The 57,671-nt window shown below is 33.6% G+C and carries 51 protein-coding genes (1 of these 51 running past the window's edge); 31 read left to right on the top strand and 20 right to left on the bottom strand.

Annotation, left to right across the window (positions count from 1 at the left end; all coding sequences use genetic code 11):
• A protein-coding gene (locus tag AC1Q5Z_RS11055; RefSeq protein WP_111286077.1) for an HPF/RaiA family ribosome-associated protein crosses the window boundary here: on the top strand, positions 1 to 272 show its 3' portion. The gene continues 43 nt to the left of window position 1, outside the view; only the last 272 of its 315 coding nucleotides appear in the window; its start codon lies beyond the left edge, outside the window; its stop codon occupies positions 270 to 272.
• A gap of 76 nt (positions 273 to 348) precedes the next feature.
• On the opposite strand, the gene AC1Q5Z_RS11050 is transcribed toward AC1Q5Z_RS11055, so the two are convergent.
• Complete coding sequence (locus AC1Q5Z_RS11050) at positions 349 to 1,005, bottom strand: hypothetical protein (RefSeq protein WP_492444799.1); 657 nt, start codon at positions 1,003 to 1,005, stop codon at positions 349 to 351.
• Positions 1,006 to 1,247: 242 nt separating this feature from the next.
• Between AC1Q5Z_RS11050 and AC1Q5Z_RS11045 the strand changes: the two genes are divergently transcribed.
• From AC1Q5Z_RS11045 to AC1Q5Z_RS11025, 5 genes are all read left to right on the top strand, one after another.
• The gene (locus tag AC1Q5Z_RS11045) at positions 1,248 to 1,736 is read left to right on the top strand and encodes a nuclear transport factor 2 family protein (RefSeq protein ID WP_492444798.1); all 489 of its coding nucleotides are present in this window, start codon (positions 1,248 to 1,250) and stop codon (positions 1,734 to 1,736) included.
• A 263-nt stretch (positions 1,737 to 1,999) separates the two neighbouring features.
• Positions 2,000 to 3,382: an ammonium transporter gene (locus AC1Q5Z_RS11040; protein ID WP_492444796.1), complete on the top strand. Its 1,383-nt coding sequence runs from the start codon at positions 2,000 to 2,002 to the stop codon at positions 3,380 to 3,382.
• A gap of 202 nt (positions 3,383 to 3,584) precedes the next feature.
• Positions 3,585 to 4,262, top strand: coding sequence for a tRNA (guanosine(46)-N7)-methyltransferase TrmB (gene trmB, locus AC1Q5Z_RS11035; protein WP_095929742.1), 678 nt, complete (start codon positions 3,585 to 3,587; stop codon positions 4,260 to 4,262).
• 41 nt (positions 4,263 to 4,303) lie between these two features.
• On the top strand, positions 4,304 to 4,942 hold the full coding sequence (locus AC1Q5Z_RS11030) for a lysine transporter LysE (protein ID WP_492444794.1): 639 nt from the start codon (positions 4,304 to 4,306) through the stop codon (positions 4,940 to 4,942).
• 134 nt (positions 4,943 to 5,076) lie between these two features.
• Positions 5,077 to 5,403: an MGMT family protein gene (locus AC1Q5Z_RS11025; RefSeq protein ID WP_111286436.1), complete on the top strand. Its 327-nt coding sequence runs from the start codon at positions 5,077 to 5,079 to the stop codon at positions 5,401 to 5,403.
• 129 nt (positions 5,404 to 5,532) lie between these two features.
• On the opposite strand, the gene AC1Q5Z_RS11020 is transcribed toward AC1Q5Z_RS11025, so the two are convergent.
• Both AC1Q5Z_RS11020 and AC1Q5Z_RS11015 read right to left on the bottom strand, forming a co-directional pair.
• Positions 5,533 to 6,858, bottom strand: coding sequence for a sensor histidine kinase (locus AC1Q5Z_RS11020; RefSeq protein ID WP_492444792.1), 1,326 nt, complete (start codon positions 6,856 to 6,858; stop codon positions 5,533 to 5,535).
• 99 nt (positions 6,859 to 6,957) lie between these two features.
• Entirely contained in the window at positions 6,958 to 8,310 is a 1,353-nt protein-coding gene (locus tag AC1Q5Z_RS11015; protein WP_492444790.1) for a sigma-54-dependent transcriptional regulator, read from the bottom strand.
• A 160-nt stretch (positions 8,311 to 8,470) separates the two neighbouring features.
• On the opposite strand from AC1Q5Z_RS11015, the gene AC1Q5Z_RS11010 reads away from it, so the two are divergent.
• The 3 genes from AC1Q5Z_RS11010 (at position 8,471) to AC1Q5Z_RS11000 (ending at position 13,117) form a co-directional block, all read left to right on the top strand.
• Positions 8,471 to 9,721 carry an efflux RND transporter periplasmic adaptor subunit gene (locus tag AC1Q5Z_RS11010; RefSeq protein ID WP_343588927.1) on the top strand — a complete coding sequence of 417 codons (1,251 nt, stop codon included), beginning with the start codon at positions 8,471 to 8,473 and terminating at the stop codon, positions 9,719 to 9,721.
• A gap of 127 nt (positions 9,722 to 9,848) precedes the next feature.
• Positions 9,849 to 10,556, top strand: coding sequence for an ABC transporter ATP-binding protein (locus AC1Q5Z_RS11005; protein WP_111376033.1), 708 nt, complete (start codon positions 9,849 to 9,851; stop codon positions 10,554 to 10,556).
• 131 nt (positions 10,557 to 10,687) lie between these two features.
• Entirely contained in the window at positions 10,688 to 13,117 is a 2,430-nt protein-coding gene (locus AC1Q5Z_RS11000; protein WP_343588928.1) for an ABC transporter permease, read from the top strand.
• 66 nt (positions 13,118 to 13,183) lie between these two features.
• Here the strand turns inward: AC1Q5Z_RS11000 and AC1Q5Z_RS10995 are convergent, their stop codons facing one another.
• Positions 13,184 to 14,785 carry a L,D-transpeptidase family protein gene (locus tag AC1Q5Z_RS10995; RefSeq protein WP_492444787.1) on the bottom strand — a complete coding sequence of 534 codons (1,602 nt, stop codon included), beginning with the start codon at positions 14,783 to 14,785 and terminating at the stop codon, positions 13,184 to 13,186.
• Positions 14,786 to 15,203: 418 nt separating this feature from the next.
• On the opposite strand from AC1Q5Z_RS10995, the gene AC1Q5Z_RS10990 reads away from it, so the two are divergent.
• The 4 genes from AC1Q5Z_RS10990 (at position 15,204) to AC1Q5Z_RS10975 (ending at position 17,751) form a co-directional block, all read left to right on the top strand.
• Positions 15,204 to 16,331 (top strand): Mrp/NBP35 family ATP-binding protein, encoded by a 1,128-nt coding sequence (locus AC1Q5Z_RS10990; RefSeq protein WP_198854801.1) that lies wholly within the window; start codon positions 15,204 to 15,206, stop codon positions 16,329 to 16,331.
• 114 nt (positions 16,332 to 16,445) lie between these two features.
• On the top strand, positions 16,446 to 16,685 hold the full coding sequence (locus AC1Q5Z_RS10985; RefSeq protein WP_095929732.1) for a NifU family protein: 240 nt from the start codon (positions 16,446 to 16,448) through the stop codon (positions 16,683 to 16,685).
• A gap of 213 nt (positions 16,686 to 16,898) precedes the next feature.
• Positions 16,899 to 17,378, top strand: a complete 480-nt coding sequence (locus AC1Q5Z_RS10980) for a hypothetical protein (protein ID WP_198854802.1) — start codon at positions 16,899 to 16,901, stop codon at positions 17,376 to 17,378.
• A gap of 55 nt (positions 17,379 to 17,433) precedes the next feature.
• Positions 17,434 to 17,751 (top strand): 2Fe-2S iron-sulfur cluster-binding family protein, encoded by a 318-nt coding sequence (locus AC1Q5Z_RS10975; RefSeq protein ID WP_091490641.1) that lies wholly within the window; start codon positions 17,434 to 17,436, stop codon positions 17,749 to 17,751.
• A gap of 41 nt (positions 17,752 to 17,792) precedes the next feature.
• On the opposite strand, the gene AC1Q5Z_RS10970 is transcribed toward AC1Q5Z_RS10975, so the two are convergent.
• The 5 genes from AC1Q5Z_RS10970 to AC1Q5Z_RS10950 form a co-directional block, all read right to left on the bottom strand.
• Positions 17,793 to 18,476 carry a DUF6058 family natural product biosynthesis protein gene (locus AC1Q5Z_RS10970; RefSeq protein ID WP_492444784.1) on the bottom strand — a complete coding sequence of 228 codons (684 nt, stop codon included), beginning with the start codon at positions 18,474 to 18,476 and terminating at the stop codon, positions 17,793 to 17,795.
• Position 18,477: 1 nt separating this feature from the next.
• The gene (locus tag AC1Q5Z_RS10965; protein ID WP_492444783.1) at positions 18,478 to 18,987 is read right to left on the bottom strand and encodes an SMI1/KNR4 family protein; all 510 of its coding nucleotides are present in this window, start codon (positions 18,985 to 18,987) and stop codon (positions 18,478 to 18,480) included.
• 109 nt (positions 18,988 to 19,096) lie between these two features.
• On the bottom strand, positions 19,097 to 20,086 hold the full coding sequence (locus AC1Q5Z_RS10960; RefSeq protein ID WP_198854805.1) for an aspartate-semialdehyde dehydrogenase: 990 nt from the start codon (positions 20,084 to 20,086) through the stop codon (positions 19,097 to 19,099).
• A 175-nt stretch (positions 20,087 to 20,261) separates the two neighbouring features.
• Positions 20,262 to 20,642, bottom strand: a complete 381-nt coding sequence (mscL, locus tag AC1Q5Z_RS10955; RefSeq protein WP_198854807.1) for a large conductance mechanosensitive channel protein MscL — start codon at positions 20,640 to 20,642, stop codon at positions 20,262 to 20,264.
• A gap of 68 nt (positions 20,643 to 20,710) precedes the next feature.
• Positions 20,711 to 23,182 carry a bifunctional UDP-N-acetylmuramoyl-tripeptide:D-alanyl-D-alanine ligase/alanine racemase gene (locus tag AC1Q5Z_RS10950; protein WP_492444780.1) on the bottom strand — a complete coding sequence of 824 codons (2,472 nt, stop codon included), beginning with the start codon at positions 23,180 to 23,182 and terminating at the stop codon, positions 20,711 to 20,713.
• Positions 23,183 to 23,383: 201 nt separating this feature from the next.
• Here AC1Q5Z_RS10950 and AC1Q5Z_RS10945 point away from each other — a divergent pair, with 201 nt between their 5' ends.
• Positions 23,384 to 23,989: a hypothetical protein gene (locus AC1Q5Z_RS10945; protein ID WP_278019788.1), complete on the top strand. Its 606-nt coding sequence runs from the start codon at positions 23,384 to 23,386 to the stop codon at positions 23,987 to 23,989.
• On the opposite strand, the gene AC1Q5Z_RS10940 is transcribed toward AC1Q5Z_RS10945, so the two are convergent.
• A complete protein-coding gene (locus tag AC1Q5Z_RS10940; protein ID WP_198854809.1) occupies positions 23,984 to 24,688 on the bottom strand; it encodes a porin family protein in 705 nt (234 codons plus the stop codon). The two genes, AC1Q5Z_RS10945 and AC1Q5Z_RS10940, sit on opposite strands and share 6 nt — an antisense overlap.
• A gap of 225 nt (positions 24,689 to 24,913) precedes the next feature.
• Here AC1Q5Z_RS10940 and AC1Q5Z_RS10935 point away from each other — a divergent pair, with 225 nt between their 5' ends.
• From AC1Q5Z_RS10935 to AC1Q5Z_RS10920, 4 genes are all read left to right on the top strand, one after another.
• Positions 24,914 to 25,267 (top strand): hypothetical protein, encoded by a 354-nt coding sequence (locus AC1Q5Z_RS10935; RefSeq protein ID WP_198854810.1) that lies wholly within the window; start codon positions 24,914 to 24,916, stop codon positions 25,265 to 25,267.
• A 163-nt stretch (positions 25,268 to 25,430) separates the two neighbouring features.
• A complete protein-coding gene (locus tag AC1Q5Z_RS10930; protein ID WP_492444779.1) occupies positions 25,431 to 27,638 on the top strand; it encodes a TonB-dependent receptor in 2,208 nt (735 codons plus the stop codon).
• 139 nt (positions 27,639 to 27,777) lie between these two features.
• On the top strand, positions 27,778 to 29,886 hold the full coding sequence (locus tag AC1Q5Z_RS10925; RefSeq protein ID WP_492444777.1) for a prolyl oligopeptidase family serine peptidase: 2,109 nt from the start codon (positions 27,778 to 27,780) through the stop codon (positions 29,884 to 29,886).
• Positions 29,887 to 30,163: 277 nt separating this feature from the next.
• Positions 30,164 to 31,159 carry a Gfo/Idh/MocA family protein gene (locus tag AC1Q5Z_RS10920; protein WP_198854813.1) on the top strand — a complete coding sequence of 332 codons (996 nt, stop codon included), beginning with the start codon at positions 30,164 to 30,166 and terminating at the stop codon, positions 31,157 to 31,159.
• Positions 31,160 to 31,388: 229 nt separating this feature from the next.
• Here the strand turns inward: AC1Q5Z_RS10920 and AC1Q5Z_RS10915 are convergent, their stop codons facing one another.
• Together AC1Q5Z_RS10915 and dnaE are read right to left on the bottom strand one after the other, a co-directional pair.
• Positions 31,389 to 32,327, bottom strand: coding sequence for an outer membrane beta-barrel protein (locus tag AC1Q5Z_RS10915; protein WP_198854814.1), 939 nt, complete (start codon positions 32,325 to 32,327; stop codon positions 31,389 to 31,391).
• Positions 32,328 to 32,504: 177 nt separating this feature from the next.
• On the bottom strand, positions 32,505 to 37,043 hold the full coding sequence (gene dnaE / locus AC1Q5Z_RS10910) for a DNA polymerase III subunit alpha (RefSeq protein ID WP_492444774.1): 4,539 nt from the start codon (positions 37,041 to 37,043) through the stop codon (positions 32,505 to 32,507).
• 333 nt (positions 37,044 to 37,376) lie between these two features.
• On the opposite strand from dnaE, the gene AC1Q5Z_RS10905 reads away from it, so the two are divergent.
• From AC1Q5Z_RS10905 to leuB, 7 genes are all read left to right on the top strand, one after another.
• Positions 37,377 to 38,180 (top strand): SDR family oxidoreductase, encoded by an 804-nt coding sequence (locus tag AC1Q5Z_RS10905; protein ID WP_492444772.1) that lies wholly within the window; start codon positions 37,377 to 37,379, stop codon positions 38,178 to 38,180.
• A gap of 77 nt (positions 38,181 to 38,257) precedes the next feature.
• Positions 38,258 to 39,178, top strand: coding sequence for a helix-turn-helix domain-containing protein (locus AC1Q5Z_RS10900; RefSeq protein WP_492444770.1), 921 nt, complete (start codon positions 38,258 to 38,260; stop codon positions 39,176 to 39,178).
• A gap of 518 nt (positions 39,179 to 39,696) precedes the next feature.
• A complete protein-coding gene (gene leuC, locus AC1Q5Z_RS10895) occupies positions 39,697 to 41,091 on the top strand; it encodes a 3-isopropylmalate dehydratase large subunit (protein WP_179003913.1) in 1,395 nt (464 codons plus the stop codon).
• Between the two features lie 101 nt (positions 41,092 to 41,192).
• A complete protein-coding gene (leuD, locus tag AC1Q5Z_RS10890; protein ID WP_198854818.1) occupies positions 41,193 to 41,789 on the top strand; it encodes a 3-isopropylmalate dehydratase small subunit in 597 nt (198 codons plus the stop codon).
• An 85-nt stretch (positions 41,790 to 41,874) separates the two neighbouring features.
• Positions 41,875 to 42,447, top strand: coding sequence for an O-methyltransferase (locus tag AC1Q5Z_RS10885; protein WP_492444768.1), 573 nt, complete (start codon positions 41,875 to 41,877; stop codon positions 42,445 to 42,447).
• A gap of 43 nt (positions 42,448 to 42,490) precedes the next feature.
• Positions 42,491 to 44,011: a hydroxymethylglutaryl-CoA lyase-like TIM-barrel protein gene (locus AC1Q5Z_RS10880; RefSeq protein WP_492444766.1), complete on the top strand. Its 1,521-nt coding sequence runs from the start codon at positions 42,491 to 42,493 to the stop codon at positions 44,009 to 44,011.
• A 153-nt stretch (positions 44,012 to 44,164) separates the two neighbouring features.
• Entirely contained in the window at positions 44,165 to 45,220 is a 1,056-nt protein-coding gene (gene leuB / locus AC1Q5Z_RS10875; RefSeq protein WP_198854820.1) for a 3-isopropylmalate dehydrogenase, read from the top strand.
• An 88-nt stretch (positions 45,221 to 45,308) separates the two neighbouring features.
• Here leuB and AC1Q5Z_RS10870 read toward each other — a convergent pair whose 3' ends face one another.
• The gene (locus AC1Q5Z_RS10870) at positions 45,309 to 45,809 is read right to left on the bottom strand and encodes a DUF6252 domain-containing protein (protein WP_492444764.1); all 501 of its coding nucleotides are present in this window, start codon (positions 45,807 to 45,809) and stop codon (positions 45,309 to 45,311) included.
• Positions 45,810 to 46,000: 191 nt separating this feature from the next.
• Between AC1Q5Z_RS10870 and AC1Q5Z_RS10865 the strand changes: the two genes are divergently transcribed.
• The 4 genes from AC1Q5Z_RS10865 (at position 46,001) to AC1Q5Z_RS10850 (ending at position 48,441) form a co-directional block, all read left to right on the top strand.
• Positions 46,001 to 46,561: a 30S ribosomal protein S16 gene (locus AC1Q5Z_RS10865; protein ID WP_144215896.1), complete on the top strand. Its 561-nt coding sequence runs from the start codon at positions 46,001 to 46,003 to the stop codon at positions 46,559 to 46,561.
• 15 nt (positions 46,562 to 46,576) lie between these two features.
• Positions 46,577 to 47,101 (top strand): ribosome maturation factor RimM, encoded by a 525-nt coding sequence (gene rimM, locus AC1Q5Z_RS10860; RefSeq protein ID WP_492444761.1) that lies wholly within the window; start codon positions 46,577 to 46,579, stop codon positions 47,099 to 47,101.
• A gap of 152 nt (positions 47,102 to 47,253) precedes the next feature.
• Positions 47,254 to 47,601, top strand: a complete 348-nt coding sequence (locus tag AC1Q5Z_RS10855) for a four helix bundle protein (RefSeq protein ID WP_492444759.1) — start codon at positions 47,254 to 47,256, stop codon at positions 47,599 to 47,601.
• Between the two features lie 132 nt (positions 47,602 to 47,733).
• Positions 47,734 to 48,441, top strand: coding sequence for a tRNA1(Val) (adenine(37)-N6)-methyltransferase (locus tag AC1Q5Z_RS10850; protein WP_492444758.1), 708 nt, complete (start codon positions 47,734 to 47,736; stop codon positions 48,439 to 48,441).
• A gap of 17 nt (positions 48,442 to 48,458) precedes the next feature.
• Here the strand turns inward: AC1Q5Z_RS10850 and AC1Q5Z_RS10845 are convergent, their stop codons facing one another.
• The 7 genes from AC1Q5Z_RS10845 to AC1Q5Z_RS10815 form a co-directional block, all read right to left on the bottom strand.
• Positions 48,459 to 48,842, bottom strand: a complete 384-nt coding sequence (locus AC1Q5Z_RS10845) for a hypothetical protein (protein ID WP_492444756.1) — start codon at positions 48,840 to 48,842, stop codon at positions 48,459 to 48,461.
• A 24-nt stretch (positions 48,843 to 48,866) separates the two neighbouring features.
• Positions 48,867 to 50,504 carry a S41 family peptidase gene (locus tag AC1Q5Z_RS10840; RefSeq protein WP_492444754.1) on the bottom strand — a complete coding sequence of 546 codons (1,638 nt, stop codon included), beginning with the start codon at positions 50,502 to 50,504 and terminating at the stop codon, positions 48,867 to 48,869.
• A gap of 44 nt (positions 50,505 to 50,548) precedes the next feature.
• Complete coding sequence (locus AC1Q5Z_RS10835) at positions 50,549 to 51,838, bottom strand: HlyD family secretion protein (protein WP_198854827.1); 1,290 nt, start codon at positions 51,836 to 51,838, stop codon at positions 50,549 to 50,551.
• A gap of 2 nt (positions 51,839 to 51,840) precedes the next feature.
• On the bottom strand, positions 51,841 to 54,033 hold the full coding sequence (locus tag AC1Q5Z_RS10830) for a peptidase domain-containing ABC transporter (protein ID WP_492444751.1): 2,193 nt from the start codon (positions 54,031 to 54,033) through the stop codon (positions 51,841 to 51,843).
• 563 nt (positions 54,034 to 54,596) lie between these two features.
• A complete protein-coding gene (locus tag AC1Q5Z_RS10825) occupies positions 54,597 to 54,731 on the bottom strand; it encodes a hypothetical protein (RefSeq protein WP_255562384.1) in 135 nt (44 codons plus the stop codon).
• 68 nt (positions 54,732 to 54,799) lie between these two features.
• Positions 54,800 to 54,982 carry a hypothetical protein gene (locus tag AC1Q5Z_RS10820; protein WP_488754795.1) on the bottom strand — a complete coding sequence of 61 codons (183 nt, stop codon included), beginning with the start codon at positions 54,980 to 54,982 and terminating at the stop codon, positions 54,800 to 54,802.
• Positions 54,983 to 55,046: 64 nt separating this feature from the next.
• Entirely contained in the window at positions 55,047 to 56,603 is a 1,557-nt protein-coding gene (locus AC1Q5Z_RS10815) for a vitamin K epoxide reductase family protein (protein WP_198854830.1), read from the bottom strand.
• Positions 56,604 to 57,191: 588 nt separating this feature from the next.
• Between AC1Q5Z_RS10815 and AC1Q5Z_RS10810 the strand changes: the two genes are divergently transcribed.
• Positions 57,192 to 57,338 (top strand): rSAM-modified peptide, encoded by a 147-nt coding sequence (locus tag AC1Q5Z_RS10810; RefSeq protein ID WP_198854831.1) that lies wholly within the window; start codon positions 57,192 to 57,194, stop codon positions 57,336 to 57,338.
• Positions 57,339 to 57,385: 47 nt separating this feature from the next.
• The gene (locus tag AC1Q5Z_RS10805) at positions 57,386 to 57,532 is read left to right on the top strand and encodes an rSAM-modified peptide (RefSeq protein WP_278019809.1); all 147 of its coding nucleotides are present in this window, start codon (positions 57,386 to 57,388) and stop codon (positions 57,530 to 57,532) included.
• Positions 57,533 to 57,671 lie beyond the last annotated feature (139 nt).

Here is a 57,671-nt window from a genome sequence, read left to right as displayed (position 1 = left end):
CAAGATTAGAAAGTTATTTTTCTGGAGAAGTAGAAAAAAGCTTAGACCGTTTTCAAGATAAAATTACTCGCGTAGAAATTCATTTTGGAGATGAAAATGGAGAAAAATTCAGCTTGCATGACAAAAAGTGTGTGATTGAAGTTCGTCCTGTAAAACTACAGCCTATTACGGTTACAGAACACGCAGACACTCTAGAAAAAGCCTTTAGCGGTGCATTGGCCAAAGCTAAAAAAACATTGACTTCTACTTTCGAAAAAATAAAAGCACATTAATCTGTGTTCCTTTCTATAAAAAAAAGACGTTTCAGCTGAAACGTCTTTTTTGTTTTATATTATTCTGAGAATCTTATTATTCTTTCGGTAAAGGAGCTCCAACTGCAACATCGCAACGATGCCCCGGTTTTCCGTGCGGCGGATTCATTCCTTCTGCTACTGTAGCTTCTCCACCATCTGTACTCAACAATGCTGGAACTGCATTTGGCTGAGGGCTTACAGTAAAGTTTTGTGTAACTGTTCCTGTTTGTGCTGTAGTTGACGCTGCTGTATTTTTTGCAACAGGCGAATTTAATGGTGATCCTACCGGAATATCACATCTATGCCCTGGCTGTCCATGAGGCGGATTCATTCCTTTTGCTACTTTAACTGGTGTTGTCGTAGTGGTAGTTACAACTTGAGGCTGACTTACTTGTACAGTTTGTCCTGCTTGTGCTGTAACCTGACCTTGTTGTGGTGGTGCAGAATTTAAAGGTGCTCCAACTGCAATATCGCAGCGGTGTCCCGGCTGTCCGTGAGCAGGATTAATTCCTTTTGTATCGCTTAAAACCGTATTTGGATTTGTTGCAGGAGTTTGTGCTACTGGAGCAGCTGATTTAGTTGTATCTTTTGCAAGTCCTAATCTTACTAATTCTGAGGTTGCTGTACTTTCTTGCGGTTCTAATTCCTTTTTACAAGAAACAAAAAGTAAAGAAGTAACAGCTATTGAGCTTAGAAGTATTTTTGCCTTCATGACTGGGGTATTTTTATTGAAAATCAAATATAGTGGTTTTTGAGATATTACACCATATAAGTAATGTAAGATAATTTAAGCTTTACTTACACTTGCCGCAAAGGCACCAAGGCGCAAAGTTTTATTTTAAAGATTTTTAGTGCCTTGGTGCCTTTGCGGCAATAATTCGTTTTCTTTAGTTTTCTTATATCACTTATATGGTTCAAAAAAAATTATACCTTTAAACTCAAATAACATATCTCATGAAAAAAATACTTTTACTTCTTTTATTTGTTGCCTCTTTTACAAATGCACAAACAGACAAAATCAAAATCAATCACACATTAGATGCTTGGCATAAAGCGGCTGCCGAAGTAAAATTTGATGCTTACTTTAATGTATTAGCAGACGACGCTATTTACATTGGAACGGATGCAACCGAAAATTGGACCAAAAAAGAATTTGCTGTCTGGGCAAAACCATTTTTTGATAAAGGAACTACATGGAATTTTAAAGCTTTAGAACGTCATATCTTTTTTGATAAATCAGGAAAAATTGCTTGGTTTGATGAATTATTAGATACGCAAATGAAAATCTGCCGCGGTTCTGGAGTTTTAATAAAAGTAGGGAACGAATGGAAAATTCAGCATTATGTTCTATCGATGACTGTTCCGAATGACGAAGTTGATGCCGTAACCAAAATAAAAGCACCAATTGAAGACGCTTTGATTGCAAAACTTCAGAAAAAATAAAACATTTTACGGTTTTCTTATTATAAACGTAACTTTTTGAGCACTTTAGAAGCACTGTTAGCAGATTATTTTTAATTAATTCGGCAAAAACAGTGCTTTTTTGTAACTTTAGAATAAGATACTGTCAAAAAAACGAGCGGTATTTTACAAAATTCATCAAAATAAAACCCATACCTCTATTTTAACAGCCTTAAAAACAAGAATCTTTATTTTTTTCTAACTTTGACCCCAAAAAAAATAGGGTTAAACAAAGTATTTTAAAAATGAAAATAGAAAAACGCTGGATTATCTCCTTTATCATGATAAGCGTCGTATGTACGATAGGGGCATTTTGGCCAACAGTGACCGAAAATAATTATGTTTTATCAGAATTTGGAACTACAGATCACATTGTTCCTGCCGATGTTGCCTGGATGCTTACTTCGAGCTGTCTAGTTTTAATTATGACACCAGGATTGTCTTTCTTTTATGGCGGAATGGTTGGAAAGAAAAACGTGATTTCGACTATGCTACAGAGTTTTATCTGTCTAGGTGTAGTTACGCTTTTATGGGTTGTAGTTGCTTTTAGTTTGGCTTTTGGAGAACCAATTGGTTTTGGTTCTGGAGATCATTTCTATAGTTTTTTCGGAAATCCAACTACTTTTGCTTTTATGGATTATGTTGGCGTTCTGCCTCATAAACAATTGGCCAGTACGATTCCGTTTATGCTTTTTGCTTTGTTTCAGATGAAATTTGCCATCATTTGTCCTGCAATTATCACAGGTTCATTTGCAGAACGCGTTCGTTTTATCTCTTATTTAGTTTTCATTAGTTTATTTACCATTTTTATATATGCTCCTTTATGTCACGCGGTTTGGTACCCGACGGGCGTTTTAGGAAGTTATTTTGGTGTTAAAGATTTTGCAGGAGGAACGGTTGTACACATGAGTTCTGGTTTTGCTGCTTTGGCTGGAGTTATTGTTTTAGGAAAAAGAAAAAACAGCCAGCATATTCCAACCAATATTCCGTTTGTATTATTAGGAACGGGAATGCTTTGGTTCGGCTGGTTCGGATTCAACGCTGGATCTGCTCTTGCTGCCAATGGAACTGCTGCGATGGCTTTTGCAACAACGACAACTTCGTCTGCTGCAGCCATGTTAACTTGGATTTTCTTTGATAGAATGAACGGAAGAAAAGTTTCTGCTCTAGGCGCTTGTATTGGCGCTGTTGTTGGTCTTGTTGCCATTACGCCTGCTGCTGGTTTTGTTTCGGTGCCAGAAAGTATGTTCTTCGGTTTCATTACGGCGTTGGTTTCTAACACGGCTGTAAATTGTAAATACTCTAAAAAGTTCGATGATACACTTGACGTTTTTGCTTGTCATGGTGTCGGCGGAATTATGGGAATGATTCTAACTGCTATTTTCGCTCACGGCGAAGATGCAAGTTTACTTCACGGCGGATGGAATGTTTTCGGACATCACATGATGGCGTTGGTTTTGGTTTCGATCTTTACTTTCTTCGGAGCTTACTTCTTGTTCAAAGTAACTAATTTCATTATTCCGTTAAGAGTTTCAGAAGAATCAGAACACATTGGATTGGATTTATCACAACACGATGAATCTCTTGACCCAAAGGCACAACCCATTACTGAGCCACATTACGGTTAAAATATAAGTTGCCACGAATTACACGAATTTCCACGAATCAATATTTAACTGCATCGCAGAAAAAAATTAGTGGAAATTCGTGTAATTCGTGGCAAAAAACAAAATATACTTCACATGAATTCGTGGCTGAAAACTTTTTAAACCTAATTACGCTATTTTCATTCGTTTATATTCCTTAATTTTGCCGAAAATTTTTGTAAAAGTGGGAAGTAAAAATAAACTAAAAAGATTCAGAGAGAACGAAACATTTCAAAACGTTTTTCAACCAACCAGAGAAGAAGTTGTAGGCGATTTAATGCCTTTAAAAGGAAAATGGAATTCTGATTTCTTTAAAAATGATAATCCATTAGTTTTAGAATTAGGATGCGGAAAGGGAGAATATTCTGTTGGATTAGCAGAGAAATACCCAAACAAAAATTTTATCGGAATTGACATTAAAGGTGCGCGTTTCTGGAGAGGTGCTAAAACTGCTGTTGAAGACGGTCTTCATAATGTCGCTTTCGTACGTACACAAATTGAATTGATCAATCATATTTTTGCTGAAGGCGAAGTTGACGAAATCTGGATTACTTTCCCAGATCCGCAGATCAAATACAAAAGAACGAAACACAGAATGACGAATTCTGAGTTCTTGAAATTGTATAAAAAAATCCTGAAAAAGGACGGTGTTGTAAATCTTAAAACCGATAGCGAATTCATGCACGGTTATACTCTTGGATTGCTTCACGGAGAAGGTCACGAAGTTTTATACGCGAATCATAACGTATATAAAAACGAAGGAAGCCCAGAAGTTGTGACTTCTATCCAGACTTTTTACGAAAAACAATATTTAGAAATTAATAAGGCAATTACGTATATTCGTTTCAAAATTAAAGACTAACTTTAATTTTGAAGCCTTTATCTAACCGATTTAATAACTAAATGATCTACCTTACTCCCCTAATTTCAGGTTTTATTGCCGCTGCCATTGGAACTATTCCGCCTGGATTGCTCAATATGACGGCTGCCAAAATAAAAATGAAAGAAGGGAAAAAGAATGCTCTATCATTTGTAATTGGCGCGGTTTTAATTATTTTTTTTCAGGCTTACATTGCGGTATTGTTTGCTCGTGTGATAGACAATCGTCCAGATGTTGTAATATTATTGCGCGAAGCTGGTTTTGTCATTTTTTCGATTTTAACCGTTTATTTTTTCTTTTTTGCAAAAGATCCAATAGCAAAGAAAAAAACGAAACTAAAGAAAACCAGCAAAAAAAGCAGTTTCTTTCTAGGAATGCTACTTTCTGGACTAAACTTCTTCCCTATTCCTTATTATGTTGTAATAAGTGTAACACTTGCTTCGTATCATCTTTTTGTATTCGAAAACACAATTATTTTAACCTTTGTATTAGGCTCGGTTCTTGGAGCTTTTGCGATTTTGTATAGCTATATTGCCTTCTTTGGAAGAATAGAAAAGAAAACCGATTACTTCATGCGAAACATGAACACTATTATCGGAACCATTACTGGATTAGTCGCTGTTGCAACACTTTTTAATATCCTGAATTACTACTTCGGTTAATTTTTATAGCCACAGATTTCACAGATTAAAATGATTTTTTTACTTTGTGGTAAATATTTTTTCACGCAGATTTTTAAGGATTTGAGCAGATAATCAATTTAATCCTTTAAATCTGTGGCAAAAAAGACAAAATCATGGCAGAAGAAAATTTTTTTGAAAGAGTTTATGTAATCGCCAGACAAATTCCGTTTGGAAAAGTAACTTCTTATGGCGCTATTGCAAAAGCATTGGGCACAGCACGTTCTGCACGAATGGTCGGTTGGGCAATGAACGCTTGCCATAATATGGATGATGTTCCTGCACATAGAGTCGTAAACCAAAAAGGTCTTTTGACAGGAAAACATCACTTTGACGGAACCAATTTAATGCAACAGCTTTTAGAAAACGAAGGAATAAAAGTAGTCAACAATCAAATTGTAGATTTTGAGAAACATTTCTGGAAACCAGAAGTTGAATCGTAAAACACAGAAAGTCTTGCTGCAAGGTTTTCAAAACCTTGTAGGTCTAACATTTTAATTGACAATAATTATAAAGACATTTAAAAGAGCAAAACCTACAAGGTTTTGAAAACCTTGCAGGAGCATTAAAGATTAAATCAAGCAAATCACAAAACTCGTTTTATCCTCATCGGTTTGGTAGCTTAGATAACCTCCATGCGCTTCTATAATATTTTTGGAAAGCGTCAAACCAATTCCCGCTCCATCTTTTCTTGTGGTGAAAAACGGAAGAAAAACTTTATCTCTAATTTCTGCATCTACTCCTTTTCCGTTGTCTGAAATCACAATGAAAAAGCGATTATTTTCTGTATAACTGGAAATTATTAATTTCTTTTCTGTTTTTTCTTTTAAAGCATGAATACTATTGGTAATCAAATTGATAATCACCTGCTCCATCTGATTTTTATCAATCATAATAGAACGCGAACTGTGTATTTCATTCATCAATTCTATTCCTTCTTCTTTCAAAATCGGACTCATAATTCGAAGACAATCTTCAAACAAGGCATTGATTGGCGTCATTTGTTTGTTCGGCGTTGGCAACATTGCTAGTTTACGGTAATTCTCCACAAAAAACTGCAAATGATCGCTCCTATTTATTATGGTTGAAATACTGCTTTTGATGTCTTCAAAATCGTCTTCTTCCAATTCTTCCTGATCTACAATATGAAGCAAATTCTGCGAAAGCGCACGAATAGGCGTTAGAGAATTCATTAATTCATGTGAAATGATCTTCATTAAATTAATCCACGCTTCTTTTTCTTTTTTCTCAATAACCCTCTGAATACTGTCTAATAAAATGATAAAATACTCTTTATCGTAGGTTTGCGTATACGAAGTCTGCAACATAAAAGTCTGCAAATCCTGATCTTCAATTTTGATTGAAATAGCGGTTTTTAATTCTGTAAAACCAACCTTTTCAATTTCGCCACACAAACTCGGAAGATAGTTTTTCAGGTATTTCCAATGACTCATTTTTGGCACTTTAAAAAGCTTAGAAAAACAGTCATTCATTATAAAAATAGACCAATCCTCATTTTCTTTTTCTAAGATTAAAGCGGCGCTATCGATACTGTTCAAAATCGAACGGTAGATTAATTCTTTGGAAATCTGCTCTTGTTTCTGAACTTTTAAAGTATCATATAAAAGATACAGACTATTGAAATTATCTTTTTTATGTTCTTCTGGAAAATGGGCAGAAAAGTCGTCATGTAGAATCGAGTTTATCGTTTTGTTATAAAACAGCAATTGGTTTTTGACAAAAAAATACATTTCGAATAGGAAAATCAAAACAAAAACACCAACCAATAAAGCGTTGTATTGAAATCCTTCATAGAACAATAATGCACTGGTAAGGAAGAGCACCATGACAAATAGAACCCTAACAAACAACGCATTATAAAATTTCCAATTCTTCATTTATTATTATTTTTTGCCACAGATTAAAAGGATTAAAAAGGATTTTTTATTTTAAATCTGTGAAAATCCTTTTAATCTGTGGCAAAATTATTATTCGTTCTAATTCTTCAAATCGTATTTCTCTATTCTTCTGTACAACGCAGCGCGCGACAAACCTAATTCTTCGGCAGTTTTGCTGATGTTTCCGTTGTGCTTGAAAAGTGCTTTTTCGATTGCGCCTTTCTCCATTTCTGATAACGGATTTTCATCATTTTCCTGAATCTCTTCAAAGTCCAAAATATCCAAATCCATTACCGAAATGGTGTTGTTTTCCGCCAAAATCAAAGCGCGTTCTATTTTGTTTTCCATTTCACGCACATTTCCTTTCCACGGATATTTTTCCAGATAAGATGCAACATTATCTTCAAAACACCAATTTTCCTGATTGTATTTTTCTGCAATCTGTTCTAGAATGAAATTTGCCATTGGCACAATATCGTCTTTTCTTTCGCGTAAAGACGGAAGATTGATTTCCATGGTATTAATTCGGTACAGCAAATCTTCACGGAAGGTTTTATTTTTTACCTCAGTTTTTATATCACTGTTGGTTGCTGCAATAACACGAACATTCAGTGGTCGTGGTTTACTTTCGCCTAGACGAGTTACGGTTTTGGTTTGTAAAACATGTAATAATTTAGCCTGAAGATGAAGCGGAATATTTCCAATTTCATCTAAAAAAATAGTTCCGTTCGACGCATTTTCAAAACGTCCTGGAGTATCAATTTTAGCATCGGTAAAAGCACCTTTGGCGTAACCAAAAAGTTCGCTTTCGAATAAATTACCACTTAGAGAACCTAAATCGACATGCACAAAAGGCTGATTTTTCCTCTCTGAATGTTGGTGAATAAATTCTGCAAAAACATATTTTCCTGTTCCGTTTTCGCCCAAAATCAAAACATTCGCATCTGTTCTAGCTACTTTTTCGGCAATAGAATAAGCTTGTTTTATTTTTGCTGAAGTGCCAACAAAATATTTCTTTTCGGTTTTCTCTGCTTTTTCTGAAGTTGTTTTTTTGTTGTTTTTTCTGCTTTCAGTAACTGCTTTATCAATAACTTCCAACAGCTTTTCGTTATTCCACGGCTTTAGCACATAATCAAAAGCCCCAATTTTAATACCTTCTACAGCGGTTTCAATTTTACCAAAAGCGGTCATTAAAATAACGACTGTCTGCGGAGAAAGCGTTTTAATTTCTTTCAGCCAATGAATGCCTTCACGCCCATCTTCAAAACCAATTCTATAATTCATATCCAGCAAAACCACATTTATGTCATTTTCGCTTAAAATTGAAATGATTTTTTTTGGACTATTAGTTGTAAAAATGGTCTCGAAATGTTTTTTAAGAATCATTTTTGCAGAAAAAAGAATTTCTTCTTGATCGTCGACAACTAATATTTGGGCTAGTTTTTTTCTCATTTGGTCTTTTTTCTGTCCGCTTCCGAACGGTCAACTGTTCATTATCGGACACTACTTTTTTAACGTGTTTTTTAAAGCTCCTTTAAATTCAACACTTTACAAATAATAAATTTTATGGCACAGTATTTACCTATTGATTATCAGTAAAATAATTTAAAAAATGGACACGATAATTCCTCGTAAAAGTAAAAAATTTAGATATCTCGCAATAGCAATTGCTGTTTTTTTAGTTTTGCTAACCATTAGTGTTTTTGCATTTAACACCAAAAGAACTTTAAATGTAAAAGCAGACGAATTGGTAATTCAAAAAGCAGAAAAAGCCTTTTTTGAAGATTTTGTTGTTTTTCAAGCAAAAGTAGAGCCATTGAACGTTATGCTTGTGAATGTTACCGAGGGAGGTTCTGTGAAAGAAATCTTTGTAGAAAATGGCGCAATGGTTACCAAAGGACAATCGCTGGCTCGTTTGTACAATCCGAACACAGAATTGAATTATCTTACTCAAGAAACCGCTATTATTGAGCAAATCAACAATTTGAATACAGGAAAATTAAACATTAGAAATCAAGAACTAAACTTAAACAAAGATTTAGTTTTGATCGAACACGACTACAACGATGCAAAGAGATTATACGACATGAATGCAAAGCTGTATGAGAAAGATGTAATTTCTAAAAATGACTGGAACACTTTTAAGGAAAGCCTTCGTTTTCAGGAAGAACGCAAAAGAACAATTCAGCAGAGCATTCAAAAAGAAAAACAAAGCAATCAGGTTCAGATTTCTCAAATAAACCGTTCGATCCAGACTATGGAAAAGAGTTTGGATATTCTGAGAAATAATAAAAAGAACTTTTTAATCACAGCGCCAGAAACAGGACGATTAACTTCTTTTGAACCTGTTTTAGGAAAAACTTTTCAAGCAGGCGCAAGCATCGGAAGAATCGATTCTAATAAAGGATATAAGCTTATTGCCGAAGTAGATGAATTTTATCTGGAAAAGCTTAGAGAAGGTTTAAAAGGACAAGTAGAATTTAAAGGGAAAAATCTTGAAGTTGTCGTGACCAAAGTAATTCCTGAAGTAAAAGGAGGACGATTTACTGTAGAACTTGCTTTTATAAGTAAAGAAAATATTGTCTTGCAGGACGGACTTAGTTTTGGCGTAAAACTGATTTTGTCTGAAAAAAATAGAACTTTGGTAATTCCGAGAGGAGCGTTTAACCAAGAAGCTGCAGGAAAATGGATTTTTGTTGTAAACGGAAATAAAGCGATAAGAAGAAATATCAAATTAGGACGCGAAAATCCTTCATATTATGAAGTCTTAGAAGGTTTAAAAGAAGGCGAATCTGTAGTTACTTCTTCTTACACCGATTATAAAGACATTGAAGAGCTTTCTCTCGAGTCACAATCGCAGTAGATAGTCGCAGTTACAAATCACATTTTACATTTTACAATTCACATTTTACAATTCACATTTTACAATTATAAAAGATCAATCATCAATCAAAAAACGTATTTAATAACATTTCAAAACCTTAAAAATTATGATCACAATTCAGAATTTAACCAAAGTTTTTAGAACAGAAGAAATAGAAACTGCTGCTTTAAGCGGTATCAACGTAGAAATAAAAAAAGGAGATTTTTTAACTATCATGGGGCCTTCGGGCTGTGGAAAATCGACTTTATTAAATATAATCGGTCTCTTGGACAGTGCAGATGGCGGAAGCTACAAATTATTAGATCAGGAAATGATTGGTCTAAAAGAGAAAGGAAGAGCACAAGTACGCAAAGAAAACATTGGTTTTATTTTTCAAAACTTCAACTTAATTGATGAGCTTTCTGTTTATGATAATATCGAATTGCCATTGCTTTACAACAACGTAAAAGCTTCTGAAAGAAAACAGAAAATTGAGGCGATTGCCGAAAAGCTAAACATCTCTCATCGTTTGAAACATTTCCCACAACAACTTTCTGGAGGACAGCAACAAAGGGTTGCGGTTGCAAGAGCTTTGGTAAATGACCCTAAAATTATTTTGGCCGATGAGCCAACAGGAAACTTAGACAGTAAAAACGGTAATGAAGTGATGGAACTTTTAACCGATTTACATGCTAAAGGCGCTACTATTTTGATGGTTACCCACTCTGATTATGATGCTTCTTTTTCGCAAAGAACCATTCACATGAAAGACGGAGTTATATTTTCTGAAAAGTTAAATCAACGTAATGTTGATGTTTTTATGGACGCTAAATAATAAAGTGATGATTAAAATTATTGTTACTGCACTGGTAGTTCTGGTAGAACTGGTGTGCAAAATATTTACTATGATTTAAAACCGAAAGGTTTACCAAAACAACCATATCAACTATAAAAATATACCTCAAAATGATTTTTAACTGGTTTAAAATATTTATATATCATTTAAAACAAAGCAAACTGTTTTCGTTTTTAAATGTTCTGGGATTAAGTATCGGAATTGCTTCTGTTATTTTTGCAATTTTATATTGGAACAATGAAAATGCATACGATCAATGGAATCCTGAAAAAGAGAACGCTTATCTTGTTCTAAACAAAATTGGCTCGGGAGATATTTGGGCAACTAGTTCGATCCCGTTTGGAGAAACCTGTAAAGCTACAATTCCAGAAATTGACAAAGTTTGCTTTCTATACAATTGGTACGAAGATGGCGTTGTTAAATTTCAAAATCTAAAAATATTAGATAAAAAAGTTATTCGTACAGACGAAAACTTTTTTGATTTTTTTCCTTTTGAAATTATAAAAGGAAGCAAAGAGAATATTTTAAAAGAAAAAAATAGCGCTGCTGTATCTGAAGATCAGGCAAAATTGCTTTTCAAAAACGATGATCCAATTGGCAAATCAATTACGTATGGAAATGGCGATTACATCGTAAAAGCGGTTTATCGTGTGACTAAACCTTCTTCTATAGAACCAAATTATATTTTTAACGGGGTTAAACGTGACGGTGATAAAGATCAATGGGGAAATTTTAATTATGCTTTAATGGTCAAAGCTAAAAAAGGAACCAATCCTTCTGCTCTTATAAAGAAAATGCAAAATGTAATTTTTATCAACAGAACAGTAAAAGATGCAAAAGCCAGCGGCCAGACTGTAGAACAATATCTAAAAGAAAACGGACAGGTCGAAGTGATGCTTGATCAATTGAAAACCTCTCGTTTGTATGGCACAAAAAGTTCAGGAGGACAAAATTTTCCCGAAGGACAAGGCAATTTAAAATTGCTTTATATTATGGGCGGTTTATCTGTTCTAATATTATTTTTATCGATGGTAAACTATATCAATCTAGCAACTGCATCGGCCATTAAACGCGCCAAAGAAGTTGGTGTTCGTAAGATTGTTGGTGCAACCAAAAAACAGATTGTTGCTCAGTTTATTTTTGAAACTTCCATAATAGTAATGCTTGCTATTGTTTTTGCACTTGCTATTGTTGAGCTTTCATTACCTTATTACAATACTTTCTTGAGAAAGACTTTGACTATGAATGGCGGCGAATTTTACCTGCAGCTTATTTTTATATTTGGATTAGTAATTGTTCTTGCGGGTATTTTCCCTGCTGTTTATATCTCAAATTTTGAAACATTAAAGGTTTTAAAAGGTAATTTTTCAAGAAGTAAAAGTGGTATCTGGATTCGAAACTCAATGCTTATTTTTCAGTTCGGAATTGCAGCTTTCTTTATCATTGGAGCATTGATTGTCAATTCGCAGGTTGATTACATGATGAATAAAGATCTAGGCTTCAACGGTGACCAAGTACTTTCTATTACGTACAATACAAAAGAGCGGTTAAGCAGAACAGATAAATATTTAGCACAGAAACAAGAAATTAAAAAAATCCCAGGAGTTGTAGATGTCACTACATTTGCCGGCACTTTTGGAGGTAATGCTGGATCAAGTTCAGGATTTAAGCATAATGGAATTTTTGTACAGCCCAAAAACATCGAAATGGATTTTGGATTTCTTGAAATGATGAAAATCAAAATCGCCGAAGGACGCGATTTATCTCCTCAATTTGCATCAGACACGGTAAGTGGCATGCTTATAAACGAAACGCTTGCTAAAGAACTAAATCTTAAGAATCCAGTAAACACTATGATAACATCGGGCTGGAGTATTGGCAGCGATGATAACTTAAAGTTTAGAGTTGTTGGAGTTGTAAAAGACTTTAATTTAATCGATTTGCAGAATAAGGTTCCGCCAATGGTTTTTATTAGTTTAAAAACGTTAAAATGGAATAATTTCAATAGAGTGCTTGTAAAGGTTTCTCCAAATAATTTAACAGAAACGTTAGAAAAATTGAAATTATATTGGGAGAAAAACGTAAATCCAGACTATCCATTTGATTACGAATTTGTTAACAAAGTATTTGCAAAAACTTATGAAGAGCAAGTCAAGCAAAAAAACCTCTTTTTCATCCTAAATTTGGTCGTAATCGTAATTGCTATATTTGGATTGTTTGCTTTGGCATCATTTTCGATGGAGAGAAGATTGAAAGAAATCGCCATTCGAAAAACATTAGGAGCTGAAACAGATATTCTCCTAAAAGAATTGTCGAAACAATATATTGTTTACTGTTTTATAGGATTTGCAATCGGGATTGTTCCTGCTTATATATTATTACAGAAATGGCTGGAAGATTTCGCTTTTAGAATTGGAATATCGACTATTCCTTTCATAATTGCCTTGATTTCTCTTTTGTTCTTAACCTTATTTATTGTTTTAACAAAAGCATTTCAGGTAACCAAAATCGATATATTAAAATATTTAAAATACGAATAAGCTTGTAGACCATTTTTTTTAAAGAAGCCCGACAGATTTTTTTTTAAATCCGCCGGGCTTCTATTTTTAATCTTTCATCGTTACAGCATCGTTATAGATCAGTTTGTCTAGACTTTGGTCTCGATCGTATACATCTGGGAAAAAATTGACTTCTCCGTTATCCTGAACCCAACACGTAAAATATCCTATGTAAACCGGAATTTTGCGTTTAAGCATACAAGTTGTTTCTTTTTCTCCACTCATAGCGCTTTCAATTTTATCTACCGGCCAGTCTGGATCGTCTTTTAAAATATGCAATGCAAGCTGTTTGGCTTCTTTCACATTTATACAACCGTGGCTGAAAGTACGTTTTTCAAATTCGAACAAACTTTTGGCAGGCGTGTCGTGCATGTAAATATCGTTCGGATTCGGAAACATAAATTTTACTAATCCTAGAGAATTCTTTGGTCCCGGTTTTTGTCGCACTTTCCCTCCATTCCATTCCATATTATGTTCTGCCAGATAGTTTTTATCACTTGCCATCTGAAGTTTTAATTCATTTTGAATAATACTCGTTGGCACATACCAATAAGGACTAAAAACAATCCGATCCATATTACCGCTAAAAATTACAGTCTCACTAAGCCTGTTACCAACAAAAATATCCGAAACAAGATCGTATTTTCCGTCCTTAACATAGAATAATCTGAATGACGGGATATTTATCATGACATATTCTTCAGCTTTTGCCAATTTGGTCGGAATCCATCTGCATCTTTCCATATTCAGCATAATGGTTCTGATTCTTTTACTAATCGGCTCATTCATCTGATTGATAATATCTCTTGTTAGGGCATAATTTATTTTTAGATTATATCTTTTTTTATAATTTAAAACTCCCGCCATCAATTCTTCATCATAAATATCACTTCCAGAATCTTGTTTTAAATCTCCAACTACAAATAAGCGATTTCTAATTTGTTTTATAGCAATAGCTGTATCGTCTGGTCTTAAGTCTTTAAAATTGAGACTATCAATTGTAATTTTCTTCCAAAGATTATCGGTTTCTATTTTACGGTATTTTTTAAGTGCATCCTTCAATTTGTAATATTGGCTGAATAACAGATTATCATCTTCATTCAATCGATCTGAATCTACCATTAATGAATCTAGAATGTGAGTATACGAAATAGATTTTGCAGGCAAGTACCATCCTATTTTTTTCAAAGTCGCAGGATCTACCCCAGAATACACGTTACTGGCATAAAATACATACATGCTTGTAAGCAGTAATTCGGTATCAAGCTGTGATGGTTTGTTTGAAGAACTTTCATTAAAAGCCTCATCAATTTGCTCTTTGTAAGGCATTTTCTCTTCAATACCTTGATCTTTCAGAACATTTACTTTCTGGTACAATAAGGATCCAAATTCGGTGATACTTTTATCATCATACCAAATAGATTTATAGTCTTTGGCTTTGTAAATACCCTCGACATCTTTCTGATATTTTTTAAGTTTAGGATATTTTTTAAAAAAAGCATTGATTGAAGCGGCATCGAGAGTAATGACCGAAACAGCTTTTCGATTTGTTAAATCAGTATTGTTTTTGGCACTGTTGGATAATGAATTGAATGAAAATGCAAAAAAACCGACTGTAACAATAATTAAAGAAAAAGTAAAATTTCGCATATTTTTAAAGTTTTAAATTAGTGGAAATAACTTTAAAAAAAATACCGAAAACCCAATAAACACTCTAAAAAAACCTTAGTTTTCATATATTTTTTTCATCTCTGGCAATCATCGATTTGGGCTATCAAATATAACGAAGTTTTGTGAGAATTTTATTTAATTGAAAGAAAACTTACATAAAAAATATTCATTTAAATAGAAAAACTTTTCTCAAAGCATCAGAACACTAATCATTCTTAATTATGATTTTCAATAAAAAATACTTTTGAATAATTTTGAATAATCTCAATATCAATAATTACAATTCAAAAACGCTTAATTTCCGAACTTAATCTGTTATCTTTGCACCCTGAAATCAGTTTAAATAAATATAATCTTATAAGACTGTTTTTAGAGAATAAAAAAATAGCCCATTACAATGAAACTAGATAGAAAAGAAATTCTAAAAGCTTTAGAGACAATCACTATTGCTGGAGAAGGAAAAAATATGGTTGAAAGCGGTGCCGTAACCAATGTTATAACATTTGGAGATGAAGCTGTTGTAGACCTTGTATTGCATACACCTGCTATGCACATCAAAAAAAGAGCAGAAGATGATATTAAAAAAACAATTCATGATTTAATATCTCCTGATGCTAAAGTAAAAGTAAACATTAAAGTAGAAACTCCAGAGAAACCTGAAATTAAAGGTCGCGCAATTCCTGGAATTAAAAATATTATCGCTGTTGCTTCTGGTAAAGGAGGAGTAGGAAAATCTACTGTGACTGCAAACTTGGCTGTTACACTTGCAAAAATGGGCTTTAAAGTTGGTGTTTTAGATGCTGATATTTACGGACCTTCTATGCCAATTATGTTTGACGTTGAGAACGAGAAACCTGTTTCTGTAACCGTTGACGGAAAATCAAAAATGAAGCCTATTGAGAGCTATGAAATCAAAATGCTTTCAATTGGATTTTTTACAGCACCAAGTCAAGCTGTAATCTGGAGAGGACCAATGGCAGCAAAAGCATTAAACCAAATGATTTTTGATGCAGATTGGGGAGAATTAGATTTCATGCTTCTTGACTTACCTCCTGGAACTGGAGACATTCACCTTTCTATCATGCAATCGCTTCCAATTACCGGAGCTGTTGTAGTAAGTACTCCGCAAGCAGTTGCTCTTGCAGATGCTAAAAAAGGTGTGGCAATGTTCATGCAAGACAATATCAATGTTCCTGTTTTGGGAATTATTGAAAATATGGCGTACTTTACACCAGAAGAATTGCCAGAAAATAAATACTATATCTTTGGACAAGAAGGTGCTAAAAACCTTGCTGAAGATTTAGACGTACCATTTTTAGGAGAAGTTCCAATTGTACAATCTATTCGTGAAGCAGGCGATTATGGTCGTCCAGCTGCATTGCAAACTGCCTCTCCAATAGAAAAAGTTTTTGAAGCAATTACGAGAAATGTTGTACAAGAAACAGTAAACAGAAACGAAAGTTTGCCTGCAACAGAAGCGATCAAGATTACAACGATGGCAGGATGTTCGGCAGTTAAAAAATAATTAGATAATTGAATAAACTAATGAGATAATTTGAAAATTAGATAATTAGAAAATTTACTTTGAGGTAAAAATTATCTAATTATCTAATTGACACATTTTCTAATTGATAAAATTATGACAACAGAAGAATTAACAAGTAATGTTTTATTGGCCTTAGATGAGATAAGACCATTCTTAAAATCTGACGGTGGAGATATTTCATTAATTTCTATTGAAGACGACAAACATGTAAAAGTTCGTTTGGAAGGAGCTTGCATCAGCTGTAGTGTTAATCAAATGACGCTAAAAGCAGGTGTTGAAACAACTATCAAAAAATATGCTCCGCAAATTGAAACTGTGGTAAATGTAATGTAACAAAATAGTGTCTTTTTTCAGAATCAAAACCTTCACAGTTTAACAAGAATAATAGGTGTTTTATTGTTTGATTAATAAAATGGCAAAAAAGCACCAAAAAAAAGACGTTTTTTATTATATTCATAAAAAACAATATAAAGATTTAAGAGTTTCCGTTAAGGAATTGTTACAATTTTAACTTAAATTTGTCACAAAACCCTTAAATCTAAAACTATGAAAAACTATTACGCTCTTTTTTTATTATTGTTTTTTGTTTCTGTAGATTATGCCCAAAGTAAGAATGTTGTGGTTGACAAGGCTTGGGTAAGTGAATCTGAAGAATGGTCTGATTTTCAATATTCGGGTAAGATTGTATTTTCAATCAACCCAAATGAAGAACCAGGATCACTACGAATTGGAAACTACGATTTCTTATATGATTTTGTAGAAGGAAAAGCAAAATTTACAATAAAATCGACCTACAGTTCTGCTGAATTTTCTCATCCGAGAAAACTTTCGGCTTCGACTGATAAACAAGGAGTTTTAAACACAACTTACGAAGGAACATTGGTTTTCCAGTCTGACAGAGATTATTATTCTGTAATTGCAGTGATTACCATTCTTGAAAAAAATGACAACGTTCTTGGCGTAAAAATGCGCTTAAAGGACAATAACAGAAAAGAATACGCATTTAGTACTAAACCTACTAGCTAATATAAATTAGGATTTTTTCACGTTATCAAATCCTGCCAAAATTCCAATAATTAAAATGGATGTATTAATTAAAATTAAAGATCGAGAAGGAGTTATACACGAATTACAAGCTCCAACTGATATGGCAATGAATATAATGGAGTTATGCAAAGCATACGAACTTCCTGTTGAAGGAACCTGCGGAGGAATGGCCATGTGCGCTTCTTGCCAGTGTTATGTTCTAAATGATGTTGCATTACCAGAAATGGGTGACGATGAAGAAGCCATGCTTTCAGAAGCATTTTATGTTAAGTCTAATAGCCGTTTAGGCTGTCAGATTCCAATTACTGAAGATTTAGAAGGATTGGAGTTAGAATTGGCACCAGAATACTAAAAATAAAAAAAGCGAGAATTTAATGATTCTCGCTTTTTTTATTAATCATATTTTTTGATTAAATCATCTAAAGAAAACTCTCTAAGCAGTTTATCCAAATATTTGCCTCTACTGCTCAACTCTCGTTGGTAAGGAGCAAATAAACTGGTAGATTTATTCAGTTCGTCATTTAGTTCTTTCAGATAATTTTCTTCTTCTACTGTCTGCGATGATGACTTCTTAGCGATAAAATCCAAAATTCGTTTGATAGCGATTTCTTTATCGATAATAGCCTTTTCGTCATTATTCAAAGTACAGATTCCGTAAACCCCTTTACAGTAATAATTCCATTCTTCCTCTAACGCATTTTCTGCTTTTTCAGGATCTATTTCTCCATTTTCATCAAAAACGTTTCCATAGGCAAATCCTTTATTTTGATGATTTTTTAAATGCAGAAGCAAGTTCTCTTTAAATTCCTTTTTTAATTCTCCATAAGATTCTTTATTGTTCTTCTTAATAAGATTCACAATGTTTTTAGCAAAGTACCTCTTAGATATTGTCAATTTATGCTGATCATTTAAAGGCGAACTAATCGTTATTTCTGAATTAATTACATAAGACGGTGACGGAATTAACTTTTCTTCAATAAGCTTATTTAATTCATCATCAGCTAATCTTGTAAGTCTTTTGACCTCTTCAAATTCCAGATAATTATCTACGATATAAGCAAGATTTTCATCTCTCATTTTAATTACTTTTTAAAAATTCTGATGGATTAAAAGGTTCAAATTCACGTTCAGAAAAAGCTTCCGTTAAAATTCCAGACGAACACAACCAGGTAACTGTTTCTTCCAACGTATTTCCAGCTTTATAAATCATTTCGCTGTATCGTGGCAGAATGTAATATTGACTATTTAAAAGAATGATTTCGTCTCCATCAAAAGTGTCTCCAATTCTAATCGATTTCAATACTTCCTCTTTTGTTAAAACCTCTTTTCCTTCATCCCAAAACCAATATTCAGTAATACGGCTTTTCCATTCTTCTAGAGTCAAAACAATCGTTTCAGGAAGATAAACCCTAACATAAGTACCGCCTAAAATTCCACTTCCGTAATTTTGAACATATTCTTTGTAATCTTCGTCAAAAGTTATGTTTAATGTTTTTTCGCACGCCAATATATCTTCTTCATCGGCTGTAAAAAGATCTGTTTTATTGGTATTGTAATTGGGGATTATTTTGTAGTTCTCGAAATTCATAGCGTTTCAATTTTAACCGCTAAGTTAAAACTATTTCTCACAAAAAAACCGTAATTACATTACTGCAATTACGGTTTTCTCTTTATAACAATTTTATTTAATCTCTCAATTATACCAAACCAGCTTTAATTAAATATTCAGCGATTTGAATTGTGTTTGTTGCAGCTCCTTTTCTTAAGTTGTCAGCAACAATCCACATGTTTAATGTATTTGGCTGGCTTTCGTCACGACGAATTCTTCCAACAAAAACATCATTTTTACCTTCTGCATATAATGGCATTGGGTAAGTAAAGGTATCTAAATTATCTTGAACCACTACTCCATCAGTGTTGTGTAAGATTTCACGAACTTCATTTACCTCAAAATCATTTGTAAACTCAACGTTTACTGCTTCACTGTGTCCGCCTACAACTGGTACACGAACTGCAGTAGCTGTAACTCTGATTGTGTTATCAGAAAGGATTTTTTGAGTTTCACGAACTAACTTCATTTCTTCTTTAGTATATCCGTTTTCTTCAAAACTGTCGCAATGTGGAATTGCATTTCTGTGAATAGGATATTTGTAAGCCATATCGCCTTGAATTCCAGCGTACTCATTTTCTAATTGTTTAACCGCTTTTACACCAGTTCCTGTGATAGATTGGTAAGTAGAAACAATGATTCTTTTGATGTTGTATTTTTTGTGCAAAGGAGCCAAAGCTAATACCATTTGAATAGTAGAACAGTTTGGGTTTGCAATGATTTTATCTTCTTTAGTTAAAACATCAGCATTGATTTCTGGAACTACTAATTTTTTTGTTGGATCCATTCTCCATGCAGAAGAGTTGTCGATTACAGTTGTTCCTGCAGCAGCAAATTTTGGAGCCCACTCTAATGAAGTATCACCTCCAGCAGAGAAAATAGCGATATCAGCTTTCATATCAACAGCTGTTTGTAATCCTACTACTTTATATTTGGTTCCTTTATATTCAACTTCTTTTCCTACTGATCTTTCTGATGCAACAGGGATTAATTCTGTAACAGGAAAATTTCTTTCTGCTAATACTTTAAGCATTACTTCGCCTACCATTCCAGTAGCGCCTACAACTGCAATTCTCATTTTTATATTTTTAAATAATCAATTAATCTATTTTGTTACGCAAAAGTAAGTATAATAAAAGTTTCCACAAGGCTATTCACAAAAAATAACAAAATGTTACAAAATAAACATTTTGTAAAAAAACCGCCTCTTTAGAAGGCGGTTAAGTTAGACTTAGTGTAGCGGTATTGTATTTTTATTTATTTTTTAATAAATCTCTAATTTGTGTAAGCAACTCTTCTTGAGTTGGTGCTGCTGGAGCTGCCGGCGCAGGAACTTCTTTCTTTTTAGCGTGGTTTATTCCTTTAATTATTAAGAACAAAACAAAAGCAACAATAATAAAATTGATTACTGCCGAAATAAAAACACCATATTTGACTCCTCCAAAAGCAGTTAATTGTTCGATAGTTGACATATGTGCAGCATCTAAAGCAGGTTTTAATAACAGCGGCGTAATTACATCTTCGATTAATGAGCTTACAATTTTACCAAAAGCAGCTCCAATGATTACACCGACAGCCAAATCGACTACGTTGCCTTTCATTGCAAATTCCTTAAATTCTGAAAAAAATCCCATATTTGATCTGTTTAGTTGAATAATAAATGAATATCGAAAATACGCAATTTTATTGGAAATTCTTAAAATTATCTAAAAAATACCCTCTTTACTCGTTGCGAAATACTTGTCATTATTTCATATGGAATCGTTTTTAAGGCTACAGCCATTTCTATTACAGTTGGGCTTTCGCCGAAAATAATTACCGAATCTCCTTCTTTACATTCTATATCGCTTACATTAACCATCAGCATATCCATGCAGACACTTCCGACGATTTTGGCTTTCTGATTTTTGATTGTTACATAACCAACTTCATTACCCCATAATCTCGCAATCCCATCTGCATAACCAATCGGGATGGTTGCAATTTTGGTTGCTGCATCTGCCATAAAACGACGCCCGTAACCTACGCTGTCACCCGCTGGAATAGTTCGAATTTGAGAAATTATTGACTTTAATGTTCCTACATTTTCCAGATATTTCTGTTCTGCTGGATCATTTGAAACTCCATACAATCCAATGCCCAAACGCACCATGCTGTATTGCGCATCAGGAAAATTACTGATTCCAGAAGTATTTAATGTATGACGAATTGGATTGATATTTAATTCTGCCATTAGTTTTGAAGACAATTTTTCGAACAAAGCAATCTGCTGTCTCACAAAGTCAAAATGTTTCGGGTCATCGCTTGTTGCCAAATGCGATAGAATACTTTGCACACGAACAGTTGAATTTCCTTTTAAAGTCGCAATTAATTCGTCGATAGTATTATTTTCAAAACCTAAACGATGCATTCCTGTATCCATTTTGATATGAATTGGATAATCTTTTAAGTTCTTTTCTCGAGCAATTTTCAAAAAGGCATTTAATCCTTTCAAGCTATAAATTTCAGGTTCTAGCTGATATTGAATGATCGAAGGGAAACTTGTCGATTCGGGATTTAAAACCATAATTGGAAGTTTTATTCCGCCATTTTTCAATGCGATTCCTTCATCGGCGAAAGCTACACCCAAATAATCAACTTTATGATGTTCTAGCAATTTCGCAATTTCTAAACCGCCATTTCCATAACCAAATGCTTTAACCATCACCATCATTTTAACATTTGGCGCCAGTTTTGACTTATAGTAATTAAAGTTATGGCTTATAGCATCGAGATTAATCTCTAGAATAGTCTCATGTGTTTTTTCTTCTAGAAGCGATACAATTTCTTCAAACTGAAAAGATCTTGCTCCTTTTATTAAAATGGTTTCGTTATTGAAATTCAGATTGTCAATTTCGGCAATAAAATCAGCTGTATTATCAAACATTGTGCTATTTGGAAACTGATCTGCAAAGGAAGAAATTGTTGCTCCAATGCCAATTATGCGATTTATTTTATTGTCTAAAATTAACTGAGCAACTTTAGAATATAATTCTTCGTTTGTGAATCCGCTTTGGAAAATATCTGATAAAATAACCGTTTTAGAAGCGCCTTTTTTCTTCTGGCTTTCTAAAAAATCTAAAGCAATTTTAAGCGACTGAAAATCGGAACTATAACTATCATCAATAATACTGCAATTGTTAATTCCGTTTTTTACTTCCAAACGCATTCGAACAGGATAAAGCATCTCGATTCTGTTCTGAATTGTTTCCTGATCGTAATTAAAGTTTAACAAAACCAATAAACAAGAAATCGCATTTTCTACAGAAGCCGAATCGTTAAACGGAATTTCTAAATTGAAAGTCTCATTTTTGTATTGATATTGTATAAAAGTATGATCGTTTCTGTGTTCTCTTTTTTCAATAAAAACATCTGCATTTTGATCAGTAAAACTCCAAGAAAACAGTTTTCTCGGATGAAGCATATATTCAGCAACAAATTGAGACAAGCAAGAATCTACGACTTCATTTTTTTGATAAATAATGATCGGGCAATCTTTAAACAAGAGTAGTTTTTCATCAATTTTCTGTACTAAGTTTTCGAAACCTTCGTCGTGCGCAGAACCAATGCTTGTTAAAACTCCAATATTTGGTTTAATGATTTTCTCCAGTTTAACCATTTCATTAACTGTTGAAATTCCTGCTTCGAAAATTCCTAAATTATGTTTTTCATTAATCGCAATTACCGAAAGCGGAACTCCGACTTGAGAGTTATAACTTTTAGGACTCCTAATAATATTATAATCAGGACTCAATAAGAAATTAAGCCATTCTTTTACGATCGTTTTACCGTTGCTTCCTGTTATGCCGATCACTGGAAAATGAAAAAGATTTCTATAATAAGCTGCAAATTCCTGAAGAGCCCAAAGCGTATTTTCGACAACCAAAAAATTAGCTTTGCCTGCATAACCTTCTGGGATATATTGAACAACAAAGTTCTGAACTTTGTTTTCTATTAAATCTGGAATAAATAAATGAGCATCATTGTTTACACCGGCCAAAGCAAAAAATAATGTTTGCGATCCGTTTTGAAGCGAACGGCTGTCAATTGAGATATGATCGATTAAAACATCAGCATCTGAGCCAATCCATTTGGCGTTGAGAACTGAAACCAGGCTTTTTAAATTTATGCTCATTTGGTAATTTCTTTTTTTCAAATTTAAAAAAAGGTTTGCCACTAATTTCCCAAATTTTCACTAATTATTCTATTTGTTGATTTCTTAAAATTAGAGCTGCAGAATTAGGGTTTTTATAAATGAATTCGTGAAAATTAGTGTAATTCGTGGCAGAAAACTTTTATTGAGTATATTTGTTTTTAGACCACAAATTTGCAGATTTTGAAAAAATTACTCCCACTCTTTTCTTATATATTACATCCGATTTTTATATCGATGTACGCCACTTTGTTTTATTTATTTTATAAAGACGACGTATTTAGTACAAATGAAAAATACTTTGTTCTAATTCAAATTTTAGTGATTAACATAATTGTCCCTGTTTTATTTTACTTACTGTTAAAATCAACTGGACATGTAAAATCAATTATGCTGAGCCAAACTTCAGAACGAGCAATTCCGCTTATTTTGCAATGTTTTTTATATATTTTATTAGTTAAAAGAAGTATTGTAATTACGCGTTATCCTGAACTTCATTTCTTTTTTCTTGGAGCCTTATTTAGTAGTATTTTGGCATTGGTTTGTGTTCTTTTCAAAACAAAAGCAAGTCTTCACATGGTTGCCATTTCAGGTTTAACGATCTTCGTTATCGGATTAAACATTCATCTTCAACTGCACAATCCGTATTGGTCTGCTTTACTTATTTTATTGTCAGGAATTGTAGCTTCATCTCGTTTAGAAATGAATGCACATACTTCTAGAGAAATACTAATTGGATTATTTATTGGAATAATGCCGCAACTTTTATTTTTATATCTGTGGTTATAGAATATAAAAGATCAATCCTGCATTTAGCGTTTTCATATTGATTTTTTCGCCAGACAAAGTAGTCGCCGAATTAAACAACGGACTTAAGCCGTAATATATATACACATTCCAAGTGTTATATCCTGCCGAAAGATATGGGCCGTATTGAAATTTATTAATATCCCCGTTATTGTTGATCCTATATGTTTTTTCTCCATCATCAAGAATAGATGAACTTGAAAAAACATAACTCAATTTTACTCCGCCATAAATACGCCAAAATTTAGTGCTTTCGTAAGTCGAATTACGCCATCTAAATTCTATTGGAAGATCTACAGAATATTGTCTATAACGATTAGACGCATATTCGCTAGAACTATTTACTCCGTATATAATTGCTCCCGAAGCGTCTTCAGAAATCGTTAAATTTTGATAATAATTCTGATAGCTTAAACCTAATCCTGCCGCAATTGCAACTGTTCGAGATTTATTTACAGGCATATCGCGCAAGAAACCTCCCGAAAGTCCTAGAGAAAATTTATTTTGTTTGAAATTAACAGGAATATCGGTAAACATATTATAAGTAACCGAAAAGTAAAACTGATCTTCTCGATACAGAGAATCTATTTTTATAACTGGTTTTATCTCAGGTTTAACGTCTGCTTGCGCAAAAGAGTTAAAAAAAGTGAGTAGAAATAAACAGCTAAAAATAATTCGCATATCGTGGTTTTAGTTTTTAAGAGATGATTACAAATAAACGCTTTTGGGCGCGTATTTATTTCACATACAAATATAATATATTGCTTTCTGTAGTAAAGATAAGAAGTAAAAATATTCTCATTTTGACTGCGAATAAAATTAATTGCTGCATTTTTTTCAATAATTCAATTCGTTGAAACAAAAAATTCATCAATTTTCTTTTTATCTTTTATACCTTTGCAAAGCATGAAAAGAAAGCAACTCATATTAAGTTTATCTTTTGCTGTAGCAATATTGTTCTCGATATTGTTTCAGTCGATACACAGTTATGAGCATATCGTAAAACAGCTTTCAGAAAAACAATGCCATCACGATTACAATGATCCAAATGGTGAAATAACACATCAGCATCATGATTATGACGTTTGTTTTGTTTGTCATTTTGCTTTTGAGTCTTTTGTTCTGCCACAAAATTTCTCTTTTGAATTTCATTCATTCCACAGAGAAACACCTTATTTCTTCCCATTTTCAGAGAAGATTTTTTCAATTTCAACCACCTCGTATTTCTTACGTGGCCCTCCTGCTAATATAGTTTCTTAAGGTTTCGATTATTCGAAAAACTTCACATTTCTTTTAATTTAAATTCAAAATAACATTGAGTTTTCTAATCCTATTTTTATCAATCAGGATCAGAATGCTTTATTGTTGGTTTTTGGTTTTTCATTCGAAGAAAAAACTCAATTAACTATAGCATCATTTTCAAATGAAAAAATTTATAATTGCCCTTATTTTAGGGTTTTCGAGCATTCTTACTGCTCAAAACTCGGTTTCTGGAACAGTAACCGACAATCAAAATAATCCATTGCCTGGAGTTTCTGTTTATGCTCCAGAATTACATAAAGGAACTACGACAGACGCAAATGGAAAATACGAATTGAATAATCTTCCTAACGGAAGCTTACGAATTGCTTTTACTTATGTTGGATACGCCAATCAAAACAAAACAATTGCTAAATTACTGAAAAAAAATACCCTAGATATTGTTCTTGAAGAGTCTATTTTAGAAATGGACGAGGTGGTAGTTTCAACGCCTTTCAATAAATTACAATCTCAAAACGTAATGAAAATTGAGCATGAAAGCATTAAAACATTACAGCAAAAAGGAACCTCTACTTTGATTGAAGGTTTGGCGACAATTCCTGGAGTTTCTCAGATTTCTACAGGAACTTCTATCGGAAAACCAGTAATTCGTGGACTTAGCGGTAATCGCGTTTTGGTTTATTCTCAAGGTGTCCGTATCGAAAACCAACAGTTTGGAGATGAACATGGTTTAGGTTTAAACGATGCTGGAATTGAAAGCGTTGAAGTCATTAAAGGTCCAGCTTCATTATTGTATGGTTCTGATGCATTAGGAGGTGTTTTATATTTCAATCCTGAAAAATTTGCTGATGCAGGTACTTTCAAAGCCAATTTCAGCCAAAAATATTTTACAAATACAGAAGGAAGCAATTCATCAATTGGATTAAAAACTTCTACTGATAATTGGAAATTCTTAGCTAGAGGAAGCTACAACACACATTCTGATTACAAGATTTCTGGCGGCGACCGCGTAACAAATTCTCGCTATAATGAAACTGATTTTAAAACTGGAATTGGTTACAGCAACTCTACTTTTTCTAGTGTTGTACGATATAATTACAACAAATTGGATATTGGAATTCCTGAAGACGGAATTGCTGAACAATCCTCAAGCAAAGACACTCAATTTCCAAGACAAGGAATTTTTAATCATTTATTGAGTTTGAATAATGTTATTTTCTTCGAAAACTCTAAACTAGATGTTGATTTAGGATATATCGCAAATGACAGAAGCGAGTTTGAAGACAGCAACGAGGCTTCTTTACACATGAAATTGAATACTTTTAATTATAATGCAAAATACCATTTTCCTAAATTCGGAAAAATCGAAACTATTTTTGGTGTTCAAGGAATGCATCAGACAAACAAAAATTCTGGAGAAGAATACTTGATTCCAGACGCTACAACTAATGATTTTGGTGTTTTTGGAACCGCCAACTACGAATGGGACAACAGCGTTATTCAAGCCGGATTGCGTTTTGACAACAGAAACATTACTTCTATCGCTCACGGAACCGAAGGCGAAGAAGGTTATTTTCAGGCTTTAGATCGTTCTTTTGATAGTTTTAATGCTTCTTTAGGCTACAAAACTAAATTAGCAGAGCCGTTAACGTTTCGCTTAAATGTGGCAACTGGTTTTAGAGCGCCAAACTTAGCTGAGTTAACTTCAAACGGCGTTCACGAAGGAACGAATCGTTATGAAATTGGAAATGCTGATTTAAAAACGGAACAAAACGTGCAAACCGATTTGAACTTAGAGTATAAAAATACGCATTTTGAATTTTTCGTAAACGGATTCTACAATCATGTAAACAATTATATCTACACTTCGCCAACTGGAGAAATTAGAGACGATAATGATGTTTTTGCTTATGTTCAAGACAATGCGCAATTGTACGGTGGAGAAGTTGGCCTTCACTTTCACCCGCATCCATTAGATTGGTTGCATTTTGAAACTAGTTTTGAAACTGTTACAGGTAAAAAAGAAAACAAAGATTATCTGCCTTTGATTCCTGCAAACAATTGGAATAATACATTAAGAACTGAATTTAATATTAAAAACTGGTTAAGCGAAGGTTTTGCTTCTTTGAATGTTTCTTCTACTTTTAGCCAAGATAATGTAAGTGGTTTCGAAACTGCCTCTAAAGGTTATACTTTGGTAAACTTAGGTTTTGGAGGAACAGTTAAACTAGGAAAAACTGCTTTTGACATCAACCTAAACGGAAACAATTTATTTGATAAAAAATACATTGCTCACCTTTCTAGATTAAAAACAGACGGTATTCCTAATATTGGAAGAAATATCGTTTTGGGGGTTAACTTTAATCTGTAACAATTTCAAACCATATAAGTCATATAAGTAAAATTAAGCAAACCGTTTAAATGAACTTACATCACTTATATGGTTTAATTTTTCATTTCAATTTTCACAACAAAAAGTGCTATTTTTGTTACAACAGATAAAACTAACTATGAAAAAAACATTTTTATTAATGGCAATTACAACCGCAGGAATTTCGTTTGGACAAGGCAAATTGCAATATCCGCAAATTAAAAAAGGAGAAACTGTTGATGTTTATTTTGACACCAAAGTAAGCGATCCGTACCGCTGGCTAGAAGATGATAAATCTGCTGAAACAGGTGCTTGGGTAAAAGCCGAAAACGAAGTTACTTATGGTTATTTAGATAAAATTCCATTTCGTGACGAACTTAAAAAGCGAATGGAAAAACTTTGGAACTACGAAAAAATTGGAGCTCCATCTAAAGAAGGAAAATTTGCTTATTACTCTAAAAACAATGGACTTCAGAATCAATCTGTTGTTTACAGAAAAGATGAAAATGGCAAAGAAGAAGTTTTCTTAGATCCAAATACTTTTTCTAAAGACGGAACAACTTCTCTTGGCGGACTTGATTTTTCTAAAGACGGAAGCAAAGCTGCTTATGCAATTTCTGAAGGCGGAAGCGACTGGAGAAAAGTAATCATTATAGATGCACTTTCTAAGAAAGTTTTAGAAGATACTTTGGTTGACATAAAATTTAGTGGCGTTTCTTGGCATGGAAATGAAGGTTTTTACTACTCTAGTTATGACAAGCCGAAAGGAAGTGAATTATCTGCTAAAACAGATCAGCACAAATTATATTTCCACAAATTGGGAACTTCTCAAAAAGATGATAAAGTAATTTTTGGAGCTGATCAGAAAAGAAGATATGTAGGCGGATATGTTACTGAAGACAATCGTTATTTGGTAATTACAGCTGCTAACTCTACTTACGGAAATGAGTTGTACATTAAAGATCTAACTAAAGCAAATAGTCCTATTGTTACAATCGTTGACAATTTTGACAGCGATAATAATGTTATCGAAAATGAAGGAAGCAAATTATTTATCGAAACAGATTTTAAGGCTCCTAATAAACGTATTGTAACAGTTGATGCAGCAAATCCGAAACCTGAGAATTGGAAAGATTTTATTAAAGAAACTAAAGATATTTTATCTCCTTCAACTGGCGGTGGTTATTTCTTTGCGAATTATACTAAAGATGCCGTTTCATTTGTACAACAATATGATTACAATGGAAAATTAGTTCGCGAAATTAAACTTCCCGCTGTTGGAACTGCTGGTGGATTTAGCGGTAAAAAAGCTGACAAAATTTTATACTACAGCTTTGCTAATTATACAACTCCAGGAAGCATCTATTCTTTGGAACCAAAATCTGGTAAATCTGAAGTGTATCAAAAACCAAAAGTAGATTTCAAAAGCGAAGATTATGAGTCTAAACAAGTTTTCTATACTTCAAAAGATGGTACAAAAGTTCCGATGATTATTACGTATAAAAAAGGAACAAAATTAGACGGTAAAAACCCAACTATTCTTTACGGTTACGGCGGATTCAATATTTCTTTAACACCAAGCTTTAGCATTGCTAATGCAGTTTGGATGGAAAACGGCGGAGTTTATGCAGTTGCTAACCTTAGAGGTGGTGGCGAGTACGGAAAAAAATGGCATGATGCAGGAACAAAACTTCAAAAACAAAATGTATTTGATGATTTCATTGCTGCTGCAGAATACTTAATTGCTCAAAAATATACCTCATCTGATTATTTAGCCATTCGCGGAGGATCTAATGGAGGTTTATTGGTTGGTGCAACAATGACACAACGTCCTGATTTAATGAAAGTGGCTCTACCAGCTGTTGGAGTTATGGACATGCTTCGTTACAATGCTTTTACAGCAGGTGCAGGATGGGCTTTTGATTACGGAACTGCTCAAGACAGCAAAGAAATGTTTGAATATTTAAAAGGATATTCTCCAGTTCATAATGTAAAACAAGGAACTCATTATCCTGCAACAATGGTAACTACTGGAGATCATGATGATCGTGTAGTTCCTGCACACAGTTTCAAATTTGCTTCTGAATTACAGGAAAAACAAACAGGAGAAAACCCAGTTTTAATTAGAATTGATGTTAAAGCAGGTCATGGAGCAGGAAAATCTGTTGCCGCTACGATTCAAGAGAACGTAGACATTCAAGCTTTTACACTTTACAATATGGGTTTTAAAGCTTTGCCTAAAAAGTAAAACTTTAAGCTTAATTTTTTTAGCCACGAATTCACGATTTATTTGTGAGTTCGTGGCTTTATTTTTTTTGCCACGAATTTCACGAATTAGCACGAATTTAATTAATGGGAATTTGTAGAGTGCTTTTTTGCCACAGATTAAAAGGATTAAAATGATTTTTATAATCTGTGAAAATCTTTTTAATCTGTGGCAAATATTATAACCACAAAGAATTAGTGGAAATTAGTGCAATTGGTGGCAAACCTTTTTTAAATTTGAGAAACTTAAAACTTACACAATGGAAATTATAAAATGGGGAATTATTGGCTGTGGAAATGTAACCGAAGTAAAAAGCGGACCTGCTTTTCAGAAAGCTCCAAATTCTGCTTTAGTTGCCGTGATGCGAAGAGATGCAGCTCTTGCCGAAGATTACGCAAAACGCCACAATGTTCCAAAATGGTATTCGAATGCTGAAGATTTAATTAATGATCCGGAGGTCGATGCTGTTTATATCGCTACTCCTCCATCTTCTCATAAAGAATACACCATTTTATGTGCTAAAGCTGGAAAGCCTGTTTATGTAGAAAAACCGATGGCATTGACGTTTGAAGAATGCAACGAAATGATCAACACTTGCAAAGAGCATAATGTTCCTCTATTTGTTGCGTATTACAGAAGAGCTTTACCTCGTTTTTTAAAGATAAAAGAAATTATTGATCAAGGAAAATTAGGAACTATCAGACACGTCAATTGTGTTTTGTACCATCCTTTTGAAGCACGTTATGATGACGAAATCAATCTTCCGTGGACTGTTTTACCACATATCTCTGGAGGCGGAATCTTTGTTGATTTGGCTTGCCATACTTTAGATTTCCTTGATTTTGTTTTAGGTCCGATTAAATCAGTTCGCGGACATGCAACTTCTCAATTAATGGCTTATCCTGCAGAAGATGCCGTTTCAATGTCATTTTTATTTGAAAACGGAATTCACGGTTCTGGAATATGGAATTTTGCGAGTTTTGAACGTTATGATAATACTGAAATTGTAGGTGATAAAGGTAAAATCTCGTTTTCTACTTTTGGAAATGATCCTGTTCATATTCAATATGCAAATGGAGAAAAAGAAAGTATTACGATAGAAAATCCTCTTCATATTCAACAACCATTTATTGAAACTGTTCTTGCTGAATTATTAGGCAAAGAAAACGCTTCTCCATCTAAAGGAACTTCTGGCGCAAGAACCACTTGGGTTATTGATCAGGTTTTGAAAGAATTTAGAGAAGCTTCAAAATAGTATATTGTTGAATTACCTCCTGCTTTAGCTAAAGGAATAATTTCAAAAAAATCATATAGGACTTTAGCCAAACTAATAGTTGGGCTAAAGCCTTTTTTTATTCTCATTAATCTCAATAACCTCGAGCTTAAGCTAGAGGCAACTCATAAAAGAATCTAAAGACAAAAAAAGAGGATATTCTTTCGAATATCCTCTTTTTTTAAACTGTAAACTATAAAAAAATGGAGAATTATAGGCTGTATTTGATACCTAATGTTAATCCTAAACCAGAAATTCCAACATAAGAGCTTAACTCATCCATTGCTTTTGTTGAATCAACTCCGTTTGGATTAGTTGCAGCGTTATTTGAATTAACATTTAAACTATCTCTATAATTTGTGTGAATTTGCGCTGTAGTTCTACTAGCTAACGCATCATTTCCGTTAACTGTAAAATCAGTGGTTTCTTTTGTTTTTCCGTGAACGGTAAAGTTACGGTATTCTAATTCTGCGAAAGCAGAAAGGTGTGAAGTCAACTTATAAGTTGTACCTACAGCAGCAGTGAATCCAATTGTTGGGTTTGGTTTTACTTTATCAACACTGTGAACATTTCCAAAAACTGGAGCGCCAGTACCTGGATTAACTCCAACTGGAGCAACAGCATCTGTTTTAATTTCTAAATCTCCATGAATTGGAACTAAAACCCCAACTTTTGTATAAGGTTCAAATCCGTTAGATTCTCCTAAAAACATTACAATTGCAGGCGCAATATCAAAAGCTGTAATTTGACCAACTGATTTAAAATTATAAATACCTGTTGTTGCAGATGTTGGAATGTAAGGCTGATCAGAAGTTGTTTGAGCCATTGTTTTGTCGTGGCTAGTGTAATAGTTAACCCCAAGCTCTACTCCTATACGAGTTGAAAAACGGTATCCCGCAGTTATTCCAGTTCTGAAACCTTGACCAAAAGAACCTGTAATACTTTTTTCAGAAACTAATTTTCCTCCTACATAAGTTCTATCCAATGCAGCATTTCCACCTACAGTTGGAAACTCAGTTGAAGCAGTTTGATTGAAATATGATCCTCCTAATTTGAAGTACCATGTTTCTGGTTTGTCCGCTTTTTCTGTCTGCGCCATTGTTGCCATTGAGCAAACTAATAATCCTAATAAAAATAGGTTCTTTTTCATAATTTTGATTTATTGATTTATACAAACTTAGAATATTTTAACACATTCTTACAATTTGTAAAGTTAGACTCGGAACGAAAACGTTGTAATTTTGGACAATATTACTAAAAAACTATTATGCATGCATATTTTTAACATAAAAAATTAACATGTGTTTAAAATTTAACTGTTAAATTTTTAGTTCAATTTAAAATTAATCTGCATTTTCTCCAATTCCTGCAATAATTCAGTGGAAATTTTAACCTTCAAACGGCGACTTGGCATACTCAATTTGGTCACTACTTTTATCTCTTCGACCTCATTTACTTCTTGGATTTTTGTATCCTCCATTGCGGCATCTTCACTCTCATTATCAGCTTCAAAAACGCCATCTTCGGAGTCTTCAAAATCTGTTGGAGTTTCTACCTCAACCAGTTTTTTTATTTTTTCTAATTCCATGATTTCAAAAGTCACAGAATTATCTCCTTTATTTTCATTGAACAAATGACTCAGTTTATGAATAAACTCAGGATGAAGATCTTTAATATTTAGCAATAAAATTAGCTTTTTAGCAAAAGCCTCCAAGATATCCTGCAATTGTCGAATCTCAACAAACTGCATTCTTGGATCGGATTTCTTACCAGTATCGTGATTTACCCATCCGTCTTTGATCATTATTTTCAAAAAGGCAAAATTGTTCTGAATTAAGAAATGGCGGAACTTCAAGTATTCTTCACCAAAAATCTTAAACTCGTAACTTTCATCATAACCTTCTAAGTTGAATGCTGCCCAACCTTTTCCGTTTTTGGCAACACGATGCTGTACGTTATTGATAATTCCTGCAAAGTGTAAATTCTTTCCAACAAACTCATTCATGCTTTTCAACGATTCCAATCGGTTATTGCAGAAGTATTTCATTTCAAATCTGAAATCATCAAGCGGATGTCCAGAAATATAGATTCCAACAACTTCTTTTTCTTTTGCCAGTTTCTCCATTGTACTCCAATCTTCACATGGCGGTACAACTGGTTCGGCAATTTGAACTTCACTAGCTTCTCCGAACAAACTTACTTGCGAAGAGTTTTCATTTTCTTGAAATTTCGATCCGTAGCGCATTGCTTTTTCGTAGAATGTGATTCCGTCTCCATCGTCGTGGAAATATTGCGCTCTGGTTGTTCCTTCAAAAGAATCAAAACCTCCAGCCAATGCTAAATTTTCAATCGCTTTTTTGTTAGCTGCACGCAAGTCAATTCGTTTTGCCAAATCAAAAATCGATTTATATCTTCCGTCTTTTCTGTTTTCAACAATGGTTTCTACTGCTCCAGAACCAACACCTTTAATCGCTCCCATTCCGAAACGAACTGCGTAGTCATCGTTTACGGTAAACTTATAGTACGATTCGTTTACGTCTGGTCCAAGAACTTGTAATCCCATACGTTTACATTCTTCCATGAAGAAAGAAACTTGTTTGATATCGTTCATGTTATTCGAAAGTACAGCTGCCATATATTCCGCAGGATAATGTGCTTTCAAATAAGCGGTTTGGTACGCAATCCAGGCATAACAAGTCGAGTGCGATTTGTTGAAGGCGTAACTCGCAAAGGCTTCCCAGTCTTTCCAGATTTTCTCCAGAACTTTGGCATCGTGACCTTTTGCTGCTGCTTGTTCAACAAATTTCGGCTTCATTTTATCTAGTACGTCTTTTTGTTTTTTACCCATCGCTTTACGTAAAACGTCGGCCTCACCCTTTGTAAATCCTGCCAAAGACTGAGACAAAAGCATTACCTGCTCTTGGTAAACCGTAATTCCGTAGGTTTCAGATAAATATTCGGCACAAGCATCTAAATCGTATTTGATTTCCTCGTCACCATTTTTTCTTCGAACGAAAGACGGAATATACTCCAAAGGTCCTGGACGATACAAGGCATTCATGGCAATTAAATCTCCAAATACCGTTGGTTTCAGATCTTTCATGTATTTCTGCATCCCAGGCGACTCGTATTGGAAGATTCCAACAGTTTCACCTCTTTGGAAAAGCGCATACGTTTCTTCATCATCGATTGGAAAAGTATCTGGATTCAGTTCAATTCCTGTTCTATATTTTACCAGTTTTACGGTATCCTTTATTAGCGTAAGGGTCTTCAGACCCAAGAAGTCCATTTTCAGCAATCCGGCACTTTCTGCAACCGAGTTATCAAACTGTGTTACATATAAATCGGAATCTTTCGCAGTGGTAACAGGAACATAATTCGTAATATCTGATGGCGTAATGATTACCCCGCAGGCGTGAATTCCCGTGTTACGCATCGAACCTTCCAGAATTTTTGCCTGCTGAATAGTTTCTCCTGCCAAATCATCTTCATTGGCAATGGCGATTAATTCTTTTACATTATCAAATTCGTCAGAACGAAGGGCTTTTTTAACTTCCTCTTCACTCTCCGAAATAAAACGCGCCAAGTTCCATTTTGACGGCATCATTCCCGGAATTAATTTCGCAATTCTATCGGCTTCAAATAATGGTAAATCCAATACACGAGCCGTATCACGAATAGCCGATTTGGTCGCCATTTTACCATAAGTGATAATCTGCGCAACCTGTTTTTGACCGTATTTATTGATTACGTATTCCATTACACGTCCACGACCTTCGTCATCAAAGTCGATATCAATATCTGGCATCGATACACGGTCAGGATTTAGGAAACGCTCAAAAAGTAAGTCGTATTTAATTGGGTCAATATTGGTAATTCCGAGGCAATACGCAACGGCTGAACCCGCTGCAGAACCACGACCCGGACCAACCGAAACGTCCATTTTTCTTGCTTCGGCAATGAAATCCTGTACAATCAAGAAATAACCCGGATAACCTGAGTTTGAAATCGTCATTAATTCAAAGTCCAAACGCTCTTGAATCGATTCCGTAATTTCTCCATATCTTCTTTTGGCACCTTCCATAGTAAGGTGTCTCAAGTATTTATTTTCCCCTCTTACACCTCCGTCTTCTTCATCTTCGGGAACCATAAATTCGTCGGGGATTTCGAACTTCGGAAGTAATACATCTCGATACAATGAATATCCTTCAACCTTATCAATAATTTCCTGAATATTGATAATCGCTTCTGGCAAATCAGCAAAAAGCTTTTTCATCTCGTCTTGCGACTTGAAATAGTATTCCTGATTTGGAAGTCCGTAACGGTAACCACGTCCACGACCAATTGGCGTTGCCTGTTTTTCACCATCTTTTACACACAATAAAATGTCGTGTGCATTGGCATCTTCTTTATTTAAATAATAAGTATTATTAGTCGCAATTAATTTGACATTGTGTTTTTGAGAGAACTCAATCAAGGTTTTGTTGACACGATTTTCATCTTCCTGATTGTGACGCATTACTTCAAGATAGAAATCTTCGCCAAATTGTTCTTTCCACCAAATTAAAGCTTCTTCTGCTTGGTTTTCTCCAATATTTAAAATTTTACTCGGAATTTCTCCATATAAATTCCCAGACAAAACCATGATATCGCCTTTGTATTGCTCAACGATCTTTCTGTCAATTCTCGGAACATAATAAAATCCATCTGTATAAGCGATCGAAGCCATTTTGGCCAAGTTGTGATATCCAGCTTTGTTTTTAGCCATCAAAACAACTTGATAACCATTGTCTTTTTTGCTTTTATCTAAATGGTTCTCACAGATATTAAATTCGCAACCTACAATTGGTTTTACTTCGGTTTCTGTTGGTTCTTCTCCAGCTTCAACCAAAGTTTTATTTTTTCCAGAAGCCGCTTTATTGTGATTCATAACAGCACTCACAAAATGGAAAGCTCCCATCATGTTTCCAGTATCCGTCATAGCCACGGCTGGCATTCCGTTTTTAGCTGCAGCAGCTACAATATTTCCAACTCCGATAGTCGATTGCAGAACCGAGAACTGTGTATGATTATGCAAATGCGCAAACTTTGCTGCTTTAAAATCAGCTTTATCTTCATCTGAAACAACGGTCTGTTGACCTTCTCCAGCTAAAGCTTTAAGCTGTTCTCTGATTTTATCAGAAGCCGCTTTTAAGTTGATGTGTTTTAGACCAATTAACTTAAATGGCTCAAAATTTCTTTCCTGAAATTCTCTGAAATATTCTTTAGGAACGTCTAACTCTTCTTTTGTAAAAACCTCTCTTCTAACCAATTCTAAGAAACAACGCGTAGTTGCCTCAACGTCGGCAGTTGCGTTGTGCGCTTCCGCGAATGGCTGATCGAAAAGATAGCTGTGTAATTCGGTCAAAGTTGGAAGTTTGAATTTTCCTCCACGACCTCCTGGAAGCTGTAATAACGAAGCCGTAACTTCGGTACAAGTATCCAAAACCGGCATTGAAGCCATTTGAGACTCCACTCCCATTCTATGGAATTCGGCTCCCATAATATTAACGTCGAAACCTAAATTCTGTCCAACAATAAATTTGGTTTTACTCAAAGCGATATTGAATTTCTCCAAAACTTCGGCCAAAGTGATTCCATCGGCTTCAGCCAATTCGGTTGAGATTCCGTGAATACGCTCGGCATCATACGGAATATTAAATCCTTCTGGTTTTACCAAATAATCCTGATGCTCGATAAGCTGTCCCATTTCGTCATGAAGCTGCCACGCAATCTGTATACAGCGAGGCCAGTTATCAGAATCGGTTATTGGGGCATCCCAGCGTTTTGGTAATCCAGTTGTTTCGGTATCGAATATTAAATACATAGAGTTGTAAAAGTCAAATTTTGATGTCCAAAATTCCAAATCTTACATATTGCAAAACATTGACAACATGAAACATAACAAAATGTGAAATGAAAAATCGGAGGAATTCAAATTTACGCTTTTTTTAGAGAAATAAAGAAGCTAAAGTTGTTAACAAAAGCATTTTTAACATGATTATGAAAGAGCGACAAAAACCTTAAAAAATCATTTATTTTCTCTTAAAAACTTCAATTATTCATTTTGGATACTCATTAAACCAAAATGAACACTTTTAAGCTTTACTGTATCCTGAACTTTGCTTCATCAAATTATAACAATTAAAAAATAATAATCATGAAAACAATTTTTATCACAGGCGCATCATCAGGTTTAGGAAAAGCAACAGCAAAATTATTCCACGAAAAAGGATGGAATGTAATTGCAACCATGAGAACTCCTGAAAAAGAAACAGAACTTTCTCAATTAAAAAATGTAACGCTTTTACCTTTAGACGTTACCAACTACGATCAAATTCAAACTACTGTGGAAAAAGCACTTAAATTAAGCGACATTGATATCGTTTTCAACAATGCTGGTTATGGATTAATTGGCCCTTTGGAAAGTTTAACAGATGATCAAATCACAAAACAATTAAATACTAATTTATTGGGAGTAATCAGAATTACAAATGCATTCATTCCGTATTTCAGAGAAAGGAAAAACGGTTTATTCATTTCAACGACTTCTATCGGTGGATTGATCGCTTTTCCTTTAGGATCAATCTATCACGCAACAAAATGGGGATTAGAAGGCTGGAGCGAAAGTATGGCTTACGAATTAAATCCGTTTGGAATAAACATTAAAACAGTTTCTCCTGGAGCAATTAAAACCGAATTCCTTCATGGTTCACTTGACACAAGCACTTTGCCAGAGTACGAAGCAATGACAAATCGTATGTTTGGAAGTGTTGATACCATGTTTGAAATGGCATCAACTCCTGAACAAATTGCCGATGTGGTTTATGAAGCCGCAACCGACGGTAAAAACCAATTAAGATATGTTGCCGGAGAAGATGCAAAAGCACTTTACAAACAAAGACTAGAAGTTGGAGACGAAGTTTTTCGTTCAGAATTTGGCAAACAATTTTTTGGGGAATAATTTATTTCAAAATAATACCGTTCAGGTTTCAAGAAGCCTAACGGTATTAGTCTTTTTAATTTTCATACTTTTATATCATGGAAAGAAAAAACAATAATCCAGAAAAAATCTCTTCTATATCGCAGTTTCACGATCTGCTTCGACTTCCAAAACCGCTTCATCCGATGGTGAGTTTGGTAGACAATACACAGTTGGTTATAAATGAAAATTTAGCGAATCATGCCTTTTTACTTGATTTTTATAAGATCTCTTATAAGTTTTCTACCAAAGGAAAAATGGGCTACGGTCAAGGCTATTATGATTTCAACGAAGGCGGACTTATGTTTGCTTCCCCAACTCAGTTAATTTTTACTGAAAATGAAGAAGGCGTTGAATACGGAGGTTATACCCTTTTATTTCATCCTGATTTTATTCGAAATTATCCTTTGGGAAAAAGCATCAAAAAATATGGCTTCTTTTCTTATGACACCAATGAAGCATTACATCTTTCAGACAGCGAAAAAACAATTATTATTGGATTATTACAAAGCATCGACAACGAACTCAATACGGCAATCGACGAAATGAGTCAGGATGTGATTGTCTCTTACATTGATGTTCTGCTGAATTACAGCAATCGTTTTTACAAACGACAATTTATTACCAGAAAAACCATCAGTAACGATTTATTATTAAAAGTCGAAGAAACTCTGGATAACTATATTAGCAATGCAGAAACCTTAAAAAGAGGATTGCCGACAGTAGAATTTCTGGCTTCGCAGATTAATGTTTCAAGTCATTATCTCAGCGATATGCTTCGTAATTTAACTGGATTAAATGCGCAACAGCATATTCATTCGAAATTAATAGAAAAATCAAAAGATTTCCTGATTACTACCAATCTTTCGGTAGCAGAAATTGCTTATCAGTTAGGTTTTGAATATCCGCAATCGTTTAGTAAATTATTCAAAAAGAAAACCAGTCTTACTCCATTAGAGTTTAAAAATTCGTTGAATTAATTTTCAAAATTATTGTCTTCAAAAAATCAATTTCGGTCTTAAAAAATCATAAAATTTTATAAAAATACACCTCTTGGATGTCGTAGTATTTTGGTGTTTTATTGAATCTAAATAACACCAAAAAAACTCCTTTAAAGGGTTCAAAAAATCTAAAAACCATCCTTTTTACAAAGAAATCAAAACTAACAATTATTACTATTTTTATTCATTTTGTTAGATTTTTTCAAACAAATCCTTATATTTTATAGTGATTTTAAGATAAATTTGCAAACTATTAAAACAAAAAACAAACAAGGAAAATTAAAGCCGAAAAAGAAAAAGCAAATCAGATTCTTCATCATTTTTCTTTCAAAATTTAATGCCAAAAAGCGGTTTCGCAATTTGGAAATTAGTTTGGGTATCGTATATAATGAAATATTGAAATTGACGCTTTTTTATCTTTTTTTACTTTTGTTTTGCTATTATAATGAACAGGAAATTGCTGTGGTTATAGAAATTACAATTTAAAAAAATAAAAAATGAGTAAGACATTATTTGACAAAGTATGGGATTCACATGTTGTGCGTAAAATTGAAGATGGGCCAGATGTGTTTTTTATTGACCGCCATTTCATTCATGAAGTTACGAGTCCTGTTGCTTTTTTAGGATTAAAATCAAGAGGCGTTAACGTTTTATACCCACAACGTACTTTTGCAACTGCAGACCACAATACACCAACCATAAACCAACATTTACCAGTACAAGATCCACTTTCTGCTAATCAGCTTCAGGCACTTGAAGACAATGCAAACGAATACGGAATTTCGCACTGGGGATTAGGTCACCAAAAAAATGGAATTGTACACGTAGTAGGTCCTGAAAACGGAATTACTTTGCCAGGTGCTACTATTGTATGTGGAGATTCGCATACGTCTACTCACGGTGCTTTTGGAGCTATTGCTTTTGGTATCGGAACATCTGAGGTTGAAATGGTGCTTTCTACGCAATGTATTATGCAGCCTAAACCAAAGAAAATGCGTATTAACGTAAATGGTAAATTAAGCAAAGGTGTTGGTCCAAAAGACGTTGCACTTTATATTATTGCTCAATTAACTACTTCTGGAGGAACAGGATATTTTGTTGAATATGCTGGTGATGTTTTCGAAAACATGACTATGGAAGGCCGTATGACAGTTTGTAACTTAAGTATCGAAATGGGCGCTCGTGGAGGTATGATTGCTCCTGACCAAACTACTTTTGATTTCTTAGAAGGAAGACTTTACGCTCCAAAAGGAGAAGCTTGGACTAAAGCTGTTGAATACTGGAAAACTCTTAAAACAGATGCTGATGCTGTATTTGATGCTGAATTAAACATCAAAGCTGAAGACATCGAACCAATGATTACTTATGGTACAAACCCTGGAATGGGAATTGGTATCACAAAACATATCCCAAGTGCAAACCAAGTTGAAGGCGGTGAGGAAACTTACAAAAAATCTTTGGCTTACATGGGCTTCAACGAAGACGACGTAATGATAGGAAAACAAATCGATTATGTGTTCTTAGGAAGTTGTACAAACGGACGTATTGAAGATTTTAGAGCTTTTGCTGAAATTGTAAAAGGAAGAAAAAAAGCAGATAATGTTACGGCTTGGTTAGTTCCGGGTTCTCACGTTGTTGAAGCACAGATTAAAGAAGAAGGAATTTTAGACATTCTTACTGAAGCTGGTTTCGTATTACGTCAGCCGGGTTGTTCTGCTTGTTTAGCAATGAACGATGATAAAGTTCCTGCTGGTAAATATGCAGTAAGTACTTCAAACAGAAACTTTGAAGGCCGTCAAGGTCCTGGTTCAAGAACGCTTTTAGCTTCTCCAATTATGGCAGCAGCGGCAGCAGTTACTGGAAAATTAACTGACCCTAGAGAGCTGTTCTAGTCAATGACAATTTCAAAAATTCAATAAAATTGCTTTTAGGTTTAATATAGATTCTCAATTTCAGAAAATCTAAAATCTAAAATCCAAAATCTAAAATTAAAATGGCATACGATAAATTTAATATACTTACTAGCAGCGGAGTTCCGTTGCCAATTGAGAACGTAGATACAGATCAAATCATTCCAGCTCGTTTCTTAAAAGCTACAAAACGTGAAGGTTTTGGAGACAACCTTTTTAGAGACTGGAGATATAACGGAGACGATACTCCAAAAGCAGATTTCGTTTTAAATAACCCTACTTATAGCGGAAAAATCCTTGTAGGAGGAAAAAACTTCGGTTCTGGATCTTCTAGAGAGCACGCTGCTTGGGCAGTTTACGATTACGGATTCCGTGCTGTAGTTTCTAGTTTCTTTGCTGATATCTTCAAAGGAAACTGTTTGAATATTGGTGTTTTGCCAGTACAAATCAGCCCAGAATTTTTGGAAAATATTTTCAAAGCAATCGAAGCTGATCCTAAAACAGAATTAGAAATCAATCTTCCTGACCAAACTATTACTTTATTGTCAACTGGCGAGCAAGAATCTTTTGCTATCAACGGATACAAAAAGAATAATATGATTAATGGTTTTGATGACATTGATTATTTACAAGATATGAAGGAGGATATTAAAGCTTTTGCTGATAAACTTCCTTACTAAAAAATCAGGTTCAGTCCTATGAGACCCGACAGGTTTTTGAAACCTGTCGGGTCTTTATAAGTTAAATAAAAATACTTCCAAAAAAATGAACGACAACAGCATTGTTTTACCAAAATTTTATTCGGAAATCAAAAGTGATTCTGAGAAAATTTCATTTTCAATGCCTTCTGATCTTCAAACAGGAAGTTTTCTTAGAACATTGGTTGCCACAAAAAAAGATGGTCATTTTTTAGAATTGGGAACCGGAACCGGATTGTCACTTGCGTGGATGATTGAAGGAATGGATGAAAATTCGACATTAATCACAATTGACAATTCGTCGGGGTGTCAAAACATTGCGAAAAAGCATTTTCAAAATCCAAATATTTCATTTGTTTGTGAAGATGCTGAAAATTGGATTTTAAATTACAATGTTTCAAAGTTCGATTTGATTTTTGCCGACGCATGGCCAGGAAAATATGTGGTTTTAGATGAAACTCTAAGCTTATTGAAATCTGGCGGAATTTATTTAATTGACGACATGTTGCCACAACCAAACTGGCCGCTAAATCATGATAAAAATGTCGAAAGACTTATTCAGTATTTAGAAAACAGAACAGACATTCAATTGACTAAAATGTGCTGGTCAACAGGTTTGATTCTGATAACAAAAAAATAAAATAGTAAGCATTTGGCTTATTGCAAAAGCTAACAATATAATAATGGAAAAAAGAAAAATTGAAATAATGGATACGACGCTTCGTGATGGTGAACAAACCTCGGGAGTTTCATTTTCTGCTGCAGAAAAACTAACCATTGCGCAATTGTTGTTGGAGGAATTAAATATTGATAGAATCGAAATTGCTTCTGCCCGCGTGAGCGAAGGAGAATTTCAGGCCGTAAAAGGCATTACTTCATGGGCTGAAGAACGTGGCTACATTGACAGAATTGAAGTTCTGACGTTTGTTGACGGTGGTGTTTCAATTGACTGGATGAAAAAAGCGGGTGCAAAAGTGCAAAATTTATTGACCAAAGGCTCAATGAATCACTTAACACATCAGTTAAAAAAAACTCCAGAACAACACTTTTCAGAAATTGCTCAAATCATTGCTTTAGCTAGAGAAAACAACATTGAAACCAATGTTTATCTAGAAGATTGGAGCAACGGAATGCGAAATTCTCCAGATTATGTTTTTCAGTTTCTCGATTTCTTAGCAACTCAGCCAATCAAAAGAGTTTTACTTCCAGATACTTTAGGTGTTTTAATTCCGTCTCTAACTTTTGAGTTTATTTCAAAAATCAGAGCAAAATATCCAAACATTCATTTTGATTTCCATGCTCACAACGACTACGATTTAAGCGTTGCCAATGTTATGGAAGCCATAAAAGCCGGAATAAACGGACTTCACGTAACAGTAAACGGAATGGGAGAACGTGCTGGAAATGCGCCTCTTGAAAGTACTGTTGCTGTAATCAACGATTATTTACCACAAGTAAACATCAACGTAAAAGAAACTTCATTATATTCTGTAAGCAAATTGGTTGAAACATTTACAGGTTACAGAATTCCTGCGAATAAGCCAATTGTCGGTGACAATGTTTTTACGCAAACAGCTGGAATTCATGCTGACGGAGACAATAAAAACAATTTATATTTCAACGACCTTCTTCCAGAACGTTTTGGAAGAAAACGTAAATACGCTCTAGGAAAAACTTCTGGAAAAGCCAATATTGAAAAGAATCTTCAGGAGTTAGGTTTAAAACTTAACAACGAAGATTTGAAATTGGTCACTCAAAGAATTATTGAATTGGGCGACAAAAAAGAAACCGTAACCAAGGAAGATCTGCCATACATTATTTCTGATGTTTTGGACAGTCATACTTACGAAGAAAAAATCACCATAAATTCTTATATGCTGGTTCATTCTAAAGGAATGCGCCCATCTACGACCTTATCTCTAAATTTAAACGGAGAAATAATCGAAGAAAATGCACAAGGAGATGGTCAGTTTGATGCTTTTATGAATGCTTTATCGAAGATTTACAAAAGCAAAAAACTTACGCTTCCAAAATTAATCGATTATGCCGTGAGAATCCCGCCAGGAAGTAGTTCTGATGCGTTGTGCGAAACCATTATCACATGGGTTAACAACGGAAAAGAATTTAAAACCCGCGGATTAGATTCAGATCAAACCGTTGCAGCGATAATTGCAACACAGAAAATGTTGAATATAATTACATAGGTTCTAAGTTGCTGAGATTCTAAGCTACTAAGTTTTTCTTCTTTGAACTCAGAATCTCAGCAACTCAGAATCTTAAAAACAAAACTAAGTAATAAGAATAAAAACTTAGAAACTTAGCAACTCAGAACCTTAGAACCTTTTAAAAAATATAGAATGAAATTAAACATAGCCCTTTTAGCCGGAGACGGAATCGGACCAGAAGTAATCGATCAAGCAGTAAAAGTATCTGATGCAATTGCACAAAAATTTGGACATGAAATAACTTGGAAACCAGCTTTAACTGGAGCAGCTGCAATTGATGCAGTAGGAGAACCATATCCAGATTCAACACACGAAGTTTGTAAAAATGCTGATGCCGTTCTTTTTGGAGCAATCGGACACCCAAAATACGATAACGATCCTTCTGCGCCAGTTCGTCCAGAACAAGGTTTGTTAAAAATGCGTAAAGCATTAGGTTTGTTTGCAAACGTAAGACCAACTTTTACATTCCCTTCTTTATTGGATAAATCTCCTTTAAAAAGAGAAAGAATCGAAGGAACTGATTTAGTTTTCTTAAGAGAATTAACAGGCGGAATTTACTTTGGTGAAAAAGGAAGAAAAGATAACGGAGATACTGCTTACGACAACTGTGTTTATACAAGAGCCGAAGTACAGCGTTTAGCTAAAAAAGGTTTTGAATTAGCCATGACACGTTCTAAAAAATTGTGTTGCGTTGATAAAGCAAACGTTTTGGAAACTTCACGTTTATGGAGAGAAACAGTTCAGGCAATGGAAAAAGATTATCCAGAGGTTGAAGTTAGCTACGAATTTGTTGATGCTGTTGCAATGCGTTTGGTTCAATGGCCAAACTCTTATGATGTATTAATTACTGAAAACTTATTTGGAGATATTTTAACAGACGAAGCTTCTGTAATTTCTGGCTCAATGGGATTAATGCCTTCTGCATCTATGGGAGCTGAAGTATCTTTATTTGAACCTATTCACGGTTCTTATCCGCAAGCTACAGGATTAAACATCGCTAACCCAATGGCTACTGTTTTGTCTGCTGCTATGATGTTCGAAAACTTCGGATTAATGGAAGAAGGAAAAGCAATGAGAGATGCTGTAAACAAAGCTTTAGAAGCTGGAGTAGTTACAGAAGATTTAGCTAATGGCGGAAAAGCATACGGTACTAAAGAAGTTGGTGACTGGTTAGCTGCTAACATATAATAATTTATTCTTGTTTCAGGCTGCACATTCAAACAATCTGAAACTTGAAACATTAAAAAGAGGGATTAACTTTCGTTAATCCCTCTTTTTAATTTAAATTGTTGACAGGAACAAAGTTTCCTCCTTGTGTTATTGGAATTTTATAAAAAACTCCTTCAGAAAAATACATTGTTTGTTTTTCGGCACCAGAATCGGTATTAACTGCTGTAAATTTAAAGGTTCCCGAAATGGTATTCTCAACCGTATTATATTCTGTCACAATAATTTGCCCGTTTCCGTTGCCTATGCTTGTACTAAATTCTGCTTCTTGTCCTTTATAAGTATTTTTATAAGTTGCTTTTGCAGCAGCATCAGCACTTAAAACATATGTCTTCTCAGTTGGTTCAGGAAGCTGGAAGCGTATTTGTTCGTAACCTAAAGAACCTTCAATTACAAAAGTTCCATCCGATTCCATTCCTGCTTTATAGACTTGAGCTCTCCAAAAGTTGTTATCTTTTAAGGTTTGAAAAGCCGGATTATTGAATCTTACATCTTCTGTACAAGACATAAGTAGAAGTAAAATTGATAAAAAGTAAAAGATTTTTTTCATGTTTAAAATGAATTTGTTGCAAAAGTATTGCATTAAGATCAAAATACTTACATTAAAAAGTCAAAAAAATGCTAAAAAAACAACTCAAATATATTTAATCTTTTTTAAAAACGTGTTTTTCATAAAAAAATTATATCTTTGCGCCCTTAATTAACAGAGGTCGAGTACCTCAAAATTTAATCAATAAGATTATGTCAGTAAAAATTAGATTACAAAGACACGGTAAAAAAGGAAAACCTTTTTACTGGGTAGTAGCTGCAGATGCACGCTCAAAAAGAGATGGTAAATACTTAGAGAAAATCGGTACTTACAATCCAAACACTAACCCAGCAACTGTTGAGTTAAACCTTGACAGCGCAGTTAAATGGTTACACAATGGTGCTCAACCAACTGATACTGCAAGAGCTATCCTTTCTTACAAAGGTGCTTTATTGAAACACCACCTTGATGGAGGAGTTCGTAAAGGTGCTTTAACTCAAGAGCAAGCAGATGCTAAATTAACTGCTTGGTTAGAAGCAAAAGCTGGTAAAGTTGATGCTAAAAAAGATGGTTTATCTAAAGCTAAAGCTGATGCTAAAGCTACAGCATTAAAAGCAGAGAAAGAAGTTAACGCTAAACGTGTTGCTGATGCTGCTGCTGCACAAGCTGAAGCTGCTGCCGCTGCACAAGCTGCTGAGGCTACTGAAGAAGTTGCTGAGGCTACTGAAGAAGCTCCTGCTGCTGAAGAGAATAACGAAACAACTGAAGCATAATTTTACTTAGCGATAATGCGTAAAGAAGACTGTTTTTATTTAGGTAAAATCGCTAAAAAATTTAGTTTCAAGGGTGAAGTTCTGATCTATTTAGATACAGACGAACCTGAGTTATACGAAAATCTGGAATCAGTGTTTGTTGAACACAACAAACACTTGGTTCCTTTTTTTATTGAAACAAGTTCTTTACACAAAAACGACTTTTTAAGAGTCCGTTTTGAAGATGTAAACACCGAAGAAGATGCAGATGCCTTAGTTGGAAATGCTATCTATCTTCCTTTAACTATGTTGCCAAAACTTACTGGCAACAAATTCTACTTCCATGAAGTTATTGGTTTCGAAATCGAAGACAAACGTTTAGGCGTTTTCGGAAAAATAACTTCTATTAATGATTCAACTGCTCAACCTCTTTTCGAAGTTTTAAATGGCGAAGTTGAAATCTTAGTTCCAATGATTGATAATTTCCTTGTAAAAATTGATCGTGAGAACAAAAAAATCATCATGGATCTTCCTGAAGGTCTTGTAGAGATGTACCTTTAATTTAAGAAATTCCAATTTTTTAAATTCCAAATCCCAAAAATCTGAAGGTTTTGCTTTTAAAGAAAGAAAAAACTTATTTTTTTATATTTCTTTTATTTTAAATTTACTTTCCAAATTGGAATTTGTAATTTAAAATATTGAGATTTTTATATATGAAACCATATAATTTAGAAGAAAGAGCTTTCCTATTTGCAAAAGAATGCAGATTATATATTAGAACATTACCAAAAACAGTTTCAAATATTGAAGATGCAAAACAATTAGTACGTTCTTCTGGTTCCGTTGGAGCAAATTATATCGAAGCAAATGAGAAATTGGGTGACAAGGATTTATTGTTCCGTCTTAAAATTGCTCGAAAAGAAGCAAAAGAATCTAAATTTTGGCTTCAATTACTGAATGACTTGAATCCAGATCAAAAATTAGCGTCAGAACTTCTATTATACGAAGTAGAAGAATTACGAAAAATTCTATCCGCAATAATTACTAAAACTTCAAAATAATAAATCCATATTTAATAGTATTTTTGCAGTTCATAATAATACATCTCTTTGCAATTGGAATTTGGATTTTTTAATAGAAATTTCTTTTTTTAGTTGGAATTTGGAATTTAAAAAAATTGGAATTTTCTATCTATGTTTAAGTTTAAACAATTCTCTATAAACCAAGACCGTTGCGCTATGAAAGTAGGCACAGATGGTGTTTTACTTGGTGCTTGGGCTCCTGTTCATCATAGTCCGTTTAGTGTTTTAGATATTGGTGCTGGAACAGGAATTATTGCTTTGATGTTGGCACAAAGAAGCCATGCAGAACAAATTGATGCACTTGAAATCGATGAAGATGCGTATGAACAAGCAGTAGAAAACTTTGAAGCTTCTCCTTGGGGTGATCGCTTATTTTGTTTTCATGCTGGTTTAGACGAGTTTATTGAAGAACCAGAAGACGAATATGATTTGATTGTTTCAAATCCGCCTTTTTATGCTGAGGATTATAAAACCGAAAACGAACAACGCGATTTGGCTCGTTTTCAAGATGCAATGCCCTTTGAAGAAATTGTTGAAGCTGCCGATTTGTTGCTCTCAGAAAATGGAATTCTAGCTATAATTATTCCTTTTAAAGAAGAAGAAAAATTTATTGCTCTTGCAAAAGAATCAGAACTTTATCCAATAAAAATCACAAGAGTTAAGGGAACTCCTAAATCGGAAATTAAGCGCAGTTTATTAGCTTTTAGCCGAAATGAAGTTCCTGAAATTGAAATCGATGAACTTATTATCGAAATCGACAGACACGTTTATACTCCTGAATATACTGAATTGACTAAAGATTTTTATTTAAAGATGTAAAAATATCTTTAAATAAATTATTCTTTTTGCAGACATACTCCTCTTTGAAAATCTATTCCATTCGGGTTTTCTTCATTAAAATATACTATGTTATAAGTAACACATTCATCGTCTGTATAAATTATTTCTGCTATACTTTTATCTCCAATTTTAACATTCTCGGCTCCTAAGTTTTTTATACAAACCCTTTCAAATTTACAATCACTAAGCCATTTGACACTCCAAACGGTTTGCAATTTACTATCAAAATAACACTCTTCAATAGAATCTTTTCGAATAGCATATTCATCTGGAAAAGCTGGAGCCGCAAACTTTCCATTCTTAAATCTAGTGCAATCTAATTTTTGAGAATAACTAACAGCTCCCAATAAGATTAGACAAAAAACGATGATTTTTTTCATGATATTTTTTACTGTTATTTTTAATTATTTTCCATTTTTCGCAAAAAGAATCGCTCTTTCAAGAACTTCATCCTTACCTTGCTGAATACCTAAAATTGTTGGTTTAACTTCGATGTCTGGAACGATTCCGATTCGTTGCGTTTCTTTTTTATTTGGATAAAAAACTCCAAAACCTGTAAATATCGTTGAATAACCTTTTATAATTTCAAATCTGCATGTTCCACCATCTGCACCTGAAGTCTGACTGCCAATAATTGTGGCATTTGGAGCTGCCTGCAAACACATTACAAGATGCTCGCCATGGCTTTGTGTTCTTTCATTTTGTAAAATAATCACTTTGCCTTTATAATAATCCGCATTTGTTTTTCCTGTTTTTTGATCTTCTCTCCAAACATATCGTCCTGGATATGATAAATCTACATCAATAAATTTTGCATAAGCTTTTTCTTCTGGATACAAATATTGCGCGATATCTTCCTCAATATTAGGTTCTTTAGGATATTTCCTAGCATCAAAAACAATGGCTTTCGTGTTTTTAAATTGCTCCATAACATTAGAAAGTTCATCTGCTTTTATAGACTCGACATCAATATATCCAATAGAATCTTCTAAAAATTTCCATTTTACTTCATCTCTCGCATTTATGATTTTTAATTTTGAATAAGTGTAACGTTTAATTTTTTTAACAGAAGTAATATTGTCACGAATAAATTCAATTTCAATTGATTCTGTTTTTCCGTTGAAAACAGTCCAATATATATTTTTTAAAATTGCTGGCATGTTAGAACCTTCAGCGTATTTCAAATTTTCTTTAATTAAATCTCCTACCGTTTTTCCATCAACTTTTGTAACCACGTCCCCTATTTTGAAATCATCAATTTTAGCCAGCGAATCGTTTTTTAAAGCTACAACAACTGCTTTATCATCAATAAAAACAACATCAGCCGTAATAAATTTATCTCCAAAATAATCATACATCTGTCTCATTTGAGTCGAAGCATGCGTATCGTTAAGTTTTATTGAAATTTCACGCATTGCTAATGCAAAATCTTTTTCTGATTCTGGATTACTAAATCTAGGCATCATTTCTAATAAAACAGAATCCCAATTTTGGTCCATTTTATATTTATATGGAAAGAAGTATTCCATTTGGTTCCAATAGCGAAAAAGAGCCAAAAGACGAAGATTTTTCTCTGTCCATTTAAACTCTTTGTACTTCACTTCATTTATAACTTCTATATAAGGTTTAGAAGTATAATAAAATTGGTTTCCTTGAATTCTGTTTTCTTCAATAAACTTTAATTTCTTTGAAAGCGACTTAGAAAATAATTCATTTTTATTGAACCATGACAAATCGAAATTTTTATCAAAGTATTCTTTTTTAGTTTTTACGTTTTCCTGCTTTTTGATTTCGCCTAGAGAAACAATCCAATTTTCTATCACCTGAGAAAATGCTTCAGAAGTTTGAGCCTCTTCGACTTTTGGTAAGATTTGAAACAATTGTTCATCCCAGTTTTTGCTTCCATCAGTGACATTTGGGTGATAATATTTTAAAAAGCCCCAAACTTTGCATGTCGCAGCTAACTTTTGAATTTCAGTTATTGGTTTGGAAAAAGAAATTTGAAATAATAAAACAAAAACAATTAGTAGTGTTTTTTTCATTTAAGATCTGTGGTTTTTGGTTTCGGTTAGTTAGTAGTTTTTTTTTAGACTTGTTCAAAAATGGTTTTAAATTGATACAGGATTCTTTCGATTAAACGCAGATCTTCGGTTACAATTTCTGCGCTTCCTTTCATTTCCTGCTGAAAAGCAATTTGTTTATCGTATGATGTTTTCAAGCCTTTTGGAAGCGCAACATCAATTAGCAGATTTCCATCTTTATCTGGCACTAACGAAATATTTTTAATTTCGCCTTTTAACACACCAAATTCGCGGTCTGGATAATTTGCCAAGCGAATATTGACCTTTTGTCCCACTTTTATTTTACCTGAATTTAAAGCTGGTGCTTTCACTTTACCAATAAAACTATTTTTTGCATCTGGAATAATTGAAAATACATTGTCACCAACATTTATGGTCTGATTTTCATTCCAAACTTGTAAAAATGTAACCTTTCCGCTAATTGATGATTTTAGCGCATATGCCAGTTCCCAATCTCTTATTACTTTTTTTAACTGATAAAAGGATTGTGAAACATTGCGGCCAAGATTAACCTCTTCTTTGGTGCTGTTTATTTGCAGATTCTGGCTTGATTTTGTGTTATCAATCAAAGAAGACCTTAATTGAGAAATCGATGATAACAAGCTTCTATAATTCTTTTGCGCTTGAAGGAAAGTCAATTTTTTAACTTCCATTTCTTGAGCAGAAATAATTCCTTTGTTGAATAGCGTTTCAAAACGTGCGACTTCGTTTTTCTGAAGTTCCAATTCTCGCTCATTAATCACCTTTTGTTGTTGCAAGATTTCTAACCTTTCTGTTATCTGAATTTTTTCAGACTGTTGTGCTCTGGTTTCGACCTGAAAAGGGTGCAGATCTTTATTTAATTCCTGCGCCTGATAATCTTTCTGAAATGCCGCATACGCGCTTTCGATTTCGCCCAGTTGTGTGTTTTTCAATAACTCAAAAGGAAACTCTTTTTTAGTGTTGTTGATATCATATTTATCAACAATACCTTTCAATAAAAAAACATCTTTATAATTGGCTGTGTTTTCAATAATAGCCAATGTGCTGTTCTTTTCTACCAATGTTTTATTTTTTACCAAAATAGCTTCAATTCGTCCAGAAGATTTTGATACGATTTTCTCTGGAGGAATATTAGTGGTAATTACAATTTCAGTTTTTACTACATCGGGATATTTGACAAACCAAGAAACAAAAAACAGCATAATGATTATGGCAAAAATCAAGACTGTTCCCCATCGTATCATCCAATGCGGTACTTTGGTCAGGATATCCTGAACCTCTTCGCTTCTTAATTCAAATGTATCTTCGTTCATAATTAATTCCCTAATTGCAACTGGTTTCTAACCAATTCAAAATAATTTCCTTTTTGTTCTACCAACGCCGAATGGCTTCCAACTTCGATGATTTTTCCTTTTTCTAAAACCACAATCTGATCAGCATTCATTACGGTGCTCAATCTGTGCGCAATTACCACTACCGTTTTATCTTTAAAAAAGATGTCAAGCTTTTTCATAATCGCCTTTTCATTATTAGCATCTAATGCCGAAGTGGCTTCATCAAAAAATAAAATTTCTGGATTTTTATAAACTGCTCTCGCAATTAATAATCGTTGTTTCTGCCCAGTGCTCATTCCTAATCCTTCTGCACCAATTTTGGTGTTAAAACCTAAAGGAAGCTCGCTGATGTATTCTTTTATGTTCGCTACATCTGCTGCGTAAAGCAATTTTTCTTTATCAATTTTATCTACCCCAAAAGCAATATTATTGGCAATTGTATCGCTAAAAATAAAACCTTCTTGCATTACAGCTCCAATATTAGATCTCCATGCATTTTGCGATATATTTTTTAGTTGTGAGTTTCCAATCAAGACCTCTCCTTTTTCGGGTTCGTAGAATTTGAGAAGCAATTTCATCAAGGTCGTTTTTCCGCTTCCGCTAACTCCTACTATTGCAGTAACTTTATTACACGGAATTATTAAATTTAAATTGTCTAAAATAGGAACATCTGAACCTAAATATCTAAAAGAAAGATTTTTAATTTCGATATCTACATTTTGCGGAACTTCGTTTGTTTGATTAATTTCCTGCTGGACTTCATCTTCTTTCTCATGAATTTCGGACAATCTGGCCAATGAAATTTTCGCATCCTGCAATTCTCTCACAAATTCAATTAATTGTGTAATAGGACCATTTAAACTCCCCACAATGGCACTTATAGCCAACATCATACCTAAAGTTATAGATCCGTCAATTACTAACTTGGCAGATAGAAAAATGATAAATATATTCTTTAATTCATTAATAATAGAAGAGCCAATTGTTTGCGTCTGTTCTAAAACCAATCCTTTTATCGAAACCCTAAAAAGTCTTGCCTGTACATACTCCCAGCCCCAACGTTTTTGCTTTTCGGCATTATGAAGCTTGATTTCCTGCATTCCGTTTATAAGTTCCATTACTTTACTTTGCTCGTTTGAAACTTCTGCAAATCGTTTATAATCTAGAACTTCTCTCCTTTTTAAAAACAAAACTATCCAGCCAAAATAAAGCACACTTCCTGCAAAGAAAACTAAAAAAATCTGCAGATTGAAATAGGCCAAAACAGCTCCCATAACAAACATATTGATTACAGAAAATAGCACATTAAGCGATGATGTCGTTAGTATTTTTTCAATTCGGCGATGATCATTTATTCGCTGCATAATATCTCCTGTCATCCTAACATCAAAAAAAGAAATAGGCAGATTCATTAATTTAATAAAGAAATCTGAGATAAGAGAAATATTGATTCTAGTTGATAAATGCAATAAAATCCAGCTTCTAATGAGTTCTAATCCTGTTCTTCCTGCAAAAACAAAAAGCATTGCAAAAAGAATCAAATAGATAAAATGAATGTTCTGATTCTGTATTCCGACATCAACAATACTCTGTGTTAGAAACGGAAAAATTAGATTGAGTAAACTGCTCGCAAAAAGACCAACTGCAAGCTGAATAAGAAATGATTTGTATTGAAATAAATATTGAAAAAGAAACTTAAATCCTAATCCAGAATTTTCTTCTTTATCAAAATCAGATTGGAAAAAACTCGGTGTTGCTTCGATCAGCAATGCAATTCCTTCTTTTGTTTCATGATCGGCATTATTGCCTATCCAAAACTTCACAAACTCTTCTCTACTATATTCCAAAAGACCAAAAGCGGGATCAGAAATATAATATTTACCTTTTTTTATTTTATAGAGCACTACATAATGATCGTTATTCCAGTGTAGAATACAAGGTAGTGGGGCTTCTTCAATTCTTTTTACAGAAAGTTTTACTCCTAAAGTTCTAAATCCGATTTTTTCGGCAGCATCACTCAGAAAAAGCAAATTACTTCCTTCACGAGTAGTTTCGCTAAAATCTCTCAACTCCTGAATGTTGATTGTTTTACCGTAATATTTAGCAATAATTTTTAAACATGTCGGACCGCAATCTTTGTTATCAGCTTGTCTATAATGAGTGAATTTTTTCAATTTATTTTGATTTATTCTGGGCCAATTTAATAAAAAAATTTCTTGTTAATCCATAAAAAAACAGAGAAGATATAAATCTTCTCTGTTTCGGTATTTAAAAACAAATTTTAGCAACACAATTTCTTTAGGACATGGCTGCGGTTACCCTAACCAAGTAAAATTAACACAGCAGCCAACTCCTAAGAATCTCAGTACCAATCATCAATACTGAGAATTTGCTCAATGTTCCACGATCGAGCGCCTATACATTCAAAAAAAACATGACTAAATTCTAAATAAGGCTATATCGTATTACTTTCAAAAAAGTTAAAAATCAACAACAAAGACGACTTGTATCACAAATACCCGATGATGTATTTAACGGACAAGTTTCGTCTGGTGATATTAAAATGCATCCTGCTTGCAAGGCATATACCCAACATTCTGGAATTCCTCCTTTTATGCTTTTCTGTTCACTTTTTTTAATGTACTGAGCACCTTCAAGGTTTAAAATCTTCTTTAACATAATAATATCTTTTTTAGATAGTAAGCGAGTTTCTTCTCTTACTATTTAAATATTAGCATTAGCAAGTATAATATTTCTCAACAGCTGCATCATTACAATTAATCTCTTCTGAATAATCAGTTCCCAAGATGTTCTTCTGCTCTTTTTTGGTAAGCTTTCTTGTTTCCTTGCTTTTTAAAATTTTCTCTAACATAACTGGTTATTTACATTTTTCGGTTTAAGCCTCAAATTTGCAATAACTTGATGCTTAAAATTTTTCTCTTAGCAACTTCCGACGTAATTATTTGGAATGCAATTCCAGTACGCTGGCACAGTTCCAAATTCTGTACATCTTTTAACTTTAAATCCGTCTTCACAAATTGGAGCATGATCTCCATTTATTGTTTTCAGCTCACTTGCAGTTAATTCTACTGCTCCTTTTAATTTCAAGATACTCTTTAACATATCTGCAGGTTTTAGGTTGGGGGTAACTTATTTCTGTTTTTACAGTCGAAACTTCTGTTTCATATTATGCTATCTTTTCCAAAACTTGAACTTCATCGATGTAATCATTTAAGAAATATTTCAACTCGTTCAATTCATATTCATTTGGAAATAGCCTTTCATTTACAATTTTAATAGGTGTGTAATTAAAATTGTTCATAGAGCACCAATCGTATTGTTTCTGAATTTCCTGATTTATCATCATGCTTACAGATTCAACATTCCATTTTTTAAGCCATTTTTTGTGTGTCATTCTTTTGATATACCAATCAGAAATTGCTTCAACCGTTTTTCCAGGTGTTGTTCTGTTAATAGTCAAAAGTCTTTCAACAACAGCCTTATAAGGATTATCATTGTTTTCTGGATTAATATTGAAAAGAACATTCAAAAATATTTTGTCTGGAAACTTCATCACTAAGTCAAAAGCTTCTTGAAAAGTTTTATAACAATGTCCGCAGCTTGGGCTAAGAATTACAGAAAGTCTAACTCCGGCATTTCTATTTCCAAATGTTAAGCCTCTTAAATCTTCAAATCCTTTTGCATATTTTACTTTTTTAGATAAGTAATTTAATAGCGAATAATTTCTTTTAAATTTCTTAAGCTCTTTTAATGAATTTTCATTGTCAAGCATTTTTCTAATCATCACTTTAACTGTTGCCCAAATTGGCATTAAAAGTAAAAGAGAGAATATGTATGGAAAAACTTCACTAAAACTAAAGCTCAACGTAAAAAGATCTGATGAAAACCAAACAATACTCTGAACCAATATTAAAAATGAGATTGCTAAGCACATTATGCACCATTTTTGAATCTCAAATTTTTGAATCCAGATTGAGCAAACTATTATTGGAATAGCTAATAAGCTTAAAAATCCAACAAAAATAGCTGAGCTTAATGGCTGAACTAATATTGCAATGATACTTGAACTAAAGAAAAGTAATGGCAAATCTGAAAAACTCAACCATCTGTTTGCAATATCATCATTGAAACTTATCACCGAATGGCAAGAAGAGTTGGAACTTAAATTACAGAATTTTGAAATTACTGTGTTTTTAACTCCCCATTTCTCCTGTACAATAAATATGCTTACAATTAAACCAAGAACTGATGTTACTAAAAAAGAAGCGCTAAACCAATCAAAACGATTGTAGAAAAAAGACAATCCCGCTACGAGCGCAAGAGGCAGAAAATATTTTAGCCAATTGTATTCTATTTTTAGATTCTCTCTTGTTACTACATTGTTTGGCTCAATGGCAACGATTACACCATTCCAGTCTAAAAGAAATTTATCATACGATAATTTTTGCGTTCCTTTTTTTGTGGTTGTAATTCTAACCCCACTTTTAATCTTTTCAACCAGTATTAATTCATCTTTGAAATACGCCAAAAAGTTTGAAGGCAAATCTTCAATTTGCTCTTTCGAAACTCTTACGGCTGCATTCTCTACAGAAAGCAAATCAAACGAATCTGTAATGGCAAACAAACTCGGATAATTTGGATGAGATAAAAACAGATCCTTAAACTCATTTTTGATATCTGAGTAGCGATTGATTTGCAGAAATTTTTGGACCAGCTTTAACATCGTTTTTGATCGTTTTTAAATCATAATTACACTGCAAAGATTGGTGATTTTATTGATAAAAATCGCATGCGCACATACATTTTATTAATTATACCACATACAATTTATAAATTATACCAAGTATAGTAAACATTATAACTAATTGAATAATAATTAGTTAAGCATAACATTTTTCGTTAAAAAGCTCAAAAAGTCTATTTTCGATTAACGGCTTTCCTTTTTATCTAGTTTTGGAAAGGCGATAATCGAAACAATATCAAACATGAAAAATAGAACACAAAAAACGAATTATTTTATAAGAAAAAAATCATCGAAAAGAGAGTAAAAAAATGACTTAAATAGTCAAAAATTGACTCTTGAAAACAGCAGAAAATACCCCCTGAAAAGCATAGTAGCAAGATTCAAATAAAAGGAATTAACTTACAATAAAGTCCCTTTTTTACTACTGTGAAAAACCAAAAATAAAACCAAAATAACTTTGCATAAACCATTTTTAAGCGCTGCTTTTATCGCTTTTAATAACAATTGCTTAAAATATTTATGAAAGATTTATAGTACTAATTTTTTTAATTTAAATAAACATACAACATGAAAAATTCAAAATTTACATTCAAAGATTTCCAATTAGATACAATCTCTAAAAAAGAACAAAAAACTATTAAAGGCGGAAGTGTACCTGATCCTACTGATCCAAACGAACCTAAAAAAGGTGGCGGAGGAAACGGAAATAACTAAAACGATACCTGAATAAACTCTTTAAAACTATCCAAAAATATAAAGTCATGAAAAATAACAAATTAACTTTCAAAGATTTTCAAATAGATACAATCTCTAAAAAAGAACAAAAAACTATTAAAGGCGGAGGTGTAGACGATCCAATTGATCCAAACGAACCGAAAAAAGGCGGCGGCGGAAACGGAAATAACTAAAACGATACTTGAATAAACTTTTTAAAACTATCCAAAAATATAAAGTCATGAAAAATAGCAAATTAACTTTCAAAGATTTTCAAATAGATACAATCTCTAAAAAAGAACAAAAAACTATTAAAGGCGGAGGTGTAGATGA

It is taken from the genome of Flavobacterium sp. GW823-FHT06G12 (genome assembly GCF_058794775.1).
This window is presented reverse-complemented; position numbering and strand designations above follow the sequence as displayed.

Coding starts and splice junctions, on each gene's coding strand:
- mscL (WP_198854807.1), bottom strand. CDS start 20,642: ATGGGATTTTTTTCAGAATTTAAGGAATTTGCAATGAAAGGCAACGTA.
- AC1Q5Z_RS11020 (WP_492444792.1), bottom strand. CDS start 6,858: ATGAAGAATTGGAAATTTTATAATGCGTTGTTTGTTAGGGTTCTATTT.
- AC1Q5Z_RS10855 (WP_492444759.1), top strand. CDS start 47,254: ATGAAACCATATAATTTAGAAGAAAGAGCTTTCCTATTTGCAAAAGAA.
- AC1Q5Z_RS10970 (WP_492444784.1), bottom strand. CDS start 18,476: ATGAGAGATGAAAATCTTGCTTATATCGTAGATAATTATCTGGAATTT.
- AC1Q5Z_RS10965 (WP_492444783.1), bottom strand. CDS start 18,987: ATGAATTTCGAGAACTACAAAATAATCCCCAATTACAATACCAATAAA.
- AC1Q5Z_RS11030 (WP_492444794.1), top strand. CDS start 4,304: ATGATCTACCTTACTCCCCTAATTTCAGGTTTTATTGCCGCTGCCATT.
- rimM (WP_492444761.1), top strand. CDS start 46,577: ATGCGTAAAGAAGACTGTTTTTATTTAGGTAAAATCGCTAAAAAATTT.
- AC1Q5Z_RS11050 (WP_492444799.1), bottom strand. CDS start 1,005: ATGAAGGCAAAAATACTTCTAAGCTCAATAGCTGTTACTTCTTTACTT.
- AC1Q5Z_RS11045 (WP_492444798.1), top strand. CDS start 1,248: ATGAAAAAAATACTTTTACTTCTTTTATTTGTTGCCTCTTTTACAAAT.
- AC1Q5Z_RS10840 (WP_492444754.1), bottom strand. CDS start 50,504: ATGAAAAAAACACTACTAATTGTTTTTGTTTTATTATTTCAAATTTCT.
- AC1Q5Z_RS10915 (WP_198854814.1), bottom strand. CDS start 32,327: ATGAAAAAGAACCTATTTTTATTAGGATTATTAGTTTGCTCAATGGCA.
- AC1Q5Z_RS10925 (WP_492444777.1), top strand. CDS start 27,778: ATGAAAAAAACATTTTTATTAATGGCAATTACAACCGCAGGAATTTCG.
- AC1Q5Z_RS10950 (WP_492444780.1), bottom strand. CDS start 23,182: ATGAGCATAAATTTAAAAAGCCTGGTTTCAGTTCTCAACGCCAAATGG.
- AC1Q5Z_RS11025 (WP_111286436.1), top strand. CDS start 5,077: ATGGCAGAAGAAAATTTTTTTGAAAGAGTTTATGTAATCGCCAGACAA.
- AC1Q5Z_RS10865 (WP_144215896.1), top strand. CDS start 46,001: ATGTCAGTAAAAATTAGATTACAAAGACACGGTAAAAAAGGAAAACCT.
- AC1Q5Z_RS11010 (WP_343588927.1), top strand. CDS start 8,471: ATGGACACGATAATTCCTCGTAAAAGTAAAAAATTTAGATATCTCGCA.
- leuC (WP_179003913.1), top strand. CDS start 39,697: ATGAGTAAGACATTATTTGACAAAGTATGGGATTCACATGTTGTGCGT.
- AC1Q5Z_RS10805 (WP_278019809.1), top strand. CDS start 57,386: ATGAAAAATAACAAATTAACTTTCAAAGATTTTCAAATAGATACAATC.
- AC1Q5Z_RS11000 (WP_343588928.1), top strand. CDS start 10,688: ATGATTTTTAACTGGTTTAAAATATTTATATATCATTTAAAACAAAGC.
- AC1Q5Z_RS10905 (WP_492444772.1), top strand. CDS start 37,377: ATGAAAACAATTTTTATCACAGGCGCATCATCAGGTTTAGGAAAAGCA.
- dnaE (WP_492444774.1), bottom strand. CDS start 37,043: ATGTATTTAATATTCGATACCGAAACAACTGGATTACCAAAACGCTGG.
- AC1Q5Z_RS10900 (WP_492444770.1), top strand. CDS start 38,258: ATGGAAAGAAAAAACAATAATCCAGAAAAAATCTCTTCTATATCGCAG.
- AC1Q5Z_RS10980 (WP_198854802.1), top strand. CDS start 16,899: ATGAAAAACTATTACGCTCTTTTTTTATTATTGTTTTTTGTTTCTGTA.
- AC1Q5Z_RS10930 (WP_492444779.1), top strand. CDS start 25,431: ATGAAAAAATTTATAATTGCCCTTATTTTAGGGTTTTCGAGCATTCTT.
- AC1Q5Z_RS10975 (WP_091490641.1), top strand. CDS start 17,434: ATGGATGTATTAATTAAAATTAAAGATCGAGAAGGAGTTATACACGAA.
- AC1Q5Z_RS10885 (WP_492444768.1), top strand. CDS start 41,875: ATGAACGACAACAGCATTGTTTTACCAAAATTTTATTCGGAAATCAAA.
- leuD (WP_198854818.1), top strand. CDS start 41,193: ATGGCATACGATAAATTTAATATACTTACTAGCAGCGGAGTTCCGTTG.
- AC1Q5Z_RS11040 (WP_492444796.1), top strand. CDS start 2,000: ATGAAAATAGAAAAACGCTGGATTATCTCCTTTATCATGATAAGCGTC.
- AC1Q5Z_RS11015 (WP_492444790.1), bottom strand. CDS start 8,310: ATGAGAAAAAAACTAGCCCAAATATTAGTTGTCGACGATCAAGAAGAA.
- AC1Q5Z_RS10870 (WP_492444764.1), bottom strand. CDS start 45,809: ATGAAAAAAATCTTTTACTTTTTATCAATTTTACTTCTACTTATGTCT.
- AC1Q5Z_RS10985 (WP_095929732.1), top strand. CDS start 16,446: ATGACAACAGAAGAATTAACAAGTAATGTTTTATTGGCCTTAGATGAG.
- AC1Q5Z_RS10990 (WP_198854801.1), top strand. CDS start 15,204: ATGAAACTAGATAGAAAAGAAATTCTAAAAGCTTTAGAGACAATCACT.
- AC1Q5Z_RS11005 (WP_111376033.1), top strand. CDS start 9,849: ATGATCACAATTCAGAATTTAACCAAAGTTTTTAGAACAGAAGAAATA.
- AC1Q5Z_RS10810 (WP_198854831.1), top strand. CDS start 57,192: ATGAAAAATTCAAAATTTACATTCAAAGATTTCCAATTAGATACAATC.
- AC1Q5Z_RS10845 (WP_492444756.1), bottom strand. CDS start 48,842: ATGAAAAAAATCATCGTTTTTTGTCTAATCTTATTGGGAGCTGTTAGT.
- AC1Q5Z_RS10960 (WP_198854805.1), bottom strand. CDS start 20,086: ATGAGAATTGCAGTTGTAGGCGCTACTGGAATGGTAGGCGAAGTAATG.
- AC1Q5Z_RS10820 (WP_488754795.1), bottom strand. CDS start 54,982: ATGTTAAAGAGTATCTTGAAATTAAAAGGAGCAGTAGAATTAACTGCA.
- AC1Q5Z_RS10815 (WP_198854830.1), bottom strand. CDS start 56,603: ATGTTAAAGCTGGTCCAAAAATTTCTGCAAATCAATCGCTACTCAGAT.
- leuB (WP_198854820.1), top strand. CDS start 44,165: ATGAAATTAAACATAGCCCTTTTAGCCGGAGACGGAATCGGACCAGAA.
- AC1Q5Z_RS10935 (WP_198854810.1), top strand. CDS start 24,914: ATGAAAAGAAAGCAACTCATATTAAGTTTATCTTTTGCTGTAGCAATA.
- AC1Q5Z_RS10880 (WP_492444766.1), top strand. CDS start 42,491: ATGGAAAAAAGAAAAATTGAAATAATGGATACGACGCTTCGTGATGGT.
- AC1Q5Z_RS10825 (WP_255562384.1), bottom strand. CDS start 54,731: ATGTTAGAGAAAATTTTAAAAAGCAAGGAAACAAGAAAGCTTACCAAA.
- AC1Q5Z_RS10940 (WP_198854809.1), bottom strand. CDS start 24,688: ATGCGAATTATTTTTAGCTGTTTATTTCTACTCACTTTTTTTAACTCT.
- AC1Q5Z_RS10835 (WP_198854827.1), bottom strand. CDS start 51,838: ATGAACGAAGATACATTTGAATTAAGAAGCGAAGAGGTTCAGGATATC.
- AC1Q5Z_RS10920 (WP_198854813.1), top strand. CDS start 30,164: ATGGAAATTATAAAATGGGGAATTATTGGCTGTGGAAATGTAACCGAA.
- AC1Q5Z_RS10850 (WP_492444758.1), top strand. CDS start 47,734: ATGTTTAAGTTTAAACAATTCTCTATAAACCAAGACCGTTGCGCTATG.
- AC1Q5Z_RS10995 (WP_492444787.1), bottom strand. CDS start 14,785: ATGCGAAATTTTACTTTTTCTTTAATTATTGTTACAGTCGGTTTTTTT.